Below are 55,156 nucleotides of genomic sequence, written 5' to 3' on the forward strand. Positions count from 1 at the left end.
TTCGGTCGCGGTGGCTGATACCCCCTCCGTGGAGGTCCGCCGGTAAGGCGGCCTGACAGGAAGAAGAGAGACCATGGCGCAAGCCGCGCACGACACGGCCCATAGCGGCCACGACGACCATCACGACCACGCCCCGGGATTCGTCTCCCGCTGGCTGTTCTCGACCAATCACAAAGACATCGGCACCCTCTACATCATCTTCTCGGTGGTGGCGGCCTGCGTCGGCGTCACCCTCTCGATCCTGATGCGGATCGAGCTGCAGGAGCCGGGGATGCAGATCTTCTCCGGTGGACAGGCCTGGAACGCCATGGTCTCGGCCCACGGGCTGGTGATGGTGTTCTTCGTCGTCATGCCCGCCCTGATCGGCGGTTTCGGCAACTGGTTCGTGCCGATCATGATCGGCGCGCCGGACATGGCCTTCCCGCGGCTGAACAACATCTCGTTCTGGCTGATCGTGCCGGCCTTCATGCTGCTCGTTAGCTCGATGTTCGTCGGCCAGGGCGCGGGCGCCGGCTGGACGATCTACCCGCCGCTGTCGGACAGCACCTACCAGTCGGGCCCCTCGATGGACATGGCGCTCTTCGCGCTCCACCTCGCGGGTGCCAGCTCGATCCTGGGCGCGGCCAACTTCATCACCACCATCTTCAACATGCGCGCCCCCGGCATGACGCTGCACAAGATGCCGCTCTTCGTCTGGGCGATGCTGGTCACGGCCTTCCTGCTGCTGCTGTCCGTGCCCGTGCTCGGCGGCGCCATCACGATGCTGATCACCGACCGTAACTTCGGCACCGCCTTCTTCCGGCCCGAGGGCGGCGGCGACCCCGTGCTGTTCCAGCACCTCTTCTGGTTCTTCGGCCACCCCGAAGTCTACATTATGATCCTGCCGGCCTTTGGGATCGTGTCCCACATCCTGTCCACCTTCTCCCGCAAGCCGATCTTCGGCTATCTCGGCATGGCCTACGCCATGGTCGCCATCGGCGTGGTGGGCTTCGTGGTCTGGGCGCACCACATGTTCACCTCCGGCATCTCGGTGGACACGCGGGCCTACTTCATGGCGGCCACGATGATCATCGCGGTGCCCACGGGCATCAAGATCTTCTCCTGGATTGCGACCATGTGGGGCGGCTCACTCGATTTCCGCACGCCCATGCTCTACGCCATCGGCTTCGTCTTCCTGTTCACGGTGGGCGGCGTCACGGGCGTGAAGCTGGCCAATGCCGGCGTGACGGTCATCCTGCACAACACCTATTACGTCATCGCGCACTTCCACTACGTGCTGTCGCTGGGCGCCGTCTTCGGCATCTATGCCGGCTTCTATTACTGGATCGGCAAGATGAGCGGCTACCAGTACCCGGAGTTCTGGGGGAAGGTGCAGTTCTGGACGACCTTCATCGGCGTCAACATCACCTTCTTCCCCATGCACTTCCTGGGCGCCCAGGGCATGCCGCGCCGCTACCCGGACTATCCCGACGCTTTTGCGGGCTGGAACCTGGTGGCTTCCATCGGCTCCTATATTTCGGCCGCTTCCTTCCTGCTCTTCATCTGGGTTGTTGTCCTGACCTTCATTCGCAAGGAAAAGGCCGCGGCGAACCCCTGGGGCGAGGGTGCGACGACGCTGGAGTGGCAGGTTTCCTCTCCCCCGCCCTTCCACACCTTCGACGAACTGCCTCGCATTCGGTAACAGGGGCACCTTCCCGGTTGCGGTCCGCCGCGAGGGAACGATATGGAGCGTCACCATGAGTGACCTGATGAGGAGGGGGGCCACGGCCCCCCTCGCCGTTTCCACCGATTGGTCCGAGCTGCGCGACTGGTTCGCGCTGCTCAAGCCGCGCGTGATGACCCTCGTGGTCTTCTCCGGCCTCGTCGGCATGCTTGTCGCGCCCGGGCACATCCATCCCGTGCTCGGCTCCGTCGCCATCCTCTGCATCGCGGTTGGTGCGGGCGCCGCTGGCTGCATCAACATGTGGTACGAGCGCGACATCGACGCGCTGATGCGCCGCACCGCGCGCCGCCCCATGGCCGCCGGCCGGATCGAGCCCGAGGCAGGCCTCGCCTATGGCGTCTTCCTCGCCGGCCTCTCGGTCGTGCTGATGGGCCTCGCGACAAACTGGATGGCCGCCGCCTGGCTGCTCGGCTCCATCCTTTTCTACGTCTTCGTCTATACGATGTGGCTGAAGCGTCGGACCCCGCAGAACATCGTCATCGGCGGCGCGGCCGGAGCCTTCCCGCCGATCATCGGCTGGGTGGCGGTCACCGGGCACCTCGACGTGCTGCCGCTGATCCTCTTCGCCATCGTCTTCGCCTGGACACCCCCGCATTTCTGGTCACTCAGCCTTTGGGCGCATGAGGACTACGCGCGCGCCGGGGTGCCGATGCTGCCGGTGGTGTCGGGCGCGCGGGAGACGCGGCGCCAGATCGTGCTCTACACGGTCGTGCTCGCGCCGCTCGGTCTCCTGCCGACGCTGCTGGGTCTCGCCGGCTGGGTCTACGGCGCCTACGCGATTTCGCTCGGCATCGGCTTCCTCTTCCACGCTTGGCGCGTGATGACGGAGCCGCAGGATGCCACGGGCATCAGCCTTCAGGGCGATGCCGCCGCTCGTAAGGCCTTCCGCTTCTCGCTGCTCCACCTCGCCGGCCTCTTCGGGGCGCTGGCGGTGGACCACTGGCTGCGCGTGGCGGGCCTGCTCTGATGCCCCAGCCCCAACTTCCCGTCGAAGCGCCCTCCATGTCCAAGGAGGAGGAGGCGGAGTTCTACCGCCGCCGCCGCGGGCGCAATATCGGCATGCTCGTGCTGCTGATCGTGCTCGTCGCGATCTTCTTCTTCATCACCATCGCCAAGCTGACCTCCTCCGTCTCTTGAGGCCGGCTCCGGGAGGACCATTTCCGCCCCATGCCCGAAGCGCCCTTCCCGCGATCTGAGCCCACGCCCCCGCCCGCGAACAAGCAGCGGGCACAGGGTAACCGGCGCATCGCCATCGCGGCCTTCGGGACGGTGGTCGGCATGGTCGGCCTCTCCTTCGCCGCTGTCCCGCTCTACGCCGCCTTCTGCAAGGCCACCGGTTACAATGGCACGGTGCAGACCGGCGGCCCGGCCGCGCCGGGTGCCGTCGAACGGCAGGTGACCGTCCGCTTCAACGCCACCACCCATCCCTCGCTGCCCTGGCAGTTCGAGGCGGCACAGAAGGCCATGCCTGTCCATCTCGGTGAATCCGGGCTTGCCTTCTACCGTGCTGCCAACCGGGCGGACCGCCCGGTGGAGGGGGTCGCTACCTACAACGTGACGCCCGAGGTGGTCGGCAAGTATTTCCACAAGACCGCCTGCTTCTGCTTCGACGCCCAGACCCTCCAGCCCGGCCAGTCCGTCGAGATGCCCGTCAGCTTCTGGGTCGATCCCGAGATGGCGAAGGACCCGGAGACCCGGGACATCCGCACCATCACCCTCAGCTACACCTTCTTCCGCACGCTGGCGGACGCGGAGCGCACCGGGGCGCTCGCGAGCGCCGGGCCGCATGTCGGCCGCATGGCCGAGCCCCCGACCGCGACGCGCTGACCGCCCGCGGCGGGCGCGGCCGCGCGCCGAGATTACCGGCCCTGCCCTTGATCCCGGGGGCGGTTTGCGGGATTGATGCAACGCACGCCCGGGGCCCCGGTCCCGCGTTACCCAAAGGGGGCCCAGCCCCAGGCCATCAACGGGCTCGGTCCCGCTTCACCAGGACGCGCTATGGCTCTCGACACCACCACGGCCGGCATGGCGATCGACGCCTCCGAGCCGCCGCCGCCGCACAAGCATCCCTACCACCTGGTGGACCCGTCCCCCTGGCCGCTGCTCTCCGCCTTCTCGGCCGGCGCGCTGCTCTTCGGCATCGTGCTCTGGGCGCATTACAACATCCACTGGATGTTTGGCGTGGGCCTCGTCGGCACCCTGGCCTCCGCCACCCTCTGGTGGCGGGACGTGGTGCGCGAGTCGAAGCAGCCGGGCGTCCATACCCCGATCGTGCGGATCGGCATGCGCTACGGCATGTCGCTCTTCATCGCCTCCGAGGTGATGTTCTTCGTCGCCTTCTTCTGGGCGTACTTCCACTTCGCGCTCTATCCGGAACATGTGGCGGGCGCCGAGACGGCGATCTGGCCGCCGAAGGGCATCCACACCTTCGATCCCTTCGGCCTGCCCTTCCTGAACACGATGATCCTGCTGCTCTCGGGCTGCACCGTCACCTGGGCGCACCACTCCCTCATCGAGGGCGACCGCAAGGGGATGCTCCAGGGCCTGGCGATCACCGTCGTCCTTGGCCTGTTCTTCACCTTCCTGCAGGCGGTGGAGTATTCCGAGGCGCCCTTCGCCTTCTCCGGCGGCGGCATCTATCCCTCCACCTTCTTCCTCGCCACCGGCTTCCACGGCTTCCACGTGATCGTCGGCACGCTGTTCCTGCTCGTCTGCCTCATCCGCGCCTGGGGCGGGGACTTCACGCCGAAGCGTCACTTCGGCTTCGAGGCGGCCGCTTGGTACTGGCACTTCGTGGACGTGGTGTGGCTGTTCCTCTTCATCTGCATCTATCTCTTCGGCGCGGGCGAGATCGCCCAGCACTGAAGCCCCTTACCGCATCAGCGAACCCCGTCCGGCCTGCCGAGCTTTCGGCCTGCCGGGCGGGGTTCGTCGTTTGAAAGACCCGCCATGTCGCCCCGCGCCCGGCGAATCCTCCCGGCCGTCCTCGCCTCCATCCCGGTCCTTGCCATCCTCCTCGGGCTCGGCACCTGGCAGGTGCGGCGCCTCTACTGGAAGACGGATCTGCTGGCGGCGATCGCCCGGGCTGAGGCCGGACCGCCAGTGCCGCTGACCGACACGCCCGAGCCCTTCTCCAAGGTCGAGACCAGCGGGCGCTTCCGCTACGACCTTGAGGCCATTCTCGGCGTGGAGGTGCGCGGGCCCGTCCTCGGCACCCGCCTGGTTACGCCGCTGGAGCGGGAGGGAAGCCCCACCGTGCTCGTGGATCGCGGCTGGGTTCCGCTGGAGCGCCGCGGCGCCGTGATCTCCCGCCCGGACGGGCCGGTCAGCGTCACCGGCTATGTCTCCCCGCCGCAGGACCGCGACTTCTTCGCCGCCACCGACGACACCGCCGGCCGCCGCTTCTACACCGCCGACCCCCGCGCCATCGGCGCGGCCCTCGGCCTGTCCGCGGTGACGCCGGACCTGCTGGTGGCGCTCGCGCCGCCGGGTGCCTCGCCCGATGCCCTGCCTCAGGGCGCCCAGACCCTGCCGCGCCCGCCCAATTCCCATCTCGGCTACGCCATCACCTGGTACGGCCTCGCCGCCTCCCTGGTCGGCGTGCTGGTCGCCTGGTCCCTCCGCAAGGACGAGACATGAACGAGCCCTATGCCCGCCTGAAGGATCGCTTCGCCCGCATCGCGACCATCGGAGAGGCCTCGGCCATGCTCGGCTGGGACGCCTCGGCCATGATGCCGCCCGGCGGCGGCGCGGCGCGCGGGGAGCAGCTCGCGGTCCTCGCCGGCGTCTCCCACGCGATGCTCGTCGCGCCGGAGGTGGCCGGGGACCTCGCCGCTGCCGAGGCCGAGGGCGAGTGGGATGGGGCCAACCTCGCCCTCATGCGCCGCGCCCATCGGCGCGCCACCGCCCTGCCCGCCGATCTCGTCGAGGGCATGGCGCGGGCCAACTCGGCCTGCGAGAAGATCTGGCGCGGCGCCCGCGCGGCTTCCGACTTCGCGGCCGTGCGCCCGGCGCTGGAAACCGTCGTCGCCCTGCAGCGCGAGGCGGCGGCCGCCCTCTCCGCTGCGACCGGCCTCTCGCCTTACGACGCGCTGATGGACGGTTTCCAGCCGGGCATCGGTGCCGCCGACGTGGAGCCGATCTTCGCCGCCTACGAGGCCTTCCTGGCCGAGGCCCTGCCGCGCGCCGAGGCGATCCAGGCCGCCCGCCCCGCACCGGTCCACCCGCAGGGGCCCTTTCCGACGGAGGTGCAGCGCGCCCTCGGCCGCCGCCTCTCGGAGCGTGTCGGACTCGACTACGACCACGCCCGGCTGGACGAGAGCCTGCACCCTTTCTGCGGCGGCACGCCGACGGATGTCCGCATCACCACCCGCTACGTGCCCGAGAGCTTCGAGCAGGCGATGCTTGGTATCCTCCACGAGACCGGCCACGCCCTCTACGAGCGGGGGTTGCCGGGGGCCTGGTCTCGCCAGCCGGTAGGCGAGGCCGCCGGCATGGCCGCCCACGAATCCCAGAGCCTCATCATCGAGATGCAGGCCAGCCGCTCCGACGCCTTCCTCTCCTGGCTCGGCCCCGAGTTGCACGGGACCTTTGGCGGCGATCCCACCCCTTACGCCCCGGAGAACCTCGCCCGCCTCTGGCGCCGGGTGGAGCGCGGCTTCATCCGCACCGAGGCGGACGAGCTGACCTACCCCGCCCACGTCATCCTCCGCTTCCGGCTGGAGCGGGCGCTGATCGGCGGCGAGCTGGCCGTGGCCGACATCCCCGGCGCCTGGGCGGAGGGGATGGGCCGCCTGCTCGGCATCACCCCGCCCGACGACCGCCGCGGCTGCCTGCAGGACATCCACTGGCACGACGGCGCCTTCGGCTACTTCCCCTCCTACACGCTCGGCGCCATGGCCGCGGCCCAGCTGATGGCGGCGGCGCGGGCGGCGGTGCCGGGGGTGGACGAGGCCCTCTCCCGCGGCGACTTCGCCCCGCTGCTCGGCTGGCTGCGTGCCCATGTCCACGGCCAGGGTTCGCGCCTCGGTTTTCAGGACCTGATGCGCGCAGCAACCGGCCGCCCGCTGGAGGCGGACGCCTTCATGGCGCACCTGCGCGGGCGCTACCTCACCTAGCGCCGATTCTCGAAGACGACGAAGAAGGGCGGCCGGTCGGGCGGCGCCTGCATCAAGTGCCCCTCCGTATCGGCCGGTAGCCGGCGGCGGAGCACCACGTCGAGCACGTTGCCGCCAATGAGGTCCACCGAGCCACCGCCCGCCCGCACGACGATGTCGCAGTGCATGGGCCGGAAGCGGCCGCTCTCGCTCAGCCTCGCCGTCCAATCGGCCAGTGGTTCCGCCGACCGGTCGGCGCAGACGAGGTCTCCCGGGCGCGGCGCACGTTCCGCGAGGCCTCGCGGCAGGAAGGCCGCGCCTTCGGGATCCGCGAGCGCCATCGCGATCAGCCGATCCACATAGAGTGCGTGGCTGGCCGAGGGGTCGAACTCCGCCCGCGGCACCCCCGCCGAGGCCATGGCGTGGCTGACGAAGGCCGCCGACCAGGCCGGCGTGTTGTAGGAGGAGATGGCGACATTCGCCGGCACCACCTCGAAGGGCAGGCCTGACACGGGGTCGAGCGAGGCCGAGGCCGCCACCGGCGCGTTGATGGTGTCGCGGAAGTGCTGGTGGCCCGCGATCACCTCCGGCCCCTCCGGCGTCGCGGCCCAGTAGGTCATCAGCCGGTCGAAGAGCGCGGGCGTCGCGTCCGGCGTACGGTCGAGCGCGACGGGCCAGCCCTCCACCGCGATCGAGCCCCAGTTCCGCCACTCGCCCTCGGCCGCGGCGACGAGCCGGGCGGCGCCCGCTCCGCCGGGGCGCGGCCGCTCTGCCGGAGTGCCGCCGGCGGGCGGCGGCGGCGCCGTCGTGCAGGCGGCGAGCAGGACGGCCAGGAGCGGCAGGAGGCGCATGGTCCCTTATCGCGCCGCAACGGTTTTCGTTGCGGCGCAGCAGGATTCACCCGCTGCCGATGAGGATGCCCGCGAGCAGCACCAGCACGCCGCCCAGCACGATTTGCACCAGCGCGGCGCCGAAGGGGGTTTCCATGTAGCGCCAGCGCACCCAGGCGATGACGATCAGCTCCAGCACCACGATCACGGCGGCCACCGCCGTCGCCGTCCAGAAGTCGGGGATGAGGTAGGGCAGGGTATGGCCGAGTCCGCCGATCGCCGTCGCCACGCCGCAGGCGAGGCCCCTGATCCAGGGCCGGCCCCGCCCGGTGATCGCCCCGTCATCCGACATGGCTTCGGTCAGCCCCATCGAAATCCCCGCGCCGACCGAGGCCGCGAGGCCGACGAGGAAGGTCTCGTGCGGCGAGTGGGTGGCGAAGGCCGCGGCGAAGATGGGCGCGAGGGTGGAGACAGACCCATCGATCAGCCCGGCCAGCGCCGGCTGCACCACCTGGAGCACGAGCAGCCGCCGCGCGGTCGCGTCCTCCCCGGCGACGGCGGCTTCCGTCAGGTGCGTCTCGGTCAGCCGCTCGGCCACGCCCTCGTGCTTCTTCTCGATGAGGGCGAGATCGCCCAGCAGCCGCCGCACCTCAGTGTCCCGCGCGCGCTCCGCCGCCCGCGAATAGAACTCGCCGGCCTCCAGCTCCATCACCGCGGCTTGGCGCCGCACCACCTCGATCCGCAACTCCTCGGCCAGCCAGACGGGGTTGCGGCGAAGAAAGCCGCGCACGTCCTGGCGGGTGATCAACGGCAATTCCTTGCCGAACTTCTGCTCATAGAGGGCGAGCAACTGGTTGCGGTGCCCGCCCTCCTCCTCAGCCATGCCGTCGAAGACGGCGGCGGTGGCGGGGAAGTCGGCCCGGAGCCGCATGGCGAAGGTCGCGTAGATGCGCGAGTCCTCCTCCTCGTTGGCGATGGCCAGCGCGAGGGTCTCGGCCTCGGACAGATCTTCGAAACGCTTCATGGCCCCTTCGTAAACCGTGCGGCCCTGAAGCGAAAGTAGAGAGAAAACATGCGGTTAGACGCAATCGGGAAGCATTCTCGATTGCGCCTTCCCCAACCCTCAGGCCGGGATCGGCACCCGTGCCACCAGCGGGTCCAGCATCGCCTCCAGCCGCGCCGGCTCGTCCCAGGCCAGCGTCACCGTCACCACCGTCACCCGCGCGCGGAAGGCGGGGGGGATGCGCACGAAGTCCTTCTTCGTCGTCACGGGGATCGCCCGCAGCCGGTCTGCCTCGGCCAGCAACTCCCGCATGTCCCCGGCATCGTAGGGATAGTGGTCGGCATAGGCCGCGCGGCCAGCGATGATCGCCCGTGCCTCCGAGAGCGTGGTGAAGAACTTCCGGGGGTTGGCGATGCCGCAGAAGGCAAAGACCGCCTGGCCCGCGAGCTGCGCGGCCTCCGGCCCGGGCACCGTGCGCGCCCGCAGCACCGGCAGGGCGTAGGGCAGCCGGGCCAGGGCGCCGTGCTCGTCCGCCCCCATCAGCACCGCCGCCTGGGCGCGCGCGACCGCGGCTTCGACCGGCTCGCGCAGCGGGCCCGCCGGGATCACCCGCCCGTTGCCGAAGCCGTAGGAGCCGTCGATCGTGAGAAAGGAGAGATCCTTCTCCAGCGTCGGGTTCTGCAGCCCATCATCCATCACCAGGGCCTGCGCGCCGGCCTCCACCGCCGCGCGGGCGCCGGCGGCGCGGTCGGCCGCCACCCAGGTCGGCCGCTCGGCCGCCAGAAGCAGGGCCTCGTCGCCCACCGCCTCGCTGTCGTGCCGGCCGGGCTCCACCCGCAGGGGGCCGCGCAGCGTGCCGCCGTAGCCGCGGGTGAGGAAGTGCACCGCCACCCCGCGGTTCGCCAGCCGCATGCCGATATCGAGGGCGAGGCTTGTCTTGCCCGCACCGCCGGCGGTCGCGTTGCCGCAGCAGATGACGGGCACCGGGGCGCGCCAGCCGGGCTTGGCCACGCGGCGGGCCGTCGCCGCGGCGTAGAGTGCCGAGAGGGGGGAGAGGAGGAAGGGCGCGATCCCGCTGCCATCCCCGGTCCAGAAATCGGGGGCACGCATGGTGCCGTCGGGCGTCCTTATCCTGTGGAACCTGTGGCTTCCCGCACCGGATCCCCCTGCGGGTCGGGTTCGGGCAGCAGGGCCTCGATCGCGGCGGCCATCCGCTCGGGCAGCGCCCCGGCATCCGCCGCGATCCGGGCGGCGGCCGAGGTCATGGACCGGGCCCGGTCGGCATCCGTTAGCACGGCCGCCGCCGCCTCGGCCAGCACGGCGGCATCGGCCACCCGCAGGGCCGCGCCGGCGCCCACCATGCGCTCGGCGATGGCCGCGAAGTTCTCTGTATGCGGGCCGAGCAGCACCGGGCAGCCCAGCCGTGCCGCCTCCAACGGGTTCTGCCCCCCGTGCGGCACCAGCGAGCCACCGATCAGCGCCGCGCCCGCGAGGCGATAGAGCAGGCCCAGCTCCCCGATTGTGTCGGCGACGTAGAGCTCCGTGGCCGTGCCCGGCAGGGCGCCCGCGGAGCGCAGCGCGACCGCCTCCGCCCCGGTGGAGGGCGCCAGCTCGCGCGCCAGGGCCGGCCCGCGCTCCGGGTGTCGCGGGGCGAGGATCGTCAGCAGCCCCGGAAGGCGCGTACGCAGTTCGGCATGCGCCGCCGCCACCTGCGCCTCCTCTCCCGGATGGGTGCTCGCGGCCAGCAGCACCGGCCGCCCGCCGATGGCCGAACGCAACGCCGCGAGCGCCGGGCCGGGGGCGGGCAGGGGGCGGGCGGCGAATTTCAGGTTGCCCCAGGGCTGCGCCTCCGCCGCCCCCAGCACCCGCAGCCGTGCCGCATCCGCCTCGCTCTGGGCGATCACCAGCCGGAAGGCGCCGAAGAGCCGCCGCGCCACCGCGGGCAGCCGCCCCCAGCCGCGCGCCGAGCCCGCCGAGAGCCGCGCGTTCACCAGCGCCATCGGCACGCCGCGCGCCTCGGCCGCGAGAATGAGGTTCGGCCAGATCTCGCTCTCGATCAGCACCGCGGCGTCGGGCCGCCAGCCATCCAGGAAGCGGGCGACATAGGCGGGCACGTCGAGCGGCACGAAGCGGTGCCGCAGCCGTGGGCGCAGCGCCGCCGGCAGCCGCGCCTCCAGCAGCCGGGCCGCGGTCAGCGTGCCGGTGGTCAGCAGGAAGTGCAGGTCCGGCCGCGCCTCGGCCAGGGCTTCCAGCAAGGGAAGGGCGGACTGGCTCTCGCCGACGCTCGCCCCGTGCAGCCAGAGCAGCGGCCCCGCCGGGCGGTCCGCGCCCTCGCCGCGCCGCTCGGGCAGGCGTGCCGCATCCTCCTTGCCCCGCCGGGCGCGATGGCCGAGCCAGAGCGGCAGGACCGCGGCGCCGAGGCGGGTCGCGCCGCGCCAGGCGGCCAACGGCAGGGCGGCGCGCCAGCCGCCGTCGGAGAGGTCGCTCAAGCCGGCCGCGCCTCGTTCGGCAGGAGAGCGGCCCCGGCCGGAAGGGACGCCGCGAGCACGGGCGGCGCCCGGCCGGCGAGCGCCCGCGCCGCCGCCAGGGCGGCCTCCGCGCCGGTGCCGCGGCGGACGGCCTCGGCCCAGGCATCGGCCGCGTCGCAGGCCTCGGTCAGCAGGGTCTCCACCGCGGCGCGCCCGGCCTCGGCGGCCTCGGGCGGCACGGTGAAGGGTGGCAGCAGCACCATCAGCCCGCGCGCGAAGGGCAGGGGGATCACCCCCTTGTCCCAGGAGCGCAGGCGGATGCAGCGCGTGGTCGCGGCGCCATAGGTGAAGACCGGCGCGCCGGAGAGGGCGGCGAGCTGCCCCACCCCCGTCGCCGCCACGCGCCGCGGCCCACGCGGCCCGTCCGGCGTGATCGCGACCACGCCCCGCCCGCGCAGCACCCGCAGCATCGTCCGCAGCGCCGCACTGCCGCCCTTGGAGGAGCCGCCCTTGTCGCTGGAGCCGTGGATCGTCTCGAGCCCGAAGCGCGCGACGACGCCGCCGATGAAGACGCCGTCCCGGTGGCGGGAAACGAGGACCTGCGGGTGCTTGGGCGCCAGCGCCGGGATGCGACCGCGCATGGTCACCCAGAGGCCGGGGCCGAGGGTGATCCGCTCGTGCCAGAAGGCGAGGATGACCGGCCCCTCTGCCAGCCCACCCCGCAGCGCCTCGGTCGCGGCATCGGCGGCCAGCGTCCAGCGCGTCGTGCGGAAGGCGAAGGCGACGTAGAGCCCCAGCAGCCGGGCGGCCAGGGAGAGGAAGCGCGGATGGCGCGTCAGCCGTTTGAGCATGAGGTACGGGCCATGGCGAGGCGCGCCCCTAGCACGCGGCCGCGCGGACGTCACGCCGGGGCGAAGGCGGGCCCTAGAGCAGCCCGAGATCGAGCAGGGCGCGGCGCAGCTTCGGCGGCAGGTCCTCGATTCCCTCTGTCCCCACCTCGCCAACCGCGAGGTCGGGCGGGGCCGCCGCGGCCTCAAGGTAGCGCCAGCCCTGGAAGGGCTTCATCGGGCGCGGATGCACCTCCACCAGCCCGGGCTCCAGCACGAGCGCTGTGGCGGCGGTGCCGTCCGCCCGCTGAACCGGCTCGATCGCGACAATCCGTTGCCGAACCCGCAGCACGCCCGCCACCACCCAGTAGATGGAACCGCCCTTGAGGATTTCGGGCGCGCGCTTCGGCGTCATGCGGGTGACGTGGCGCAGGCCCTCCGGGCCCCCGGCGCGCGCGGCCTGGCCGCGGCGCATCGCCTCCACGTCCTTCGGCCCCACGGCCAGCTTGATGAGGTGCAGCACGCCCCGCGATCTGCGCCATCGGGGCCCTCACTGCAAGCGCGCCGCGTTCCGCCCGACAGGGCTCATTATCCCTGGATTAGGGATTCGGGCGTGAAATGGCGGCAATCCACAGCGGAGCCGTTTGCGGAACATGCGCGCTTTCCAGAACCTATCCGTCGCCCGAAAGCTCGGCGCGACGGCGGGCCTCGCCCTTCTCCTTCTTTCCGGGCTGGTCGGGATCGTTTGGACCGAGCTGCGGGAGATGAACGACCAGCAGGTCGGCATGACCACCGCCTCCAACGTCGTCTCCCTCGTGGAGCAGGCGGGGGCGAGCGCGGGCCGGGCTCCGGTCGCGGAGTCCGACCTCAGCACCGCCCAGAGCCTCCCCGCGGCGCAGAAGGCCGCGGAGGAGGGGCAGGCCGCCCTGGCCGCCGCCGCCGAGCTGGCCGAGAAGGCCGCCGCCCTGACCGCCCTGCCCGCGGCGCGGGATGCCGCCCGGGCCGCCATCCCGCCCATCCAAGCCTATGGCGCCGCCATCTCGCGCATGCTGGCGGCCCGCACCCGCATGATCGAGGCGCGCGACGAGCGGCTCTACCGGGTGAACGGCGAGTTCGACCAGGGCATGGAGGCCGTGCTCGGCGCCCTCGAGTTCGAGGTGCCGGACCGCAGCCAGATGGACGAGATCCGCGCCCGCGTGATCACCTTCAGCAACGGCGTGAACGAGGCGCGGCTGGCTGTGCAGCGCTACCTCGTGACCGGCGAGGACGCGCAGGCCCGGCGCACCCGGCGGGCGCTGGCGCAGCAGCGCGTGCACCTGCGCGGCGTGCAGTCCTTCTCCCTCTCCCCCCGCCTGAAGGAGGACGTGGAACGCATCGCAGCCCTGGCCACCAACCTGTCCGAGGCCTCCGAGACCATCCTCCAGACCGTCGCCGACCTCGCGAAGATCCGTAAGGAGGAGGCCGAGCCCGCGAGCAAGGCCGCCCGCGAGGCGCTGGCGGAGGCGAGTCGCCTCCTGCACGAGGACCAGGTCGAGCGCCGCGCCCTCATGGAAGGCGCGATGGGCAGTGTGGAGAGCTTCACCCTCCTGATCGGCGGCACCGTGGCGCTGATCCTGCTGATCTCCTCCTGGGCCAGCGCGCGGGCGATCGGCGCGCCCCTGCGCCGGGCCGCGGTGCGGGTGCGGGCCATCGCCTCGGGCGACACCTCGCCCCCGACACCGGCCGAGATCACCGACGGCACCCGGCGCGACGAGACCGGCCGCATCACCGCCGCCCTCGAGGAACTGCGCGGCACGGTCGGCCGCGCCTTCGGCCAGGCTCAGATGATCGAGCAGATGCCACTCGGCCTGATGGCCGCCGATCCCTCGCTCCACGTCACTCATGTGAACGCCGAGATGGGCGCGGTGCTCGCCCGCCTCGGGATCGAGGGGCCGGTGCTCGGCCAGTCGATCGACGCCCTGCCGATCAGGGGCCTGGCCGAGCTTCGCGCCGTGCTGACCGACCCCGCGGCGCTGCCGCACCGCGCCCGGCTGCGCGCCGGCTCGGAGGTGGTGGACCTGCAGGCCTCCGCCATCCGCGACGGCCGCGGTGCCTATGCCGGCCCGATGCTGACCTGGCGCCTGGCGACCGAGGAGGCCCGTCTGGCCGACACCTTCGAGGCCGAGGTGGGCGCCGTGGTGGAGAGTCTGGCGGGCGAGGTCGAGTCGCTCCGCCGCGCCGCCGGCGGCGTGCACGAGACCGCCGGCCGCTCCGGCCGGGAGGCCGCCGAGGTGGCCGAGGTGGCTGCCCGCGCCAGCGGCGAGGTGGGGGCCGTCGCCGCCGCCGCCGAGGAGATGGCCGCCTCCATCACCGAGATCACCCGCCGGGTGGCCGAGGCCGCGGAGGTCGCCGCCCAGGCGGTGTCCGAGGCGCGGGCGACCGACGGCACGGTGCGCGGCCTGTCCGACAGCGCGGCCCGGATCGGGGACGTGGTGCGGCTGATCGGCGACATCGCGGGGCAGACGAATCTGCTGGCGCTGAACGCCACGATCGAGGCCGCGCGCGCCGGTGAAGCGGGCCGCGGCTTCGCGGTGGTGGCGAGCGAGGTGAAGACCCTGGCCGCCCAGACCGCCAAGGCGACCGAGGAAATCTCTACCCAGATCCAGCAGATGCAGGCGGCGACGGCCGGCGCGGTCGAGGCCATCCGCGGCATCGGCGCGACGGTGGAGCGCACCAGCGGCATCGCGACCGCGATCGCCGCCGCGGTGGAGGAGCAGGGCGCGACCACCCGCGAGATCGCCCGCAGCGCCACCGAGGTGGCCGGGGGGACGGATCGGGTGAACCATGCCATCGCCGGGGTTCGCGCCGCTGCCGAGGAGACGGGGAGCGCGGCCGGGGCCATGCTGACCGCGACCGAAACCCTGGCCAGCCAGACCGCCATCCTGCGCGAGAAGTCCGAGGGCTTCCTCCGGGGGGTGCGCGCGGCCTGAGAAGGGTGGCCGGTCCTCCCCCGCTTGCGCGCGGGGGAGGATCGGGCCATCTGCGGCCCGCCGTTCCCGGCAAGGGTGCCGGCGGAGGGTTTCTGGATGAGTTATCGGATCGCCGTGGCCGCGGCCCCCGGGCAGATGGGGCGCGAGATCGTCAAGACATTGGCGGAGCGGGACTTTCCCACCGCCTCCTTCGCCGCCCTGGCCTCGGGCCGCGCCGTCGGCGGCGCCATGTCGCACGGCGATCGGAACCTGGTGGTGGAGGCGGTCGAGCGCCACGACTGGGCGGGGACCGACCTTCTCTTCATGGCTCCCGGCACGCCCGCGCCGGTGCTGCTGGCCCGCCGGGCCGTGGCGGCCGGCTGCACCGTGATCGACGCGACCGGCATGAGCGACCCTGACGCCCCCGTGGTGGTACCCGAGGTGAATCCCGGCGCGCTGGCCGGGAACCCGCGGATTGTCGCCAACCCTGTCGCCGGCGCCATCCTGATGGCGATGGCTCTCCATCCCCTGCAGGCGCTGGGCGGCCTCCTCCGGGTGGTCGCGACCTCGCTCCAGCCTGTCTCGGGCGCTGGGCGGGACGCCATGGACGAGCTGTTCAGCCAGACCCGCGGCGTCTTCGTGAACGACACGGCAAGCCCCGAGCAGTTCACCAAGCCGATTGCCTTCAACCTCATCCCCCATATCGGCGCCTTCGGCGAGGACGGCCGGACGGAGGAGGAGGAGGCCATCGCCGAGGACCTGCCGCGCCTGCTGGGCGGCGAGTTCCCTGTCACCGCCACCTGCGTGCGCGTGCCGGTCTTCATCGGCCAGTCCGTCGCGGTCCAGGCGGTGTTCGACCGGCCGATCGACGAGGCCGAGGCGCGGGAGGCCATTCGCGGCGCCCCCGGCCTTACCCTGCTCGACCGGCGGGATGACGGCGGCTACGTCACCCCGCTTGAGACGGTGGGGGAGGACCCTGTCTTCGTCTCGCGACTCCGGGCGGACCGGGCCGTGCCGAACGCCCTCGCGCTCTGGTGCGCGGCGGATAACATGCGCAAGGGTGGGGCGCTGAACGCTGTGCAGATCGCCGAGGAACTGCACCGCCGGGGCGCGCTCGGCCGCTGAAGCAGCCGCTACTTGCGACCTGTTCGCAATGCCTTGATTCCGTGCGATTGACGCTTCGCCGTGCCGCACCATAAAAGCGGCGGCCGGTTGCCGAACTGTCACAGGCCCGGCCGCAACCCACGCAGGACGGCGCATGGCAGAGAATCACCACGACGCGCGCGAGGCCACCATGGTGGGCCGCCGCACGGACGGCACCCTCGTCCGCCGGCCGCTTTCCCCGCATCTGCAGGTCTACGACATGCTGCAGATGACCAGCGCCACCTCGATCATGCACCGGATCACCGGCAGCGCCTGGTCGGTGGGCCTGGTCTTCTTCGTGTGGTGGATCGTGGCTCTGGCCTCGGGCCCCTCCGCCTATGCCAACGTGCAGTGGTTCATGGGCAGCTTCATCGGCGTGATCCTGCTCTTCGGTCTCACCGCGGCGATCTGGTACCACACGCTGGCCGGCGTCCGGCACCTCTACTGGGATGCCGGCTACGGCTACGACATCCCCACCACCTATCGTACCGGCTGGGCCGTGATCATCGGCACCGGGGTGCTGACCGTGCTGACCTGGATCGTCGCCGCGATCGCCTGGGCGTCGTGAGAGGGCCTGACCGATGAGCGAGAACTACCCCTCCACCACCGCCCACCAGACCCGCCTGCAGACGCCGCTCGGCCGCGTGCGCCAGAACGGCTCCGCCAAGAGCGGGACGCATCACTGGTGGATGCAGCGCGTCACCTCCATCGCGCTGCTGCCGCTGATGCTCTGGTTCATCATCGGCATCGCCTCCCATGCCGGCGCTCCTTACGAGGAGATCGCGCGCTGGGTTGGACGGCCGTTCAACGCCGTGCTCATGCTGCTGCTGATCGGCATCGGCTTCTATCACACCGCTGGCGGCCTGCAGGTGGTGATCGAGGACTACATCCGCCCCGAGCGCAGCGCGATGGTGGCGGGCCTGCTCATCCGCGGCGCTTGCTGGGTCTTCGGCCTGCTCTGCGCCCTCTCGGTGCTGCGGCTGGCGGTGGCCGGCTGATGCGCCCCGCGCGGTGCCGGCCTGCCCCTCCGGGCACTCCCCACCGCGCGATGGCACCCTATATCGGTGATGAAGCCGGGCAGCCCACCGCCCGGCCCCGCCCCCGGCGGCGCCTTGTGGCCCTTGCCCCGTGGCGAGCGGCCTGGCCTGCCCTCGGGCAAGACAGAACCCGCGCCCAAGACGGCGCAGCGAACCGCGCCCGTAACGGCGCCATGAACCCCGCGCCGGCGACGGCGCCATGACCCACGAGAGCCAGCGATGAACGCCATCAGCCAGCCGCCCCGCCCTGGGATCAACGGGGCAGCCTATCGCATCGTGGACCACACCTATGACGTGGTGGTGGTCGGCGCCGGCGGCGCGGGCCTGCGCGCCACCTTCGGGATGGGCGAGGCCGGCCTCAAGACCGCCTGCATCACGAAGGTCTTCCCCACCCGCTCCCACACCGTGGCCGCCCAGGGCGGCGTCGGCGCGGCCCTTGGCAACATGGGCGAGGACGACTGGCGCTGGCACATGTACGACACCGTGAAGGGGTCGGACTGGCTCGGCGACCAGGACGCCATCGAGTACATGTGCCGCGAGGCCATCCCGGCGATCATCGAGCTCGAGCACTACGGCGTGCCCTTCTCCCGCACGGAGGATGGCAAGATCTACCAGCGGCCCTTCGGCGGCCACATGCAGGACTACGGCAAGACGCCGGCCATGCGCGCCTGCGCCGCCGCCGACCGCACCGGCCACGCGATCCTGCACACGCTCTACCAGCAGTCGCTGAAGCACAACTGCGAGTTCTTCGTGGAGTACTTCGCCCTCGACCTCATCATGGACGAGGAGGGCGCCTGCCGCGGCGTCATGGCCTGGTGCCTCGAGGACGGCTCCATCCACCGCTTCCGCGCCCAGACGGTCGTGATGGCGACCGGCGGCTATGGCCGCGCCTACTTCTCCTGCACCTCCGCCCATACCTGCACGGGCGATGGCGGCGGCATGGTGCTGCGCGCCGGCCTGCCGCTGCAGGACAACGAGTTCGTGCAGTTCCACCCGACGGGCATCTATGGCTCCGGCTGCCTCGTGACGGAGGGTGCGCGTGGCGAGGGCGGCTACCTCACGAACTCCGAAGGCGAGCGCTTCATGGAGCGCTACGCGCCGACCGCGAAGGACCTCGCCTCCCGCGACGTCGTTTCCCGCGCGATGTCGATGGAGATCCGCGAGGGCCGTGGCGTCGGTCCGCAGAAGGATCACATCCACCTGCATCTCGAGCACCTCGGCGCCGAGCTGCTGCACGAGCGCCTGCCCGGCATCTCCGAGACGGCGAAGATCTTCGCCGGCGTGGACGTGACGAAGGAGCCGATCCCGATGCTCCCGACCGTCCACTACAACATGGGCGGCATCCCCACGAACATCCACTGCGAGGTGCTGCGCCCGACCGCGACCGATCAGGACGCGGTGGTGCCCGGCCTGATGGCAGTGGGCGAGGCGGCCTGCGTCTCTGTGCACGGCGCGAACCGCCTCGGCACCAACTCGCTGCTCGATCTCGTCGTCTTCGGCCGTGCCGCCGCTCACCGCGCGAAGGAGACCATCCGCTCCAGCGTCGCCCAGGCGCCGCTTCCCGCCGGCGCCGGCGAAAACGCGCTGGCCCGCCTTGACCGCGTTCGCCACGCTAACGGCGGCACGCCGGTGGCCGAGCTGCGCGGGCGCATGCAGCGCACGATGCAGGAGCACGCCGCCGTCTTCCGCACCTCCGAGCTGCTGAAGGAGGGCGTGGAGAAGATGGAAAAGGTGGCGCAGGGCTACAGCGACATCCGCATCGCCGACCGCAGCCTCATCTGGAACAGCGACCTCGTCGAGGCGATGGAGCTGGACAACCTCATCGGCAACGCGCTGACGACGGTGGCCGGCGCCGAGGCCCGGCATGAGTCCCGCGGCGCCCACGCGCACGAGGACTACCCCGAGCGCGACGACCAGAACTGGATGAAGCACACGCTGGCCTGGGTGAACGACCAGTACAAGGTGCGGCTCGACTACCGCGACGTGAAGATGCGGACCCTCACGAACGAGGTCCAGGTCTTCCCGCCCAAGGCCCGCGTCTACTAGGGCATGGATCACCACGCCCCAGCCCCCTTGATCGCGCTCTAGGAAGCCCCGGAACCCATGGCGACCTTCACCCTCCCGAAGAACAGCACGATCGGCACCGGCAAGACCTATAAGGCCGAGGCCGGCGCCACCAACGTGCGCTCCTTCAAGATCTACCGCTGGGACCCGGACACGGGGGAGAATCCGCGGATGGACACCTACGAGATCGATCTCGACAAGTGCGGCCCGATGGTCTTGGACGCGCTGATCAAGATCAAGAACGAGGTGGACACGACGCTCACCTTCCGGCGCTCCTGCCGCGAGGGCATCTGCGGCTCCTGCTCGATGAACATCGACGGGCTGAACACCCTCGCCTGCCTCAAGCCGATCGAGGACGTGCACGGCGAGGTGCGGATCAACCCGCTGCCGCACATGCCCGTGGTGAAGGACCTCGTGCCGGATCTCGGCCAGATCTATGCCCAGCTCACCTCCATCCAGCCCTGGCTGAAGGCCGACACCGCGCCGCCGCCGGACAGCGAGCGCCTGCAGTCCAAGGAGGAGCGCGCCAAGCTCGACGGGTTGTGGGAGTGCATCCTCTGCTTCTGCTGCACGACCTCCTGCCCCTCCTACTGGTGGAACGGCGATCGTTATCTCGGCCCGGCCGTGCTCCTCCAGGCCTATCGCTGGATCGCCGACAGCCGCGACGAGTACACGGGCGAGCGTCTGGACCAGCTCCAGGACCCGTTCCGCCTCTACCGCTGCCATACGATCATGAACTGCGCCCGGACTTGCCCGAAGGGGCTGAACCCGGCGGAGGCGATCGGCCACATCAAGACCCTGCTGGTCGAGCGCGATCGCTGATCGGCTGACTGTCGCGCCGCCGGCGCGCGGCAGGGTCGCCATCGTCGGCGCCGGCCCTGCGGGGCTGGCGGCGGCGGAGGTCCTCTCGGAAGCGGGCGTTGCGGTCACCGTGCTGGATCGCATGCCCAGCCCCGCTCGCAAGCTGCTGATGGCCGGGCGCGGCGGTCTCAACCTTACCCATACCGAACCGCTCGAGACGTTCCTCTCTCGCTACGGCGCCGCGCGCCCGCGCCTTGAGCCTGCAGTACGCGCCTTTCCGCCGGAAGCCCTGCGCGCCTGGTGCGAGGCGCTGGGCCAGCCCACCTTCGCCGGCACCAGTGGCCGCGTCTTCCCTCGCGCAATGAAGGCGGCGCCGCTGCTGCGCGCCTGGCTCGCGCGCCTCGCTGGACGGGGTGTCACTCTGCTCAGCCGCCACAGCTGGACCGGCTGGGATGCCGATGGCGCCCTGACCTTCGAGCGCCCGGGCGACGCGCCTCTGCGCCTGACGCCCGATGCCACGCTGCTCGCGCTTGGAGGCGCCTCCTGGCCGCGCCTTGGCTCCGACGCGGCCTGGGTGCCGCTTCTTTCCGCGCGCGGGGTGGCCGTCGCGCCCTTCCGCCCTGCCAATTGCGGGTTGCTCATCCCTTGGTCCGAGCACCTGCGCTCCCGCTTCGCCGGAACGCCCCTCAAGCGCATCGCCCTCTCCTTTGCCGGGCGAACCGTGCGGGGAGAGGCGGTGATCACCAACCAGGGCCTGGAGGGCGGCGCCGTCTATGCCCTCTCGGCCGCCATCCGCGACGTCGCGGCGGCCCAGGGCAGCGCGACCGTCACCCTCGACCTCCGCCCCGACATGACCGCTGAGGAGGTCGCTCGCCGCCTCGCCGCCCCGCGCCGCGGCCAGTCGCTCTCCAACCACCTGCGCCGCCAGCTCGCCCTGCCGCCCGCCACCATCGCCCTGCTGCGCGAGGGCGCCGCCCCGGCAGAGGCCGCCATCAAGTCGCTCCCGCTCCGCGTCACCGGCGTCTCCGGCCTTGACCGCGCCATCTCCTCGGCCGGTGGCATTCAATGGAACGAACTGGACGGGGATTTCGGCCTGCACCGCCTCCCCGGGCTCTTTGCCGCCGGGGAAATGCTCGACTGGGAGGCGCCGACCGGCGGCCATCTCCTCACCGCCTGCTTCGCCACCGGGCGGGCGGCGGCTGGTGGCATCCTCCACCAGCTTCGGGACGGGGCGGGCCAGCGCGGGTGACTCCGGGGAGAGGAAGAAGGAATTTTTCCTCTCCCCAGACCCCTCACCATCAGCTTTTTCTATCTGCTCGGGATGCTTTGTGGCGGTTGCGCCTCAGGTCATAGAGCTGAGGCGACTGCACGCGCGGGAAGGGGGCTGCGATGGAGCCGTCCCCCCCCAATCACCGCATCCGCGACGACAGACGGGGATCCAAGGGCCTCAGGCCCTTGGCGGGAGAGGTGCCGGAGAGGGCAGGGCCCTCTCCGGCAGCCGCAAGCGCCGGCCGGTTCTCTCAGCTCACGCCGTTCCCCTTCAGGAATTCGAGCATCAGCCGCCATCCCGCCTCGGCCGCCTCCTTGCGGTAGCTCGGCCGGTAGTCCGCGTGGAAGCCGTGCGGCGCGCCTGGATAGATCACGAGGGTGAAGCGCTTCCCGGCCTCGCGCATGCGCGTCTCCATCTGGCGAAGGCTGTCCACGGGGATGCCCGTGTCCGCCTCGCCGTAGAGGCCGAGGATGGGGCACTTGATGTCGGCGGCCATGTCGAGCGGCACGCGCGGCGTCAGGGTGCTGGCCTGCCCTGCCACGGGCCCGTACCAGGCGACGCCCGCCTTCAGCCGCGGGTTCTGTGCCGAGTAGGCCCAGACGTTCCGACCGCCCCGGCAGAAGCCGATGATCGCCACCTTTTCCGCGCTGCCGCCGTCCTGCCCGGCCCAGGCGAGGGTGGCGTCGAGGTCGCGGAACAGCTCGTCGTCGGGCTTTCGGCCGGCGATGGCCGCGGCGGCGCCGACATCGGGGGCCGCAGCCGCGTCGCCCTGGCGCACGTAGTAGTCGGGCGCCACGGCGAGGTAGCCTTCCCGCGCCAGGCGGCGGCAGACATCCTTGATGTACTCGTGCAGGCCGAAGATCTCCTGGCAGACGAGCACCACCGGCCAGTCGCGCCCTGTGGCGGGTCGGGCGCGGTAGCCGGGCAGGGCGCGGTCACCGGCAGGGATGCTCACCTCCCCGGCCACCAGTCCCTCTGCCGGCGTCGTCACGATCGTCTGGGCCATGACGGGACCCGCGGCCAGCGTGTAGCCGGCCGCCCCGCCCACCGAGCCGACGAAGCCGCGCCGCCCCAGGCGCTCGAACAGCGGGGGCGAGATCATCTCCACGGGGGGCGGGGTTTCGGGAAGCTGGTCCATGCGGGTTCCTCCGGTGCCGCGGGAGCCTACACCGGCTCCGCGCGCGTCCGCACAGGCCCGGGCGAGGAAATCGCGGGCAGCGCGCATCGCGAAGGGGCCAGGGTCGTTGTGCCCCGGAAATCCCATCCTTCCAGGCCCGCCATGAAGATCCTCGTCGGCTGCGACCTCGGCTACCAGGTCACCGGCCCCGCCACCCTCATCCTGAACATCCAGCCGGCCGAGACGCCGCGGCAGCGGATCCTGCGCGAGACCCTGACGATCACGCCGGAGGGCGCGCGGACCGAGAGCTGGACGGTGCCGGGCACGGGCAACCGCTACCTCCGCATCCATGCCGAGGCAGGCACGGACCTCCTCATCCATCACGAGGCGGAGGTCGATCTGTCCCCGCATGTGGTGGACCCCGGCGAGGTCGGGCAGACGGCGCCGGCCGAGCTGCCGCCGGAGGTGCTGCCCCATCTCTGGCCCTCCCGCTTCTGCGAGTCCGACCGGCTGGAGCGCCTGGCGCTGCGCGAGTTCTGCGACGCGCCCGAGGGACATGCGCGCGTGACCGCCGTCTGCAACTGGGTGCACGACCGTATCACCTATCTCCGCGGCGCCTCCGCCCCCACCACCACGGCAACGGACACGCTTCTGTCGGGCGCTGGCGTCTGCCGGGACTTCGCGCATCTGGCCGTTGCGCTCTGCCGGGCACTGGGCATCCCCGCCCGCTTCATCTCCGCCCACGCGCCGGGCCTCGTGCCGCCCGACTTCCACGCGGTGTTCGAGGCCTTTCTCGGCGGCAAGTGGTGGCTCTTCGACGCCACGCGCCAGGCGCCGCTCGACGCCCTCGTGCGGATCGGCCAGGGGCGTGACGCGGCCGAGGCCGCCTTCGCCGAGATCCATGGCGCCGCCACCCCCACCACCATGGCCGTGCACGCGGAGGTGCTCGAGGGCCTGGACGTCGCCCGCGGCGTGCGGACGACGCTGGCCGTCGCGGACGCCGCCGAGGCACCCTGACAAGGTGAGAGGCATTCCCCTTCCGCCCACCGCGCCGCGCCGGCTACGCGACTTCCTCGCGCGGCAGGAACTCGGCGCTCTGGCCGCCGTTCTGGCGGTCGCCGCCGGCCTGTTCGGCTTCGCCAAGCTCGCGGCGGAGGTGACGGACGGCGACACCCCCGCCTTCGACCGCCACATCCTCCTCGCCCTCCGCAACCCGGCCGATCTCGGCGACCCTATAGGCCCCCGCTGGCTCGAGGAGGCGGCGCGGGACGTCACCGCACTCGGCAGCCACGTGATCCTCGGCTACGTGACGCTCGCGGTGGTGGGGTTCCTCCTCCTCTCCGGCCGGCGCGCCAGCGCGCTGTTCACTGCGCTGGCGATCGGCGGCGGCATGCTCGTCAGCAGCGTCCTCAAGATCGGCTTTGCCCGCCCGCGCCCCGACCTCGTACCCCATGCGGTGGAGGTCTATACGGCCAGCTTCCCGAGTGGCCACGCCATGCTCTCGGCGGTGGCCTACCTGACGCTGGGCGCCCTGCTCATGCGCGTCGCCCCGCTCGGGCGCACGAAGTTCTACGTCCTCGCCGTCGCCATCCTCACCACGCTGATGGTGGGGATCAGCCGCGTCTATCTCGGCGTCCACTGGCCGACGGACGTGCTGGCCGGCTGGTGCGGCGGCGCGGGATGGGCGCTTCTCTGCTGGATCGTGCTGAACGCCCTTCAGCGCCGCGGCGCCGTGGAGCCGAAGGGCACGCCGGAGGAGCCCGCGGGCTGAAGCGGTGCCCAGGCGGCCCGTGACAAGCCGCCTCCCCGCCCGACGCGGCGGCCCCTAATCCAGCAGTCCCCTGTCCACGCGCCGGTCCTCGGCATCGATCGCCGACGCGCCGCCCTCCTTGCTGAAGGCATCGCGCTGCGGGTCCGGCAGGAGGTTCAGCACTGTCTCGGAGGGCCTGCACAGCCGCACGCCGAGCGGCGTCACCACGATCGGCCGGTTGATGAGGATCGGATGCGCCATCATGGCGTCGAGCAACTGCTCGTCGGTCAGGGATGGATCGCCGAGACCCAGCTCCGCATACGGCGTGCCCTTCTCGCGCAGCACATCCCGCACCGGCACGCCCATGCGGTGGATGAGGTCCGCCAGCACCTCCCGCGAGGGCGGGGTCTTCAGGTACTCGATCACCTCCGGCTCCTCCCCGCTGTTGCGGATGAGGGCAAGGGTGTTGCGGGACGTGCCGCAGGCCGGGTTGTGGTAGATGGTGACGGTCACGATGCGCGCTCCTCGGTGAACGATGCGGTGGCGCTGGGGAGAGGAAGAAAGAGTTCTTCCTCTCCCCAGATCCCTCACCATCATCTTTCTCTATCTGCTTGAATGCTTCGACGGCCGGTGCGCCTGAGGTCATGAACCCGAGGCGGCTGCACGATCAGGAAATGATCGCGAAAGCCAAAGGGCGGATCCAAGGGCCTCAGGCCCTCTCCGGGGCCGCAGCGCCAGCCTAGATGGCGAAGTTCAACGGCTCTGCCGAGGGCCGCTGGAGCCCGGCGGCTTGGGCACGGCGAAGCAGGTCCTCCAGAGTCATCCCCTGGAGGCGTTCGCGCAGGGCTTCGTCCAGCTCGCTCCAAAGCGGCGCGACGACGCCCTGGTGGAGCGCCCCAGACAGGTCGCTGCCCCCTTCCGTGCCCTCCGCCACAGCGGCCACGGCCTCGGAGAGGCGGATGTCGCGGGGACGGCGGCCCAGGCGGTAGCCACCGCGCGGCCCACGGACGCCTTCGAGCAGCCCCGCGCGGGAGAGGGCCTGGAAGACGGGCTCGATGCCGCGCCGGGCGGCGCCGAGGCGGTCCGCGATCTCCGCGCCTCCCGCCACGGCGCCGTTCGCCCCTCGCCCGGCGTGGAAGGCGACATCGAGAAGAACGGAGACCGCTGTCAGGGCGCGGTCCTGGCGCAGGAGTCGAAGGGAGGGCTGCATTCCCCCAATCTACGCACTCTCAGCGTGCATTTCCAGATCGAACAGCGCGCCTTCCACCTCCCGCCGCCCTTCGGCGGAGAGGGCGGGCTGGGGTGGCAGCGGGGTGCCGACCGCGAAACCCTGGATTTCCAGCGCGCCCTTGATGCAGGCCGCCAGGGCGTGCCGGGCAAAAAGCTCGTTGATGCGCCAGAGCCGGCGCTGCAGGGCCATGGCGCCTGCCCAGTCCTCGGCGCGGCACAATTCATAGAGCCGCACGCTCTGGCGCGGAATGGCGCAAGCCGGACCCGCCATCCAGCCGACGCCGCCGATCAGCATCACCGCGGCCGGGATATGGGCGGAGGCGGCGAAGACCCGCATCCGGCCCTCGGTGCGGTCCATGATCGAGAGCAGCCGCCCGGTATTGGTGGAGGCATCTTTCACGTAACCGATCCGCGGGTGGCGGGAGAGGGCTTCGAGGGCGGGAAGGGAGAGGTCGGAGCGCTGGAACTGCGGGTTGGTGTAGAGCACCACCGGCCGTTCCACCGCGTCCGCGACGGCGGTAAAATAGGCGACCACGCCAGCCTCTGGCACGGGGAAATAGGCCTCGAGGATCGCCAGGATGCCGTCCGCCCCGAGCGCCTCGGCCTCGCGTGCCTGGCGCACTGCCTCGGCCGTCGTGGTCGCGGCGATGCCGGCGACGACCGGCACGCGACCGGCGGCGGCCTCTACCACCACCTCGATGATGCGGCGGCGCTGCTCGGCGTTGAGATAGGCGAACTCCCCGGTGCTGCCGAGCGGCGTCAGCCCGTGCACGCCGGCGGCGACCAGGTGCTCGACCAGCCGTGCCAGCACCTCGTCCAGCACCCGACCGTCCGGGCCGATGGGGGAGACGAGATAGGGGAAGACGCCGTGAAGATCCTGCATACGCGAAGGCTAGGCCGGGCCCGTGTCCCACGGAACCGCCGGGCCGGATGTGCGACGCTTTCGTGACGGGAGCTGCGACCGTCTTGCGGCGCGCCGCGCGCGGGTGCAGCAACGATCCATAGGGGAGACCCCGATGCCCGGCACGAACATTGGTATCAACACCGACGTCATCACCGACCTCGCCCAGCTAGAGGCCCTCTACGGGGTGCCGGGCGACGCCTCCACGGTAAAGGAGGTGCCTCACATCACCGCCGAGTACCGGGCGATGATCGAGGCCTCACCTTTTCTCGCCCTGGCCACCAGCGGCCCGGAAGGGCTGGACTGCTCACCGCGCGGCGACCGCCCGGGCGAACTCGTCCGCATCGCCGATCCGCGCACGCTGCTGATGCCCGATCGCCGCGGCAACAACCGCGTGGACAGCCTGCGCAACATCCTGCGCGACCCGCGGGTGGCGCTGATGTTCCTCATCCCCGGGCACGGCAACGCGCTGCGCGTGAACGGGCGCGCGCAGATCTCGGTCGCGCCCGCCCTGCTGGAAAGCTTCGCGGTGGAGGGGAAGGCGCCCCGCAGCGTGATCGTGGTCACGGTGGAGACCGTCTATTTCCAGTGCGCCCGCGCGGTCATCCGCGCCCGCCTCTGGGAGCCGGAGGCGAGGGTGGCGCCGGGCAGCCTGCCGACGCCGGGCCGCATCCTCGCCGCCCTCAGCAAGGGGGAGGTCGGCGGCGAGCCCTACGACTCCAGCTGGGCGGCGCGGGCGAAGGAGACGATGTGGTAGCCGCCCTCAGGCGGTAACGCGCCCGCGGGAGCGCAGCACCACCAGTCGCGCCACGCGCGCGGCCTCGGCGGGATCGGGGAAGGCCATGCCTTCCAGATCCTCGAGGCCGGGATCGGTTGCGAGGAACATCCAGTCCGCCTCCCGCGCCACGGCGACGCCAACGAAGCGCCCGTCCACGCTGATCGGCCGTGAGCCGCGCATGGTCACAGGCTCCCCATGGCGCGCAGTAGCGCGCTCTCGATCTCGGACTGGCGCGGCGGGCGCGGGGCGCGGGGGAAGGCGCGCTCCAGCAGGGCGCGAAGGGCGGCGAAGGGGCCGCGGCGGGCAGGCAGGAAAAGGGAGCGGGTCATCATGTGTCCGTTCGGGCAGGGCCCGGCTTGGAAAGGGCAGGGGAATGGCGGCGCGTTCAGCGCCGACATCCCCGGTCGCGGCGGGTCTCTCGCATCGGAAGCCCCCTCTCGGGACGGGTTGGCGATGCCCGAGAATTCGGCGTGAATCGTCGCAGGGTCAACGAAATGAAACGATCGATTTTCGCTGAATAAAGAGGATGAACCCCTCGCGGCACGTGGGTTGGGTGGTGGACGCCACCCCGGCCGCGCGTGGTAAATCCGCCGGATGTCCAACCCTCCCGCCAACCCGCCGCGCGGCCGCCTCTACGCCAGCATTCTCGAGACCGTCGGCGCAACGCCGCTCGTGCGCCTGCCCCGGCTGGAGGCGGCGGAATCCCTGCCTGCACGGCTGGCCCTGAAGCTCGAGTTCTTCAACCCGCTCGGCTCGGTGAAGGACCGCATCGGCCTCGCGATGGTGGAGGAGGCGGAGCGCGCCGGCCTCATCTCGCCGGGCGAATCGACACTGATCGAGCCGACGTCGGGCAACACGGGCATCGCCCTCGCCTTCGTCGCGGCGGCCAAGGGTTACCGCCTGGTCGTCACCATGCCCGATGGCGCCAGTGCGGAGCGGCGGAAGATGATGGCGCTGCTCGGCGCGGAACTCGTCCTCACCCCCGCCGCCAAGGGGATGGCCGGCGCCATCGCCCGCGCCGAGGCCCTGGTGGCGGAGACGCCGGGCGCCTGGATGCCGCGCCAGTTCGACAATCCTGCCAACCCCGCGATGCACGCCGCCACCACGGCCGAGGAGATCTGGGCGGATACCGGCGGCGAGGTGGATGCGGTGGTCGGCGGAGTCGGCACGGGCGGCACGCTGACGGGCATCGCCCGCGCCCTGAAGCCGCGCCGGCCGGGGATGCGCGTGATCGCGGTGGAGCCCGCGGAATCCGCCGTTCTCTCGGGCGACGAGCCCGGTCCCCACGACATCCAGGGCATCGGCGCCGGCTTCCGGCCCTCGGTGCTGGAGCTGGAGCGGATGGATGCCGTGCTGCGCGTCTCGGAGGGAGAGGCCCTGGCCGCCGCCCGCCGCTGCGCGCGGGAGGAGGGCATTCCGATCGGCATCTCCTCCGGCGCCGTATTGCACGCGGCGATCGAGGTGGCGCGCGACCCGGCGATGGCGGGAGGGCTGGTCGTCGCCATCGCCGCCAGCTTCGCCGAGCGCTACCTCTCGACGGAGCTTTTCGCGGACATCTAAGCGCCATCCTGGGGCCGCGGCGAACGCGGCCCCGGGAGGAAGGTCAGGCCGCCACCCGCTGCGTCCGCGCGAGTTCCCGCCCGAGGAAGGAGGCGATGGCGCCGGGGCCGGAGCGGTCGGTGCCGGCCAGGCCCGCCGCGGCCTCGGCGTCGGGGTTGTAGTTCGTGTTCGTGTTCACGTCGTAGGTCAGCACCGCGCCCTCGGGCGTGCGGATGAACTCGATGCCCGCGACCTCGACGCCGTTGGCCGAGAGGAAGCCCTCCAGCCGCTCGCGCAGCGCCGGCTCGATCCCCTCGGGCAGAACGCGGAAACGCGGGCCCGGCGCGGTGCCCACAGGGCAGGCCGCATCGCCGATGGCGGCGGAGGGCGCCGGCACCTCGCAGACATCCGCCGGGCAGAGCTCAAAGCCCGAGGAGGTGTCCACCTCGACCGCGTAGAGGAAGCGGCCGCCGACGAACTCCGCGCGGGTGATGAAGGGGCGGGCGGCGCGGATATAGTCCTGCAGCAGCCAGAGGCCGTCGGCCGGCTGCTCGTCCTCTGGCGCGTCGGCCAGGAAGGCGGCCAGGGAATCGGCATCGGAGAAGAGCCGGACGCCGAGGCCCTTGCCCCCGCGGTTAGGCTTCAGGATGAGCGGGCCCGTGCCGTAGCGGCGGCGGGCGGCGGCGACCACGTCCTCGGCCTCACCGCGCACTAGAACGGTGCCGGGCACCGCGACGCCGGCGGCTTCCAGCGCCGCGTACTGCCGCACCTTGCTGATCTCGAGGTCCAGCGCCCGCGGGCCGTTCACCACGCGCCGCCCGAAGCGCTCCAGCCAAGCGAGCACGCCCGCCGTCAGCTCCGCCGAGTAACGATGCCCGCGCGTGTGGGAGGAGGCGGACATGCGGTTGTAGAAAACCCCCTCCGGCGGCGGGGAGGAGAGGTCGAAGCTGCCGGAGGAAAGGTTCCACTCCGCCCAGGGCAGGCCGCGCTGGTCAAAGGCGCGCGCCAGCGGCGGCAGCCATTCCGGGTTCTCGTGGATGACGTGGATCTTGGACATGCGGGCGCCTCCGTGCGCGCTTCGATGTGGAGAGCGGGTTAAACCCGATCAAGCCGCGTGCGAAGAGCTATTTCACGGCCGGTCCCGCGCTACATCCCCAACCACCGCAACGCGGCCATCGCCGCGACGCCCGCCATGATCGAGGCGCCGAAGCTGCGCCACCGCACCTGCACCAGCGCGCAGACGATGCTTGCCAGCACCGCCGCCAGGTCCTGGCGCGAGAGGGCCAGGGCGACGTAGGCGGCGAAGAGCGGGGCCGGGAGGTTCCGCAGCAGCGCGTCCACGAGGGGCGGCGTGCGCACCGCCCGCAGCACCGCGTAGCCGCCCGCGCGGCACAGATAGGTGACGATCCCCATGGCCAGGATCGCCACCGTCACGTCCCAGCGAAGCGTCACGCGCCACCCTCCTCGCCTTGCCGGCGGCGGCGCGTCTCGGCCAGGGTGGCCGTCGTCGCCCCCGCGAGCGCGCCGGCCAGCAGCGGCACCGGCGGCGGCAGGCGCAGCGCCTGGGCCCCGACCGCCACGGCCGCAGCCACGAGCCAGGCCGGCACGTCCTGCCGCGGACCTCGCCAGAGCGCGACGAGAATCGAGACGAAGGTCGCCGTCGCCGCAAAGAACAGGGGGTGGTCGGCCGGCAGTGCCACCGCTGCGCCCAGCAGGTGCCCCGCGGCGGTCGAGGCCACCCATCCCACCCAGGTGAAGACTCCGAGGCCGAGAAGGAACCCCGCGTCCCGCCCGCCCGCGCGATGCTCCGCGACCGAGAGGGCGAAGGAGTGGTCTACCGCGAAGAACAGCGAGCCCCAGAGCCGCCACCCGCGCAGGTGGTCGAGCCAGAAGGCCAGCGCGGCACCCAGCGGCACGAGGCGGATGTTCACAACGAAGGCGGCAATAGCCACCGCCAGCACGTCCGGCGGGTTCGTCCAAAGCTCCAGCGCCAGCAACTGCGAGGCGCCGGCGAAGACTACCGCGCTCATTACGAGCGTCTCGGCCAGGCTCAACCCCTTCCCGAGCGCGATAACGCCGACGACGAGACCGAAGGGCGCGATCCCAAGAAGCATCGGCACGCCCCGCCGCGCGCCGCGCAGGATGCCCGCCTGGGTGAAGATCACTCGCATGCGCGCGGGTATAGGCCGGGGAGGGGCGGGGACACCATGCGCTGGGCTTCTTCTGCCGTGCTTATGGCCGCAGGGGAGAAGAAGGAGTTCTTCCCTCCCTAGACCCCCTCCCATCATCTTTTCTTCGAGCTTGAACCCTTGAACGGCGGGGGTGCCTCGGGCCGATGACCAGAGGCGACGGCACGTTCAGGAAGGTTCCACGACAGCCAGAGCGGGATCCAGCGCCCCAGGCTCTCTCCGGGGCCGGTCGGCCCCTAGCCCTGGCGGGAAGCGATGATCCGCGCCTCGGCCTCGGCGGGGTCGGTGTCGAGCGCCGCCTCCGCCACCTCGCGCGGGAAGCCGGCGCGGGCGAGAGCGCCCATGGCCTTCATCCGGGCGGCGCGGGCGGCTTCCGCCTCCTCCGGCGGGTTGCGGTCAAAAGGGCCCTGGCGGCGGCGGCGCAGATGGGCGAGGGCCGCCGTCACCTCGTCCGTCCCGGCCTCCTCCAGCGTGCCGGCGGCGGTTTCCCCGCCCACGCCCTTGGCGGCCAGGTGCGCCGCGATGGCCCGGCGCGAACGACCGGCGCGGGAGAGGCGGCGGGTGCGCGCGGCGGCGAAGGCGGCGTCGTCCACCGCGCCGGCCGCGACCATCCGCTTCGCCACGGCCAGGGCCGCCGCCCGCCCCGCAGCCGCGAGCGGCGCGATGGCCTCGGGCGCCATCCCCTCCGCCGCCGCGCGCTGCGCCCAGCGGCCGACGCGGCGGGTCAGGACGCGCGCGAGCCCCGCCTCGGTCGCGGCGAAGCGCGCGAGATGGTTCAGCGCGGCCTCGTGCAGCCGCGCCTCGGTGGGAGCGGGGCCGGCCAGGATGGGACGGCGCTCGCGCGGGCCGCGCCCGGCCTTCCGCTCCTTCCCGCCGCCTGATCCGTCTCTCTCGCCCATGGCCTTCCTTGCTTCCGCCGGAGCCTGCCACGCCGCGGCCGAAGGGGGGAGGGGCCTGAGACCGCCCGGCCCCGCGAAACCCCGCCCCGCCGGGGGGCGTTCCTATGGTCGATCCAAGCATCGAAACGACCGAACCAGGCGCCCCGGCGCCCGCTGAGCCGTTCCCGTCATCGTCCCGGCCTGGCCAGGCGGCGGCGACCGAATGAACCCATCGAGAGGAGACGACGCGTGACCGTTCGTTCCAGCCAGTCCCGCCTGCTCGGCTTCACCGCCGCCGCCGCCCTTCTCGCCATGGGCGCCGTCGCCCAGGCGCAGACAGGTGCCCAGACGGGCGCCCAGCGGGACGGCACGCCGGGCAACCCGCCCTCCACTGCCACCCAGCGCGCCGCCGACGCAGCGACCGGCAACGTCACGCCGCCCGACGGCACCCCCGGCAACCCGCCCGGCACCGCCCTGGGCCGCGCGGCGGACCGTGCCGGCGATGCCGTCTCCGGTGCCAACCAGCGCGCGGGCGATCCGCTGAACACGCAGAACCGACCGGATGGCACGCCGGGCAACCCGCCGGGCACGGCGCTCGGCCGCGCCACAGACCGGGCCCTGGACAACGCGCAGGGCGCGAACCAGCGCGCGGGCGACCCCGCCAACACTGCCGGTCGCCCCGACGGCACGCCTGACAATCCCCCGGGCACCGTCGTCACCCGCGGCATCGACCGCGCCCTCGGCACGAATACCTCCGGCGCCTTCCCCGAGAACGAGCGCGGCAACAACGAGCGCTCCGCCGGCCCCGCGGCCGAGGGCAACCGCGCGACGGTGACGGGCCGCGGCCAGGCCGCTGGCGGCGGGGAGCGCAGCAACGAGCCGGCAGCCGCCAATGCCGATCCCAGCCGGATGGGCAGCACCCGTGGCGCGGCCAGCCCGAGCCAGAACAGCCAGGTGACCGGCGGCGGCCAGCCCGGTGCGGTGAACACTACGCCCGATGGCGGCCAGGCGCGGGCTGGCACGATGTCCGTGCCGCTGCAGAACAACGCGGCCGGTAATGCCCCGGCCGATCCAGCCGGCCGGAGCGGCACGACCGCAGGCCGCGGCGCCGCGGCGACTGGGGCGATGGCTGGCGCGGGCACGGCCGCCACGGCGCCGGCAGCGCAGACCGAGCGCGCCAGCCGCATCATCGGCGCCAGCGTTTTCAACGAGCGTAACGAGTCCATCGGCTCGATCGACGACATCATCCTCGCCCAGGGCAATTCGTCGCCCATGGCGGTGGTCTCGGTCGGCGGCTTCCTCGGCATCGGCGCGAAGCTGGTCGCCGTGCCGATGTCCGACCTTCGCTGGTCGGCGGCCGACAACCGTTGGACCATCACTGGCGCGACGCGGGAAAGCCTGACCTCGCTGCCGGCCTATTCCTACGACGCTGCCCGCCGCGGCTGAACGGGCGGGCGTGACGATCCGGGGCCCGGGCGCTCGCGCCCGGGCCCTTCGTCTTTATGACCATTCTGTCAGGTCTGTGACATTCCGGCCCATGTGGCGAAACGCTTCGGTTCTGCACAGGAACCGGGACAGCATTGCCGCGTTGGCCCCATAGGTCCCGCTTCGATAGCGGGGCCGCAACAACTCGATCGGGAAGAGACCTGATGTCATCCGCCACACTGAAAGCGACCACGCTGGCCCTGGCCTTCCTCGGGCTGGCCGCCTGCAGCAGCGACCCGCTGAACACCGCCAATCGCCGCGACGGCACGCCGGGCAACCCGCCCTCCACTGCCACGCAGCGCGCGGTTGATAGCGTGACCGGCGACCGCACCCCCGCCGACGGCACCCCCGGCAACCCGCCCGGCACCGCGCTTGGCCGCGCCGCCGACCGTGTGAACGAGCGCGCCGGCGATCCGCTGAACGTCGACGGCCGCCCGGACTGCACGCCCGGCAACCCGCCCGGCACCGCCGTGTCCCGCACCCTCGGCACCACCGACCCGTCTGACTGCCGCCCGGTGGCCCGCCGCGCCCGCCGCCACGTGAACCAGGCTCGGGCCCGCACGACCACGCCGCGCCCCGCCGCAACGGCCCCGACCACCGGCACCGGCGCCACCGGCCCCGGCGGCAGCCCGGCCTTCAACAACCAGGGCAGCTGAACCCATCCAGGTCCGGCTTGAAGGGGGCGCCGCAACTGCGGCGCCCCCTTCGTCATTTCTGCCATGCCCGGAAGCGGCCCCTGGTCCTTTGACCCGACGGGCCCTTTCCGCCATCTTCCCGCGTTCCCGCCCGGCGACGCGACACCCGCACCGCCCGCGGGCCCTACCGGAGGGCCACGCCGCGTGATCCCCGCCCTGATGCCGAACTACAACCGCGCCGACCTCGCCTTCGAGCGGGGTGAGGGCGCCTGGCTGTGGGATGGGCAGGGGCGACGATACCTCGACTTCGGCTCGGGGATCGCGACCAGCAGCCTCGGCCACGCGCACCCGCACCTCGTCGCCGCCATCGCGGAGCAGGCGGGCAAGGTGATGCACAGCTCGAACCTCTACCGCATCCCGCAGGCCGAGCGGCTCGCCGCACGGCTGGTCGAGGCCACGCCCTTCGCGGACAGCGTCTACTTCTCCAACTCGGGCGCCGAGGCGAACGAGGCCATGGTGAAGGCGGTGCGCAAGTACCACGCCGATGCCGGCCACCCCGAGCGCTTCCGCACCATCTGCTTCGAGGGCGCCTTCCACGGCCGGACGCTCGCGATGATCTCGGCCACCGGCAACAAGAAGTACCTGGAGGGCTTCGGCCCGCCGGTGGACGGCTTCGACCACGTTCCCTTCGGCAACATGAACGCCGTGCGGGACGCGATCACGAAGGAGACGGCCGCCATCATGATCGAGCCCGTGCAGGGGGAGGGCGGCGTGCGCCCGGCGGATCTCCGCTTCCTGCAGGAGCTGCGCGCCACCTGCGACGAGTTCGGCCTGCTGCTGGCGCTGGACGAGGTGCAGACCGGCATGGGACGCTCCGGCAAGCTCTGGGCGCACCAGTGGGCCGGGATCGAGCCGGACATCATGTCCTCCGCCAAGGGTATCGGCGGCGGCTTCCCCCTGGCGGCGACGCTCGCGAAGGAGAAGGTGGCGGTGCACCTCAAGCCCGGCACCCATGGCAGCACCTATGGCGGGGGCCCGCTCGCCTGCGCCGCGGGGAATGCCGTGCTGGACGTGATCCTGGCGCCGGGCTTCCTCGACAAGGTCGATCACGTCGCGCGCTATCTCTGGCGCGGCATGCTCGACCTCTCCGCGCGCCACCCGAAGGTGGTCGTGGGGGTGCAGGGCGCGGGGCTGCTGCTCGGCCTTCGCCTGACCGACGCCGTCTCCAACGGCGAGATGCAGGGCGCGGCCCTGGCCGAGGGGCTGCTGACGGTGGCCGCCGGCATGAACGTGCTGCGGGTCGCGCCGCCGCTCGTCATCATCGAGGCCGAGGTGGACGAGGCGCTGCGCCTCCTCGACCGCGCCTGCCTCCGCATGACGCCCGGCGAGGCGAAGGCGGCGGCGAAGTGAGCGCTGCGTTAAGGACCGTGGACGGGGGGCCGGTGGCCCCCCGCCACTTCCTCGAGGTGATGGATTTCGACGGGCCGACGCTGCGCCGCATGCTCGACCTGGCGCGTGAGGCGAAGGCCGGGCGCGTGCCGGGCAAGCCGCTGGCCGGCAAGAGCGTGGCGCTGATCTTCGAGAAGCCCTCCACCCGCACCCGCGTCTCCTTCGAGGTGGGCATCACGCAGCTCGGCGGCCACGCGGTGGTGCTCTCGGGGCGCGACATGCAGCTCGGCCGCGGCGAGACGCCGGCGGACACGGCGAAGGTGCTGTCCCGCTACGTCGATGCCATCATGCTGCGCACCGACGACGTCTCGAAGCTTCGTGGCTTGGCGGAGCACGCGACGGTGCCGGTGATCAACGGCCTGACCGACGTGTCCCACCCCTGCCAGATCATGGCCGACGTGCTCACCTTCGAGGAGCATCGCGGGCCGATCGCCGGGCAAACAGTCGCCTGGACGGGAGACGGCAACAACGTCGCGCAGAGCTTCATCCAGGCGGCCGCGCGCTTCGACTTCACGCTGCGCCTCGCCACCCCCGATGCCCTGCGCGCGCCCGCCGACCTCGTCGCCTGGGCTCGGCGCGAGGGCGCGCGCATCGAGGAGACGGACGACCCCGCTGCCGCCGTGCGCGGCGCCCGCTGCGTGGTGACGGATACCTGGGTCTCCATGTCCGACGAGAAGCCGGACGCGGCGGCGGTGAACCGCCACAACCTGCTGGCCCCTTACCAGCTCAACGCCGCCCTCATGCGCCACGCGGCGCCGGACGCGATCGTCATGCACTGCCTGCCTGCCCATCGCGGGGAGGAGATCACCGAGGAGGTGATCGACGGGCCGCAGAGCGTCGTCTTCGACGAGGCGGAGAACCGGCTGCACGCGCAGAAGGGCGTGCTGCTCTGGGCGCTGGGCCTCGGCTGAAGAGGGCGAGGCCGCCGCTGGGACCTTGATCAGGATCAAGGCCCCCGCTGCCCGGCAGGCCCAGTCTTCCCCCCGGACATAATCCGGGAGAGAGGCGATGTCAGCCCTTGTCATGGAATCCCTTACCGCCCGCGACCTGATGACGCGGGAGGTGGTGAGCATCCCGCCCACCATGCCCGTCGCCGCCGTCGCGCGGCTGCTGGCGGAGCGCGGGATCTCCGCGGTGCCGGTGCTCGCCGCCAATGGCAGGATGCTTGGCATCGTCACCGAGCTGGACCTGATCCGCCGGCTGAGCGGCGCCGAGGACATGCGCCCCGGCTGGCTGCACCGCCTCGTCGGCAACCGCGACCGGGACGCCGAGCGCTACGCGCAGGTGCACGGCATGCTGGCCGAGGACGTGATGACCCGCAACGTGATCTGCGTGGACGAGGACGCCTCGGCCGAGCACATCGCGCATTTAATGGAGGAACGCGGGATCCGCCGTGTGCCCGTGCTGCGGGACGAGCAATTGGTGGGCATCGTCTCCCGCGCTGACCTGCTCCAGGCCCTTCTCGTCCCGCCTGCGCCGCTCGGCTCCGGCAGCGCCGAGGACGAGCGGATCCGTGCCGAGCTCTGGCGGGAGATCCGCGAGCAGCCCTGGGCGGACACCCTCTACACCTACGTCAACGTGCGGGACGGGGTGGTGGAGTTCCAGGGCTTCGCCCGCTCGGCCGCCGTCCGGCGCGGGCTGCGGGCCATGGCGCACCGGATCGAGGGCGTGCGACGCGTGAACGACACGATGGAGGACGGTCTGCCGGCCAACCTTCTCTCCTGAGGCAAGGTTCGGCCGAAGGGGAGCCGCCCGAGGGGTCGCCATGCGCCCCGCGCGGGTGGCACACCCTGGGAGCGGGGAGCGGTGCTGACTATGTAGGGCGGGTGCAAGACTCCACCCGCCCCTCCGACACCCCGGCCCTGTTCAACCACGAGCGCCCGCCGGTGCCCGATATGATGGTTCCCCGCGCCATCCTGCCCTTCCACCTGGAGGGGCGGCCGGTGCGCGGCCGGCTCGTGCGGCTCGGCAACCTTGCGGAGGCGCTGATCGGCCGCCATGACTTGCCGCTGGACGTCGCCCGCCTGCTCGGCCAGGCGCTGGCCCTGACCGCGGGCCTTGCGGCCGCGCTGAAGTTCCAGGGCTCCTTCTCGCTCCAGGCCAAGGGCGACGGGCCGGTGCCCATGCTGCTGGCCGACTGCACCGATTCCGGCGACCTCCGCGGCTACGCCCGTGCGGCCGAGGGCACCTCGCCCCGGGGGGAAGCCAGTCAGCTTCTCGGCCGGGGCTATCTCGCCTTCACCTGCGACCAGGGCGCGGACATGGACCGCTACCAGGGTATCGTCGCCATCGCCGGTGACACGCTCGCGGACATGACGGATTCCTATTTCCGCACCTCCGAGCAGCTCCAGGCCTTCGTCCGCCTCGCCTGCCGCCGCACGCCGGAGGGCTGGCGCGCGACCGCCCTGATCCTCGAGCGCGTGGCCGCCGAGGGCGGCATCGACGGCCAGGAGAACGAGGAGGCCGACGAGGCCTGGCGCACCGCGACCATCCTCGCCGACACCGTGAAGGAGGAGGAGATGCTGGACGACGCTCTTCCCTCCGAGGTGCTGCTTCACCGCCTCTTCCATGCGGAGGGACTGCTGGTGGATACCGCCCGCCCGCTCTCCTACGGCTGCCGCTGCTCGCGCGCCCGACTGGCCGGCGTGCTCCAGGGCTTCCCGGAGAGCGACCTCGACCACATGGCCGAGGAGGGGCAGATCACCATGAACTGCGAGTTCTGCAACCTCGCCTTCCGTTTCGAACGCGACGAGGTGAGGGGTGGCGCCGGGCGGGCCTGATCGGCTAACGCGGTGCGCCGCCACCGGAGAACTGACCGCGTCATGAAGGGCATTCCTACGCATCGCCTTGCCGGGACCGGCCGGCGCCTCGTGCTTGGCGCACCGCTCCTGCTCCTCGCGGCCTGCGGCGGGCGCGACCTGCCGCCGCCGCTGCCGCGGGTGGACGGCTACGCCTACCTGACGCCGTTGCGCGTGAACGTCGCGGATATTGAGGTGCTGGAGGCGGTCGATGCCCGGGTCGACCCCCCCGCGCCACTCGTGCCGGCCGTGGAGGTGGCGCGCATGGGGCGCGACCGCCTCGTCCCCTCTGGCACCACGGGCCGTGCCCGCTTCGTCGTGGAAACCGCCAGCCTCACCCGCGCCGGCGACGGCATCGCCGTGCTCCTCCGCGCGCGCGTGGAAATCCTCGACAACGACCGCCGTGTCGCCTTCGCCGAGGCCGAGGCGCGGCGGAGCACGACCGGCGGCGGGGGCAGCACCGCCGCCCGTGCCCGTGCCGCCGAAAACCTCGTCATCCGCGCGATGGAGGACCTGAACGTGGAGTTCGAGCTGCAAGTGCGCCGAAATCTGCGGGATTGGCTGCTGGAGACGACGCCGACAGCCCCCGTAGTGCCCATCGACTCGCCCGAGGGCATCCAGCGGCAGGACCTGCCCCAAGGCTGAGGCACGGCGTCAGCCCGGCCGGATCGAAACCCCAACGGGGCTGTGGCGCTTTCCCTTCCTAACCAGGGAGAGAGCCATGATCCGCCCCCGTCTCGCGATCCTTCCGATCCTCGCGCTGGGTGCCGGGCTTGTTGCCTGCGCCCCCAACGACCCCTACTACGCCAGCGGGCCGGTCTACTCGCAGCCCGTCGTCCAGCAGGCCTACCCAACGCCCTACGCGTCCCAGTCCCCCTACGCCACGCCGATGCCTGCCTATGTGGGTCAGGGCGACGCCTACGGGCGCCAGGTGCCGGTGCAGCAGGGCTATGCCGCAGCGCCGGTGGCGGATTCCTACTGCCGCGAGGCCTACGCGAACGCCGTCGGCACCAGCCAGCAGGCCGCCATGTCCGGCTCATACGCCGACGCGGCGCGCGCGAACCGGTCCGCCGGGTTCTTCCGCCGCGACTGCTGAGAAGGCTGCCTCGGCCGGGCCCAGGAGAGGGCTCTGACCTCTCCAGACCTCACCCGCCAAAGGCCTGAGGCCCTTGGAGCCCCATCTGGCTCCGCGCATGCGGTGATAGGGCCGGTTCGCTCTTCGTGCCCTTCCTGCGCGTGCAGTCGCCTCGGGTCCATGACCCGAGGCGCACCGGTCGCGCAGAAATCGCAAGCTCGAAGAAGATAAAGATGATGATGGTGAGGGGGCCGGGGAGAGGAGGAAGTCCTTCCTCCTCTCCCCGGGGTCCCCAGCGCCGGCCCGCTACCCCTCGAAGGTGTTCGCCCGCCCGTTGATGATCGACAGGAACTCGCGTCGCGTCGCGTGATCGTCGCGGAAGGCGCCGAGCATGGTGCTCGTCACCATGGCGACGCCGGTCTTGTGCACGCCGCGGGTGGTCATGCACTGGTGCGATCCTTCCAGCACCACCGCGACGCCGATCGGCTCCAGCACGTCGTTGATGGCGTTGGCGATCTGGGCCGTCAGCTTTTCCTGGATCTGCAGGCGCTTGGCGAAGGCGTCCACCACGCGCGCGAGCTTGCTGATGCCCACCACCCGGCCGCGCGGGATGTAGCCGATATGCGCGCGCCCGATGATCGGCACCATGTGGTGCTCGCAATGGCTCTCGAGGCGGATGTCGCGCAGCACGACCATCTCGTCATAGCCCGCCACCTCCTCGAAGGAGCGTTGCAGGAGCTGGACAGGGTCGGTTTCGTAGCCCGCGAAGAGTTCGCGATAGGAGCGGGCGACGCGGGCGGGCGTGTCGATCAGCCCCTCGCGGGTCGGGTCGTCCCCGGCCCAGAGGAGGAGGGTGCGGACCGCCGCCTCCGCCTCGGCTTGGCTCGGCCGGACAAGATCGCAGCGGAGGCTCGTGCCGGCGCCCTGCGCGTCGGGGATGATCGGGTTCTGCTCGGTCACGGCGGCAATCCTTCGGGCGCGGCGGCGGCACAGACGGCGACAGCGCATCGTGCCCAGGCAAATAGGTGCGCGGTCGCATTGAAAGAGGGCCCGGGCCGGAGGGAAGGTTCCACCCCGCCCCGGTCTTGCTAGTTCAGGGCCCCGCGCCCGTGGGGGCTGTCGAGGCTGAAGGCCGGAATCTCCACGTCGAAGGGCTCTCCGCTGGCTGCCGCGATCATATGATAACGTCCCTGCATGAAGCCAGAGGGTGTCGCGAGGGGCGTGCCGGAGGTGTACTCGAAGACCTCTCCCGGCTCGAGCACCGGCTGTTCCCCCACCACGCCATCGCCGTGGACGTGCTGGGTGCGGCCCAGCGCGTCGGTGATGTGCCAGGTCCGCTTGAGGAGCTGCACGGTCTCGCGGCCCTCGTTGCCGATCCTGACCCGATAGGCCCAGACGTAGCGCCCCTCCTCGGGGTCGGATTGGTCCACGAGGTAGAAGCTGCGGACCGTGACCCGGACGCCGCGGGTGATGGCGGTGAAGGCACCAGGCTCGCTCATCGCTGCTCCTCCATCGCCGTTCCTGCGGGCCTGCCGCTCAGCGCGCCGGGCCGGCGGCCCGGGGCACGCCCAAGGCCTTGCCGCCGCCGGCCCGAACCCCCTCGCGCACCGCGTCCAGCGCCTGGGCGAGATCGTCGATCACGTCCTGCACATCCTCAAGCCCTACCGAGAGGCGCACGGTACCGTCGTTGATGCCGAGCCGTGCGCGCTCCTCCGGGCCCACCTTCATATGGGTGGTGGTGGCCGGGTGGGTCACCATGCTGCGGGCGTCGCCGAGATTGTTCGAGATGTCCACGAGCTTCAGCGCGTTCAGCACCCGGAAGGCCGCGGCCTTCGCGCCCTCGCCGGCATCGGCCACGTCGAAGGTGACGAGCGTGCCGCCCGCGGACATCTGCGCGCGCGCCAGCGCCTGCTGGGGATGGCTGTCGAGGAAGGGGTAGAGCGTACGCGAGACTTCCGGCCGCGTGGCGAGGAAGTCCGCCACCTTGGCGGCGTTGGCGCACATGGCGGGCACGCGCAGGTGCAGCGTCTCCAGCCCCTTCAGGATCACCCAGGCGTTGAAGGGGGAGATGCTGGGGCCGGTGTTGCGGATAAAGGGCTGCAGCACCTCGTCCACCCACTTCCGCGAGCCGAGCACGGCACCGCCGAGCACGCGGCCCTGGCCGTCGAAGTGCTTCGTGGCGGAATAGACCACGACATCGGCGCCGAGGGTGAGCGGCTTCTGGAGCAGGGGAGTCGCGAAGACGTTGTCCACCACCACGATCGCGCCCGCCGCATGGGCGAGTTCGGCGACCGCTGGCAGGTCCACCAGCTCAAGCATCGGGTTGGAGGGTGTCTCGAGCAGCACGAGGGCGGCGGGCTTGCGGAAGGCCTCCCGCCACTGGTCCATGTCGGTGCCATCAACGAACACCGTCTCGATGCCGTAGCGCGGCAGCAGGGAGGAGACGATCCAGTGGCAGGAGCCGAAGAGCGCGCGGGAGGCCACGACCCGGTCCCCGACCTTGAGGTGCGCGAGCATTGCCGAGTGCACCGCCGCCATGCCGGAAGCCGTGACGCGGCAGGCCTCCGCGCCTTCGAGGGCCGCGAGCTTGTTCTGCAGCGCCTCGATCGTCGGGTTGCCGAAGCGGGAGTACTGGAAGTGCTGCTCGGTGCCGAGGAAGGTGCCCTCCGCCTGCTCCGCGCTCTCGTACATGAAGCCCGAAGTCAGGTGCACCGGCTCCGACATCTCGTCGAAGGAGGAACGGTTCTGGCCGCCGCGCACGAGGAGTGTCGCGGGGCGGAGCGGGGCGTTCGGAAGGGTCCTGGGCATAACGGGCGTTCCATCGGTCACGGATGGCCCGGTCGGGCGGGGGAGAGAGCCCTCGCCACGGCCGTTTAGCGCGTTTTTTTAAGCTCGCCGCAAGCTGGCCGACAAATCGCGAGCGCCCAGCCGAGGGGAACGCGGCGGGGCACCGGAAACTAGTCCCCCCCTGCCAGGCATGGCAAGGCCCGGCTTCCGGACACGCAGGGCAGGCCCATCCCGCGGGGTAACCGGGCGCCGGACGCCCGGCACGTCAGCAGTCACATAGGTGAATCTCTGGCGCGCAAGTTCATGATGAGATTTCCCCGCACGGGAGAACATCCATGAAAAACATGCGATACCTTGCCGCAGCCGGCCTCGTTCTGTGCTCACTCGCCGCGTCCGGCCAAACCGCCGAGGCGGCGCCCTTCGAGTTGCTCTACACCGGCGGCTTCGATACGGACGAGGCGCTGAATCCCGCCTCGGCCGCCAGCCCGACCCCCTTCAGCAGCTCGACATCCTTCGCCGTCCGCGCGCTGTTCGACACGAGCAGCCCCAATCTTGCCCCGGCCCTCGGCGGGCCCTTTGCGGGCTTCCGGGCTTACTCCCCGCTCTCCGCGGAGATCACCATCGCCGGCACGACCTACAGCATCCAAACGGCCGCCGAGAACGCGTTGACGGGGGTGGCGGTCGCGATCTTCGACGCGAATAGCTTCATGCCCGGGCGCTACGCCGTCGGGCTCATCGCGGATCCTATGGGCGATGGCGCGGGCTTCGTCGGGGATTTCCGCAGCGCGTCGCCGCCCTTCTCGGCATCGTCCCTCGTGCCGACGGCGTTCCAGGACTTCGTTGGCGTGGGGCACAGCGCGGGCCCCTGCTCCTCCGGCGCGCCGCCGGCCTGCCCGAAGATCGTCACGCCCTGGGTTCTGCGGGACGCGGGCAACATCCTCTACAATCTCACCTTCGCCGACTACAGCGCGGATTACCTGACGCTCACCCCTGAGGGGACGCGGCTCGGGCCGCTCAATACCGCCCAGTTGCTGGCGGTGCCGGAGCCCTCCTCCCTAGGGCTCGTGCTGCTCGGCCTGCTCGGACTGGGCTGGGCCAGGACGCGCCCGTTGACCCAGGTCTGAGAGACGGCCCCCGACCCGCCGCGCCGCCCGGCCGATTGCGCCGGCCGGCGCGCTGCGCTAGGTGTTGCCTAAGCACGGGCGCTGCCCGTCGCGCGGGCGTAGTTCAGAGGTAGAACGTCAGCTTCCCAAGCTGAATGTCGTGGGTTCGATTCCCATCGCCCGCTCCACGCTCCTCCATCCCCACGGCCGGGCGCATCACCCCTGGCTGGCCGGGAAGACGTCCATCTCGTCGTCCATCACCCGCTCGATGAAATCGCCCACCAGCAGCTTCAGCGCGCCGAGCGAGGGCATGTCCATCACCATGGCGATGTAGCCGCGGATGCTGCGGTCCCGAACCGAGAAGTTGATGTAGAGGAACAGCACCAGCCCCTCCGCCGGCGCGCCCTCGCCGGTGGAGGAGAGAAGGCTGCTCCCGTCGCCGCGCAGCACCTGGGGCAGCGACATGGTGAGCGAGCGGTGCAGCATGTTCGCCATTGTCGCCAGGCAGCCGTTCAGGATGACGTTGCCCGTCTCGGCCAGCGCCTCCCGCTCCATCTCCGCGGCGTCTTCGGGCGCCACCTCGTCGCCGAGCACGGCGCGCGCGAGATCGATGCCGCTGGCTTTGGGGAAGATGAGCAGCGCCCGCCCGCGGAAGGCGCCGGTGAAGTCCTGCCGCACGGCGACGAGGTCGTCGCCCTCGCGCTCCCCGATGAGGGCGGCGGCGGTGCCGTGGGGAATGATCTCGATGGCGGGGACGGAGAGCAGCACCTCGCCCCCGACCATCTTCCGAAGGCTGGCGGCGGCGCGGCTCACACCGATGTTCACGAGCTCGGTCAGCGCGTCGCGCTCCAGCGCGCTGAGCTCCACGAGCCCACCCGCCGCGTCCGAACCGGCACTCGCGCCGAGGGGGGTCATGGATGCTCTTTCCTGGTGGCAGGTCTCATCGCGTCGCCGCGCGCAGGCGCAGCGCCGCGCCGGAGACGAAGCCGCGCAGTGCTTCCTCCGTCACGGGCTTGGGCACGAAGGTGGCGTTCACCGCCCGCACGCGCGCGATCACCTCGTCCTGCAGGTTGGCGGTGATGACGGCGATGGGCATGGAGGGGTGCAGCGCCCGCATCTCGGCGGCCAGCGTGATGCCGTCCTTGCCGGGCATGTTGTAGTCGAGCAGCGCGAGGTCGATGCCGCCCGCGTCGAGCCGGGCTATCGCCTCCTCGGCATTGCCGGCCTCCACCCGCGCCCAGTCGGGCTGGAGAGCGGCCACGGCCTTTCCCGCCACGATGCGCGCGAGCTTGCTGTCATCGACGATCAGGACCGTGGTGGCCATCCGGCTACTCCGTGAACAGGGACGGATGATCCCCTTCCAGCGGCGGTGGCGCAAGGAGCGGCAGGAGCCAGCGCGCGTTGAAAGGATCGCCGGCACCCCCGTGCAACGCCGGGCGCAGCGCCAGCAGCACACCCAGGACGGCCGCGTGCAGGGGGCCCGCCTCGCTGAGGTCCACGCCGCGCCCTGGCCCGCCCTGGAGGAAGGCGAGAAGCGGCTCGGCGTCCTCCACGCGCGGCTCGCCCTCCAGCCGCGCGATGTCGCCGTCGATGCGGAGGCTCATCCGGCGCCTTCCCCGTCGATCAGGGCCGGCAGGTCGAGCACCACCAGCACGCGCCCGTCCCCGAGCAGGGCCGTGCCGAGCATGCCCGGCATGCCCCGCAGCAGTCCCTCGGGCGGGCGGAGCAGCACGTCGAGCCGCCCGGCGAAACCCTCCACCTCCAGCCCGGCCCGCCCGGCGCCCGCGCCGGTCAGCAGCACCCGCGCGACCTCGCCCCGCGGCGCGGCGGAGAGGCCCAGCAGGCCGGCCAGGCGAAGCAGCGGCACGGTACGGTCCCGCAGCACGAAGGCCTCCGCCTGACGCAGCGGCAGGATGCGCGGTGCCGGTACCCGGAGCGTCTCCGCCACCGCCTCCACGGGCACGCCGAAGACCTCGCCGCCCGCGCGCACCAGCAGGACGGTCGAGACGGCGGCGCCCTGCGGAAGGGTGAGGCGCACGGTGGCGCCGGCGCCCGGCGCGGAGAGAAGGGCGACGCGCCCGCCCAGCGCCTCCACCGCCGTCCGCACCGCGTCCATTCCGACGCCGCGTCCGGAGACGTCTGTCACCGTCCCGGCCGTCGAGAAGCCGGGGCGGAAGACGAGGTCGAGCGCGGCGTCGTCGTCCAGCACCGCGGCCGCGGCGGGGTCGAGCAGCCCGCGCGCCACTGCAACGGCGCGAAGCCGGGCCGGGTCCATCCCGCGCCCGTCATCCGACATCTCGACGAGGATGCCTACGCCGCCGCGGCTCGCCCGCAGCGCGATCCGCCCGGCGCGCGGCTTGCCCGCCGCCGCGCGCTCCGCCGGCGACTCGATCCCGTGGTCGAGCGCGTTGCGGAGAAGGTGCAGCAAGGGCTCGAAGAGGCCGTCCACGACAGCCTTGTCGGCCTCCACCGCCTCGCCCTCCAGGTGGAATGCGACCTCCTTGCCGAGCCGGCCCGCGATCTCGCGCGACGAGCGCGGCAGGCGGTTGAGGCTGCGCCCCAGCGGCACCATGCGCAGGCCGAGCACGCCGCGATGCATCGCCTCCGCCAGCCGCTCGATCCCGGCGCGGCTCTCGGCGAGGGCGCGGGCGAGGGCCGGGTCCGCCCCCGCCGCGCGTTCGACGAGATGAGCGAGGCGGTTCTTCGCGACCACCAACTCCCCCGCCAGGTCCACCAGCGCGTCCACCCGGCCGGCATCCACCCGCAGCGCGCGGGGCGGCGCGGCAGGCGCAGCCTCCGGGGCGGGCGGCGGAGCAGTCCCGGCCGGGGGCGGCAGCTCGGCCAGGCGCACCTGGTCCGCCACCAGCCGCAGTAGGGGACGCAGCGCGGCCCCGGGCGCCGCGACCACCGCCTCGATCACGAGATTGCAGGTAAAGGGGTCCGGCCCGGCCTCGGGCCAGGGCTGCCGGGGGGCGACGTGCAGCGCGACGAGGCCCGGCAGGGCGCGCACCACCGCCATCGGGTCGTCGCCGAGGAAGAAGCAGTCCTCCGCGGGCACGTAGCGCAGGGCGGTCACCCCGCGCCCGGCCGCGTGTTCCGCCGCCACCGCCCGCGCCAGGAGCGGGGCCAGCCAGTCCGCGGCCGATGGCCCGGCCGCGGCCGGGGAACTCCCGCCGGTCGGCTTCGTCCCCGGCAGCAGCGCGCGGAGGGACGCTTCCAGATCACCCGCCCGCCCGGCGGCAGCGGCCGGGAGGGTGCCGCCGAGGGCGGCCACTTCCTCCACCCAGGTCTCAACCGCCCCGATCAGCTCCAGCAGCGAGTCGATGGCGGCACGGCCGAGGGCCATCTGCCCGGCCCGCGCGGCGTCCAGCAGATCCTCCGCGGCATGGAGCGCGGCGCCCATGGGCGCGAGGTCGAAGAGGCCGACTGATCCCTTCAGCGTGTGCACCGCCCGGAACAGGCCATCGAGCCGCGCGGCGTCGGCCGGCGCGCGCTCCAGCGCCATCAGCTCGGCAGCGGCCGTCTCGGCCAGCTCGCGGGCCTCGACGAGGAAGGCGTCCAGCAGGTCGCTCATGCCGGCGGACGCTGGTAGACCACCGCGTCCTCGAAGCGCCGCACGAGGAAGCGGTCGGAGATGCGGGTCATCGATTCCGTGTGCCCGAGCAGCAGGAAGCCGCCGGGAAGAAGGGCGTTGAACAACGTCTCCGCGGCGAGGCGGCGGGAGGCCTCGTCGAAGTAGATGAGCACGTTGCGGCAGAACACGACGTCGAAGCGCCCCTCCGCCGCCATGCCCGCGGGATCCACGAGGTTCGCCGTCCCGAAGCGCACGGATTCGCGGAGGTCGTCGATGATCCGCCGCTGCCCGTCCTGCCTCGGCCCAAAATAGCGGGCGACGAGGTCCTCGGGCAGGCGGGCGAGGGAGCGGTCGCCGTAGCGCCCCTCCCGCGCCGCCTCCACCGCATCGCCGTCGATGTCGGAGCCGGCGATATCGATGTTGTAGGCATCGACGGGCGGCCAGTTCTCGAGCAGCCAGATGGCGATGGAGTAGGGTTCCTCCCCGGTGGAGCAGGGGTTGGACCAGATCCGCACGAGATCCCCCGGGCCCCGCCGGGCCACGATCTCTGGCAGGATGGAGCGGCCGAGGCAGCGGAGCTGGTGCTCCTCGCGGTAGAAATAGGTCTCGTTCACGGTGAAGCTGTTCACCAGCCGCCCCGCCTCGGCCGGGCTGGACTGCAGCAGCGCCATGTAGTCGGGGAAGGAGACGGCGCCGGAGCGCGCGATGCGCTGGGCCACGCGCCGCTCGATGTAGTAGCGCTTGCCCTCGCCGTAGGACATGCCGGTGCGGCGATAGAGGAAGTCGCAGAGCCGCCGAAGCTCCTCCTCGCTGAGGGGCCGTTCGTCGCTCACCGCCACGCCTCGTGGGCCTGTCCCAGGGCGCCGATCAGCGCGGGCGCGATACTCTCAAGCGGCAGCACGGCGCCCGCGGCCCCCGCCCGCACCAGCTCCCCCGGCATGCCCCAGACCACGGCGGTCTCCTCCGCCTCCGCGATGGTCCGGCCGCCCGCCGCGTACAGCCGCGCCATGGCGGCGGCGCCGTCATAGCCCATGCCCGTCATCAGCACGCCGATGAGGCGGTCGGCGGGGATGTGCTCCATCGCGCTGTCCACCATCCGGTCCACCGAGGGATGCCAGCGCCGGTCGGGGTCGGAGGGCGCGGCCATCGCCACCGGCCCGCCCGCGCGCGTGCCGAGGATGAGGTCCGCATCGCCCCGCCCGACATAGGCGTGGCCGGGCTGCAGCGGCACGGGTCGCGTCACCTCCTCCACGGTCAGGGCGCAGAGCCCGTCGAGACGCCGCGCCAGGGGGCCGGTGAAGCTCGCCGGCATGTGCTGGGCGATGAGGATCGGCCAGGGGAAATCCGCAGGCAGCGGGCCCAGCAGCGCGTCGAGCGCCGTGGGGCCGCCGGTTGAGCAGCCGACGAGCACCAGCCCTGGCGGCGAGCCGGGCGCGGTCGCCGCGCGGGGCAGGGGAGCAGCTTTCGGAAGGACCGGTCGCGGGGCGCGCGCGGGCGTCTCCTGTGCGGCTGCGAGCCCCGTGCGCAGGCGCACCCGCTCGGCCAGACGATGACTCCGCCGCAACCGCGCGCCCGCGGCGGCCCGCACCTTCTCCACCAGCCGCGGCGCCAGCGCGTCGATCGAGAGGGAGGCGGCGCCGGCGGGCTTGCCGATGAAGTCCACCGCACCCAGCCGCAGCGCCTCCAGCGTCGCTTCCGCCCCCGCCTCGGTCACGGAGGAGAGCATCACGACCGGCAGCGGGTTCTCCAGCATCACCCGGTCGAGGCAGGCCAGGCCGTCCATCCGCGGCATCCGCACGTCAAGCGTCATCACGTCGGGCCGCTGCGCGGCGATCGCCTCCAGCGCCTCCACCCCGTCGCGGGCGAAGGCGACCTCGAAATCGGGCTCCTGCGAGAAGACGCTGCCCAGCAGGCGGCGCATGAGCGCGGAATCATCGACGACGAGAAGGCGGATCACGGCTCCGCCACCTTTATTGTCGCCGCCTGGGCCGCCACGGCGGCCAGAAGGTCGCGCTCGGCCGCGTCCAGCAGGGCACGGGGGTCGATCAGCAGGATGATGCGCCCGCCGCGCTCCACCCGCGCCACGCGGTCGAAGAGTCGCGCGCCGCCCTCGGCCAGCGGCGGGACGGGGGCGAGGTCCTCCGCGGCCACGGGCAGCACCTCCGACACGGCGTCCACCGCGAAGCCCGCGCGCAGCCCCTCCACCGTCACCACCACAATCCGCCCGGCCGGCCTGCCCTCCCCGCTGCCGAAGCGGCGGCGCTGGTCGATGACCGGCAGCACGGCGCCGCGCAGGTTCATCGCCCCCTCGACGAAATCCGGCGCGTGCGGGATGCGCGTCAGCGCGCCGGGATGGCGCACCACCTCCTCCACTGCCGCGATCGGCAGGCCGTAGCTCTCCTCGCCCAGGCGGAAGACCAGGAAGCGCTCCGCGGCGCCCGCCTCGCTGCTGACAGCCATCGCCTCCTCCTCCGTGCCCGTGGCCAGCCGCGCCGCCGTCGCCTCGTCGAACAGTCCCGCCGGGGAGAGGACGGAGACGAGGCGCTGCCCCCCGTCCAACCGCAGGATCGCGGCCACCCGCGCCTCCCCCAGCCCGCGGGAGAGGATCGGCGGCACCGGCTCCACCGCCTCCTCGCCGACGCGGAGGATCGCGCTCATCGAATCCACGACAAGGCCAAGCCGATGGGCCCCGAGACGCGTGACCACGATCCGCGTCGCGGCCGTCGGCTCTCCCGCCGGCAGGCCGAGCAGCGCGTGGGGGAGGACCAGGGGCAGCAGCCCGCCCCGGTGCGGCACAAGGCCGAGGATCGCGCCATCCTCTCCGCCGAGCGCCGCGGGGGCCGGCAGGCGCGCCACCTCGGCCACCTTATCGAGCGGCAGGGCATAATCCTGCCCGGCGATCCTGAAGGCGACGAGCGCCAGCGCCTCGGCCGCCCGCGCGGGGCGCGCCTCCGGCAGTGCAAGGTTGGCCGCTCGGGGGGCGGCGCGCGCGAGGCCGGCGAAGGCCCCCTCCAGCAGGGCTGGAAGGTCGAGCGCCCGCGCCCCGCCGCCCGGACCGAGCCGCGCGACGCGCTCCACCAGCAGCCCGACGGTCGCCGCGCCCTCCACCACCACGATGCGCGAGGCGGGGCCGGGCGGCGCCTCGGTGCCGCCGACCAGCCGCGCGAGCGACAGCACGGGCCGCACCGTGCCCCGCAGGTTGGCCAGGCCCAGCAGCGCGGCCGGGGCGTGCGGCACGCGCGTCAGCGGCACTGGCCGCAGCACCTCCCGCACGAGGGCGGCCGGCAGGGCGAAGCCCTCGCCGGACGCATCAACGGTCAGGACATCGGTGGCCCCGGCCACCTCAGTCGCCCGCCGAGCGCAGCTCGTCCGCGAGATCGGCAATTTCCTCGATGGCGGCGGCCAGGTCCTCGGTGCCGCGCGCCTGGCTGCGCGCGGCGGCGGAGGCCTGGGCAACGGCGGCGCTCGCCTCCTCCGCCGCGGCCGCGATCTGCTGCGTGCCGGTGGAGACCTCCCGCACGGCGCGCAGGATCTCCTCCGCCCCGGTCAGCACCTCGTCCGACCCGGCCCGCAGCGCCGCCAGTTCCGCCTCAGCCGCCACCAGCCGGTCGAGCATGACCTGCCCCCGGCCGATCTCGGCGGCCGAGGCGGCGGCCAGGGCGTCGAGGTCGGCGCGCACCACGGCCACCTGGTCGCGGATATCGCGCACCACATCCTTCATCCGGTCGGCGTTCTCGCCAGCGTCGCGCGCCAGCTCGCGGATGTCGGTGGAGACGACGGCGAAGCCGCGCCCCGCCTCGCCCGCCCGCGCCGCCTCCACCGAGCCGCTGACCGCGAGCATGTTCGTCTGCACGGCGACGAGCGCGATGCGGTCCACGATCTTCTCGATCCGCCGCCCCGAGGCCTCCAGCGCGCCCGCCAGCGCCGCCACCGCCCGCGTCTCCGCCACGGCGGCCGCCATGCCCTCGTTCAGCGCCGCGAGCCCTGCACGCCCGTCGCCGAGGCGCGGCGCGAGCGAGCGGAGCAGCGCGACCGCCTCCGCCGCCGCGGCACGGGTGCCCACGGCCGCGCGCTCGATCTCCTCCATCGCCGCGGAGGACTGCTGGGTGGCCGCCGCCTGCGCCTGGGCACCGCGGGCGATCCCGTCCAGCGCGGCGGTGATCTGCCCGGCCGCGCCCGACATCTCCTGCACGACCGCCGAGAGTTCCTCGGCGGCGGAGGCGACCTCTTCCGCCGCGCCGGCGCCGGCCGTCCCGACCTGCAGCCCCTCCGCCATGGTGGCGAGGGCTTGGGCGGTGCGCTGGCTCTCGGCCAGGGCGGTGACCTGCTGCTCCACCGCGCGCTGAGCCTCGGCGGTCGCGGCGGATTGCCCCTCGGCGGCGGCGGAGACGCCCTCGGCGCCGCGCTGTGCCTCCCGCGCCGCGCCCTCGGCCCCGACGGCCGCGAGGAGGATCGCCTGCGCGCCCTCGGCCAGGGCACCCATCTCGGCGCGCACCTCGGCGAGCGTCGCGACCACGGCACGGCCCGCGCGCGTCTGCGCCTCGGCGCCCTCGGCCGCGGCGCGGATGCGGGCACCGATGCCGCGCACCTCCTCGCGGATGGTGGCGACGAGCGCCTGCACCTCGCCCGCGCTCGCCTCCGAACGCTCGGCGAAGGCGCGCACCTCCTCGGCCACCACGGCGAAGCCGCGGCCCTGCTCCCCCGCGCGAGCCGCCTCGATGGCGGCGTTGAGGGCGAGGAGGTTCGTCTGGTCTGAGATGTCGCCGACCACGCGGGTGATGTTGCCGATGCTCGCCGCGCCCTCCTCCAGCGCCGCGACGATCTCGACGGAGCGGAGCTGGCGGGCTGCGTTCTCCGCGACCGAGTCGGCGGAGGCCTCGATTCCCGTACCGAGCTCGATCAGGGCAGCCTGCATCGCATCCGTCCGGCGGCGCGAGGTCTCCGCCCGGTCGCGCGCCTGGGCGAAGATGGCGCCGAGGCTGCCGATGGCGCCCTGGGACTCCTGCGCGGCGCCCGCCGCCTCCTCGGCGGCGGAGGCGGTCTGGCTGAGCGCCCGGCCCAGCTGCTCGGCGGCAGCGGCGGCCTCGGCCACGCCGGCCGCCAGCTGCTCGGTCGCGGCGCCGATCCGCTCCGCCGCCTTCTCCCGCCGCGCGCGGGAGCGGTCCTGCGCCCGCCGGGCGCGGCTGGGCTGGGCCGCGGCCGGGGAGGGAGGGTTCGGCGGTACGGCAGGCGTTGCCGCCCCTGCGGCCCGCGCCGAGGCGCGCCCGCCCAGCTCGGATGTCTTCACCAGCGCCATGAGGTCTCCCCTGGCCACGCCGCCGCCCGGGCGACGTGCCCGGCGCCCCGGCGGAGACGTGACGAAGCCGCATCTTACCGGCCGCCCCCGTACTGCGCCAAGCAGGGGCCCTTATTCCCACCCATCCTCCGGCCCAAAGGCGGCGGACTTCACGAGCGCCCAGACCGTGAGCCCCGGCCGGAGCGCCAGGCGCGAGGCCGCTTCGGCCGTCACGCGGGAGAGCAGCGCCGCCTCGCCGAGTCGGAGGCGAAGGATCGCCTCATGCGCGCCCGCGCCCTCTACCGACTCGATCACCGCCGGAAGGATGTTCTGCACGGAGAGACCCTTCGGCTCCGTCAACGCGACGGAGACGTCGCGCGCGCGGACGCGCAGGCGCAGTGCCTCGCCGGCGGGTTCGGCCCGGAGCGGCACGCGCAGCTCCCCGCCCGCGAAGTCGAGCCGCGTGAGCCCGCCCGCCGGATCGTGCGCGGTCACCCGGCAGGCGAGTGCAACTCCCGCGTCCCGCCGCCCCGCGAGCAGCGGGAGGTCGGTGCGGGCCGAGAGGTCCTCGACCGTGCCCGTGGCAAGGACACGGCCGGCCTCCATCAGCACGAGGTGGTCGGCCAACCGGTCCACCTCGTCCAGCGCGTGCGTGACATAGAGGATCGGCACCCGGAAGCGGTGCCGCACGCGCGCGAGGAAGGGCAGGACCTCCGCCCGGCGCGGGGCGTCGAGGGCGGCCAGCGGCTCGTCCATCAGCAGCAGCCGCGGGCGCGAGAGCAGCGCGCGGCCGAGCGCCACCCGCTGCCGCTCCCCGCCCGAGAGGGCGCCGGGCCGCCGCCCGAGCAGGGGGCGGATGCCCAGCAACTCCACCACCTCCTCGAAGCCGGGGCCGGTGGCCTCGCGCGGCGCGCGGCGCTCGCCGTAACGGAGGTTCGTCCTCACCGAGAGATGCGGAAAGAGGCGCGCATCCTGGAACACGACGCCGCAGCGCCGCCGCTCCGGCGGCAGGGCGATGTCGGCAATGGTGTCCGCCAGCACGGTACCGTCCAGCGCGATGCGGCCGCGGTCGGGCCGCAGCAGGCCCGCGACCGCGGAGAGGAGCGTGGACTTGCCGCAGCCGGAGGGGCCAAAGAGGGCCGTGACCCCTGGCGTGGGCGTCGCGAACTCTGCCTCGATCAGGAAGCCGTCCCTGCCGCCGAAGCGGTGGGACAGCGAGACCTCCAACATCAGCGGGGCAACATCAGCGGGGCAACATCAGCGGGGCGCCCGGCCGAGCGCGAGGGAGAGCCGCCGTCCCGCGAGGTCAGCCAGCAGCAGCCCCGCGACCGCGAGGGCGAGCGACACCGCCGCCAGCCGCGCCGCCACTGCCTCCCCGCCCGGCGTCTGGGTCGCGGCGTAGATCGCCAGCGGCAGGGTCTGCGTCTCGCCGGGGATGTTGGAGGCGAAGGTGATCACCGCACCGAACTCGCCCAGCCCGGCGGCGAAGGCGGTGATGGCGCCGGAGAGGATGCCGGGCGCGATCAGCGGCAGCGTGACGGTCACGAAGCGGTCGAGCGGCCCGGCGCCGAGGGTTCGCGCTGCCGCCTCCAGTCCGGGATCGACGGCATCGAGGCTCAGGCGCACGGCGCGCACGATCAGCGGGAAGGACATCACCGCGGTGGCGAGTGAGGCGCCGGCTGTGGTGAAGACCAGCCGGATGCCGAACCACTCGTTCAGCAGCGACCCCACTGGCCCACGCAGGCCGAAGGTGACCAGCAGCAGCCAGCCAACCACGACGGGCGGCATGACCAGCGGCAGGTGAACAAGCGCGTCCAGCAGGGCCCGCCCGGGGAAGCGGCCGCGCGCCAGCAGCCAGGCCGCGAGCACCGCCGGCGGCAGCCCGAAGGCGACCGAGCGGAAGGCGACGGAGAGGCTCAGCCGGACCGCCTGCCACTCCTCGGGGAGGAGCCCCATTCCCGCGCTACGGCGCCCGCAGCTCGAAGCCGAAGCGCTGGTAGGTCTCCGCCGCCTCCCCGCCGGTGACGAAGGCGAGGAAGGCGCGGGCCTGCGCGTTGCCGGCCGCGCGCCGCGCGAGGGCGAAGGGGTAGGTCACGGGGGGGTGGCTCTCGGCGGGGAAGGTGCCGACGACCCTCACCCCGCGGGAGGCCGCCGCATCGGTCGCGTAGACGATGCCGAGCGGTGCCTCGCCGCGCTCCACCAGCAGCAGGGCGGAGCGGACGTTGTCGGCGCGGGCAAGGCGCGGCCCGATTGCCTCCCAGGCGCCCATCCAGGTGAGGGCGGCCTGCGCGTACTTGCCCACGGGCACGTTGGAGGGATCGCCCGTCGCGAGCCGCCCGTTGGGGCCGAGCAGGGTGAGGAGGTCCATTCCCCTGGCGAGCGCGACCGGCGGCAGCGCCCGGTCGGCCGGGGCAACGAGGACGAGGGCGTTGGCGAGAGGGCTGATCCGCGTCTCCGGCAGGATGAGGTCTCGCTCCGCGACGTAATCCATCCACGGCTCGTCGGCCGAGGCGAAGATGTCGGCGGGCGCTCCCTGCTCCATCTGCCGCGCGAGGGCGGAGGAGGCGGCGAAGGAGAAGCGGGGCAGGGGTTGGCCGCGCCCGCGCCAGGTTTCGCCGAGAGCGCGCATGGCGTCGGTGAGGCTCGCTGCCGCGAAGACGGTGACGGCCTCCTGCGCGTGGGCCGCCGACCGGACTCCCGCCAGGAGGGGCGTCGCGGCGAGGGCCTTGATCAGGCGGCGGCGGGTCACGTCCTTGCTCCGTGATGCTGGCGGCAGTCTGAAACGGCGTCGCGGGATGGGCAACCGCGGCGCACAAGATCGTTACGACAAAAGAGCATTACGAAACTCGACAAATCTCTCCTGACGATAAAGTTTGGCGAGCGGTGGATCATGCCGGGGGGCATGAGCGATGGGGGTTTGTCGTGCAGGCTGAGACGGTGGAAGTTTACGAGGCCGATCTGGCCGATGATCTCGCCGTCGAGGAGGATCTGAAACGGCTTCCCGTAGGAACCGCCTTCTGGGTGATCGGCGGCATCTCGATCCTCCTGTGGGTCGGCATCGTCGCGATCGTCTCCGCCTTCCTCTGACCACTTGGCGGGTCCGGGAGGGGAGCGGCGGGCAGGGGCCTTATTCACGATCCAGTGGGCGGGCATTCTCAGTGGGCGAGCGCGGCCAGATCTTGTCCTATGCTGCAGTGCGTCGTCGCTTCCCGCGCTAAGCGGTGCGAGAGCGATGCCTTGGCCATGCCTGAGCCTTGCCCTGTCGTTGCCCTGTCGTTGATGGACGCGAGCCTTGCCCGACTCCCTCCTCCGCGGCCATGAACCCGGCGGTTTCAGGCCCCTGGCAGCCCCCGACCCGGCTGCCGGCGGTGGGTCGGGCCGTG

The 55,156-nt window shown here is 72.4% G+C and carries 59 protein-coding genes, 1 tRNA gene and 1 riboswitch (1 of these 61 only partly in view); of the genes, 30 read left to right on the forward strand and 30 right to left on the reverse strand.

Annotation, left to right across the window (positions count from 1 at the left end; all coding sequences use genetic code 11):
* The 8 genes from coxB to D9599_RS18630 all read left to right on the forward strand — a co-directional run.
* On the forward strand, positions 1–46 hold the 3' end of the coding sequence (gene coxB / locus D9599_RS18595) for a cytochrome c oxidase subunit II (protein ID WP_198382784.1). The gene continues 860 nt to the left of window position 1, outside the view; the window shows 46 of its 906 coding nt (coding positions 861–906); its start codon lies beyond the left edge, outside the window; it ends in the stop codon at positions 44–46.
* Between the two features lie 27 nt (positions 47–73).
* A complete protein-coding gene (gene ctaD / locus D9599_RS18600; RefSeq protein ID WP_198382785.1) occupies positions 74–1,681 on the forward strand; it encodes a cytochrome c oxidase subunit I in 1,608 nt (535 codons plus the stop codon).
* Between the two features lie 55 nt (positions 1,682–1,736).
* Positions 1,737–2,690, forward strand: a complete 954-nt coding sequence (locus D9599_RS18605; protein WP_198382786.1) for a heme o synthase — start codon at positions 1,737–1,739, stop codon at positions 2,688–2,690.
* Between the two features lie 35 nt (positions 2,691–2,725).
* Positions 2,726–2,860: a hypothetical protein gene (locus D9599_RS31975; protein WP_255531607.1), complete on the forward strand. Its 135-nt coding sequence runs from the start codon at positions 2,726–2,728 to the stop codon at positions 2,858–2,860.
* A 30-nt stretch (positions 2,861–2,890) separates the two neighbouring features.
* Entirely contained in the window at positions 2,891–3,550 is a 660-nt protein-coding gene (locus D9599_RS18615; protein WP_198382787.1) for a cytochrome c oxidase assembly protein, read from the forward strand.
* Positions 3,551–3,721: 171 nt separating this feature from the next.
* Entirely contained in the window at positions 3,722–4,588 is an 867-nt protein-coding gene (locus D9599_RS18620) for a cytochrome c oxidase subunit 3 (RefSeq protein WP_198382788.1), read from the forward strand.
* An 84-nt stretch (positions 4,589–4,672) separates the two neighbouring features.
* The gene (locus D9599_RS18625) at positions 4,673–5,362 is read left to right on the forward strand and encodes an SURF1 family protein (protein ID WP_198382789.1); all 690 of its coding nucleotides are present in this window, start codon (positions 4,673–4,675) and stop codon (positions 5,360–5,362) included.
* Positions 5,359–6,840: a carboxypeptidase M32 gene (locus D9599_RS18630; protein WP_198382790.1), complete on the forward strand. Its 1,482-nt coding sequence runs from the start codon at positions 5,359–5,361 to the stop codon at positions 6,838–6,840. Before D9599_RS18625 ends, D9599_RS18630 begins: the two co-directional genes overlap by 4 nt.
* Here D9599_RS18630 and D9599_RS18635 read toward each other — a convergent pair.
* The 6 genes from D9599_RS18635 to D9599_RS18660 all read right to left on the reverse strand — a co-directional run bounded on the left by D9599_RS18635 (position 6,837) and on the right by D9599_RS18660 (position 12,470).
* The gene (locus D9599_RS18635; RefSeq protein ID WP_232480664.1) at positions 6,837–7,670 is read right to left on the reverse strand and encodes a DUF2272 domain-containing protein; all 834 of its coding nucleotides are present in this window, start codon (positions 7,668–7,670) and stop codon (positions 6,837–6,839) included. The two genes, D9599_RS18630 and D9599_RS18635, sit on opposite strands and share 4 nt — an antisense overlap.
* Positions 7,671–7,716: 46 nt before the next feature.
* Positions 7,717–8,673, reverse strand: a complete 957-nt coding sequence (gene mbfA, locus D9599_RS18640; protein WP_198382791.1) for an iron exporter MbfA — start codon at positions 8,671–8,673, stop codon at positions 7,717–7,719.
* Between the two features lie 99 nt (positions 8,674–8,772).
* The gene (gene lpxK / locus D9599_RS18645; protein WP_198382792.1) at positions 8,773–9,762 is read right to left on the reverse strand and encodes a tetraacyldisaccharide 4'-kinase; all 990 of its coding nucleotides are present in this window, start codon (positions 9,760–9,762) and stop codon (positions 8,773–8,775) included.
* Between the two features lie 17 nt (positions 9,763–9,779).
* The gene (locus D9599_RS18650; RefSeq protein ID WP_232480665.1) at positions 9,780–11,141 is read right to left on the reverse strand and encodes a 3-deoxy-D-manno-octulosonic acid transferase; all 1,362 of its coding nucleotides are present in this window, start codon (positions 11,139–11,141) and stop codon (positions 9,780–9,782) included.
* A complete protein-coding gene (locus D9599_RS18655) occupies positions 11,138–11,971 on the reverse strand; it encodes a lysophospholipid acyltransferase family protein (protein ID WP_198382793.1) in 834 nt (277 codons plus the stop codon). Before D9599_RS18655 ends, D9599_RS18650 begins: the two co-directional genes overlap by 4 nt.
* 73 nt (positions 11,972–12,044) lie before the next feature.
* Positions 12,045–12,470, reverse strand: coding sequence for a DUF1489 family protein (locus D9599_RS18660; RefSeq protein ID WP_198382794.1), 426 nt, complete (start codon positions 12,468–12,470; stop codon positions 12,045–12,047).
* Positions 12,471–12,600: 130 nt separating this feature from the next.
* Between D9599_RS18660 and D9599_RS18665 the strand changes: the two genes are divergently transcribed.
* The 7 genes from D9599_RS18665 to D9599_RS18695 all read left to right on the forward strand — a co-directional run bounded on the left by D9599_RS18665 (position 12,601) and on the right by D9599_RS18695 (position 21,189).
* Complete coding sequence (locus D9599_RS18665; RefSeq protein WP_198382795.1) at positions 12,601–14,916, forward strand: methyl-accepting chemotaxis protein; 2,316 nt, start codon at positions 12,601–12,603, stop codon at positions 14,914–14,916.
* 96 nt (positions 14,917–15,012) lie between these two features.
* Entirely contained in the window at positions 15,013–16,020 is a 1,008-nt protein-coding gene (locus D9599_RS18670) for an aspartate-semialdehyde dehydrogenase (protein WP_198382796.1), read from the forward strand.
* A gap of 133 nt (positions 16,021–16,153) precedes the next feature.
* Positions 16,154–16,606, forward strand: coding sequence for a succinate dehydrogenase, cytochrome b556 subunit (gene sdhC / locus D9599_RS18675; RefSeq protein ID WP_198382797.1), 453 nt, complete (start codon positions 16,154–16,156; stop codon positions 16,604–16,606).
* Positions 16,607–16,619: 13 nt separating this feature from the next.
* Entirely contained in the window at positions 16,620–17,036 is a 417-nt protein-coding gene (sdhD, locus tag D9599_RS18680; protein WP_198382798.1) for a succinate dehydrogenase, hydrophobic membrane anchor protein, read from the forward strand.
* 258 nt (positions 17,037–17,294) lie between these two features.
* Entirely contained in the window at positions 17,295–19,121 is a 1,827-nt protein-coding gene (sdhA, locus tag D9599_RS18685; RefSeq protein ID WP_198382799.1) for a succinate dehydrogenase flavoprotein subunit, read from the forward strand.
* Between the two features lie 57 nt (positions 19,122–19,178).
* Positions 19,179–19,961 carry a succinate dehydrogenase iron-sulfur subunit gene (locus tag D9599_RS18690; protein ID WP_198382800.1) on the forward strand — a complete coding sequence of 261 codons (783 nt, stop codon included), beginning with the start codon at positions 19,179–19,181 and terminating at the stop codon, positions 19,959–19,961.
* A gap of 4 nt (positions 19,962–19,965) precedes the next feature.
* Positions 19,966–21,189, forward strand: coding sequence for a TIGR03862 family flavoprotein (locus D9599_RS18695; protein WP_232480672.1), 1,224 nt, complete (start codon positions 19,966–19,968; stop codon positions 21,187–21,189).
* Between the two features lie 271 nt (positions 21,190–21,460).
* Here the strand turns inward: D9599_RS18695 and D9599_RS18700 are convergent, their stop codons facing one another.
* The gene (locus D9599_RS18700) at positions 21,461–22,348 is read right to left on the reverse strand and encodes a dienelactone hydrolase family protein (RefSeq protein WP_198382801.1); all 888 of its coding nucleotides are present in this window, start codon (positions 22,346–22,348) and stop codon (positions 21,461–21,463) included.
* A 141-nt stretch (positions 22,349–22,489) separates the two neighbouring features.
* Here D9599_RS18700 and D9599_RS18705 point away from each other — a divergent pair, with 141 nt between their 5' ends.
* On the forward strand, positions 22,490–23,344 hold the full coding sequence (locus tag D9599_RS18705) for a transglutaminase family protein (protein WP_198382802.1): 855 nt from the start codon (positions 22,490–22,492) through the stop codon (positions 23,342–23,344).
* Between the two features lie 4 nt (positions 23,345–23,348).
* Positions 23,349–24,098: a phosphatase PAP2 family protein gene (locus D9599_RS18710; protein WP_309228657.1), complete on the forward strand. Its 750-nt coding sequence runs from the start codon at positions 23,349–23,351 to the stop codon at positions 24,096–24,098.
* A gap of 54 nt (positions 24,099–24,152) precedes the next feature.
* Here the strand turns inward: D9599_RS18710 and arsC are convergent, their stop codons facing one another.
* From arsC to D9599_RS18725, 3 genes are all read right to left on the reverse strand, one after another.
* On the reverse strand, positions 24,153–24,593 hold the full coding sequence (arsC, locus tag D9599_RS18715; RefSeq protein WP_198382839.1) for an arsenate reductase (glutaredoxin): 441 nt from the start codon (positions 24,591–24,593) through the stop codon (positions 24,153–24,155).
* 223 nt (positions 24,594–24,816) lie between these two features.
* Positions 24,817–25,287, reverse strand: coding sequence for an Rrf2 family transcriptional regulator (locus tag D9599_RS18720; RefSeq protein WP_198382804.1), 471 nt, complete (start codon positions 25,285–25,287; stop codon positions 24,817–24,819).
* Between the two features lie 9 nt (positions 25,288–25,296).
* Positions 25,297–26,190: a dihydrodipicolinate synthase family protein gene (locus D9599_RS18725; protein ID WP_198382805.1), complete on the reverse strand. Its 894-nt coding sequence runs from the start codon at positions 26,188–26,190 to the stop codon at positions 25,297–25,299.
* A 133-nt stretch (positions 26,191–26,323) separates the two neighbouring features.
* Between D9599_RS18725 and D9599_RS18730 the strand changes: the two genes are divergently transcribed.
* Positions 26,324–26,965 (forward strand): pyridoxamine 5'-phosphate oxidase family protein, encoded by a 642-nt coding sequence (locus D9599_RS18730; RefSeq protein ID WP_198382806.1) that lies wholly within the window; start codon positions 26,324–26,326, stop codon positions 26,963–26,965.
* 6 nt (positions 26,966–26,971) lie between these two features.
* Here D9599_RS18730 and D9599_RS18735 read toward each other — a convergent pair whose 3' ends face one another.
* Complete coding sequence (locus tag D9599_RS18735) at positions 26,972–27,166, reverse strand: hypothetical protein (RefSeq protein ID WP_043837097.1); 195 nt, start codon at positions 27,164–27,166, stop codon at positions 26,972–26,974.
* A 2-nt stretch (positions 27,167–27,168) separates the two neighbouring features.
* A complete protein-coding gene (locus tag D9599_RS18740; RefSeq protein ID WP_198382807.1) occupies positions 27,169–27,315 on the reverse strand; it encodes a hypothetical protein in 147 nt (48 codons plus the stop codon).
* A gap of 265 nt (positions 27,316–27,580) precedes the next feature.
* On the opposite strand from D9599_RS18740, the gene cysK reads away from it, so the two are divergent.
* Positions 27,581–28,546, forward strand: coding sequence for a cysteine synthase A (gene cysK, locus D9599_RS18745; protein ID WP_198382808.1), 966 nt, complete (start codon positions 27,581–27,583; stop codon positions 28,544–28,546).
* 43 nt (positions 28,547–28,589) lie between these two features.
* Here cysK and D9599_RS18750 read toward each other — a convergent pair whose 3' ends face one another.
* From D9599_RS18750 to D9599_RS18765, 4 genes are all read right to left on the reverse strand, one after another.
* A complete protein-coding gene (locus D9599_RS18750; protein ID WP_198382809.1) occupies positions 28,590–29,582 on the reverse strand; it encodes a RimK family alpha-L-glutamate ligase in 993 nt (330 codons plus the stop codon).
* 89 nt (positions 29,583–29,671) lie between these two features.
* Entirely contained in the window at positions 29,672–29,977 is a 306-nt protein-coding gene (locus D9599_RS18755) for an AzlD domain-containing protein (protein ID WP_309228658.1), read from the reverse strand.
* Entirely contained in the window at positions 29,974–30,696 is a 723-nt protein-coding gene (locus tag D9599_RS18760) for an AzlC family ABC transporter permease (RefSeq protein ID WP_198382810.1), read from the reverse strand. Before D9599_RS18760 ends, D9599_RS18755 begins: the two co-directional genes overlap by 4 nt.
* A 254-nt stretch (positions 30,697–30,950) precedes the next feature.
* Entirely contained in the window at positions 30,951–31,613 is a 663-nt protein-coding gene (locus tag D9599_RS18765) for a RecX family transcriptional regulator (protein WP_198382811.1), read from the reverse strand.
* 228 nt (positions 31,614–31,841) lie between these two features.
* Between D9599_RS18765 and D9599_RS32305 the strand changes: the two genes are divergently transcribed.
* From D9599_RS32305 to D9599_RS18805, 8 genes are all read left to right on the forward strand, one after another.
* The gene (locus D9599_RS32305; RefSeq protein ID WP_198382812.1) at positions 31,842–33,038 is read left to right on the forward strand and encodes a PRC-barrel domain-containing protein; all 1,197 of its coding nucleotides are present in this window, start codon (positions 31,842–31,844) and stop codon (positions 33,036–33,038) included.
* Between the two features lie 203 nt (positions 33,039–33,241).
* On the forward strand, positions 33,242–33,733 hold the full coding sequence (locus tag D9599_RS18775) for a hypothetical protein (RefSeq protein ID WP_198382813.1): 492 nt from the start codon (positions 33,242–33,244) through the stop codon (positions 33,731–33,733).
* A gap of 183 nt (positions 33,734–33,916) precedes the next feature.
* A complete protein-coding gene (locus tag D9599_RS18780; protein ID WP_198382814.1) occupies positions 33,917–35,122 on the forward strand; it encodes an aspartate aminotransferase family protein in 1,206 nt (401 codons plus the stop codon).
* The gene (gene argF / locus D9599_RS18785) at positions 35,119–36,072 is read left to right on the forward strand and encodes an ornithine carbamoyltransferase (protein WP_198382815.1); all 954 of its coding nucleotides are present in this window, start codon (positions 35,119–35,121) and stop codon (positions 36,070–36,072) included. Before D9599_RS18780 ends, argF begins: the two co-directional genes overlap by 4 nt.
* Before the next feature lie 97 nt (positions 36,073–36,169).
* On the forward strand, positions 36,170–36,886 hold the full coding sequence (locus D9599_RS18790; protein WP_198382816.1) for a CBS domain-containing protein: 717 nt from the start codon (positions 36,170–36,172) through the stop codon (positions 36,884–36,886).
* A 101-nt stretch (positions 36,887–36,987) separates the two neighbouring features.
* Complete coding sequence (locus D9599_RS18795; RefSeq protein ID WP_309228659.1) at positions 36,988–37,941, forward strand: Hsp33 family molecular chaperone HslO; 954 nt, start codon at positions 36,988–36,990, stop codon at positions 37,939–37,941.
* Between the two features lie 42 nt (positions 37,942–37,983).
* Entirely contained in the window at positions 37,984–38,604 is a 621-nt protein-coding gene (locus D9599_RS18800) for a hypothetical protein (RefSeq protein WP_198382817.1), read from the forward strand.
* A gap of 76 nt (positions 38,605–38,680) precedes the next feature.
* Entirely contained in the window at positions 38,681–39,055 is a 375-nt protein-coding gene (locus D9599_RS18805) for a hypothetical protein (RefSeq protein WP_198382818.1), read from the forward strand.
* 285 nt (positions 39,056–39,340) lie between these two features.
* On the opposite strand, the gene folE is transcribed toward D9599_RS18805, so the two are convergent.
* From folE to metZ, 3 genes are all read right to left on the reverse strand, one after another.
* Positions 39,341–39,976 (reverse strand): GTP cyclohydrolase I FolE, encoded by a 636-nt coding sequence (gene folE / locus D9599_RS18810; protein WP_309228661.1) that lies wholly within the window; start codon positions 39,974–39,976, stop codon positions 39,341–39,343.
* Between the two features lie 146 nt (positions 39,977–40,122).
* Positions 40,123–40,533, reverse strand: coding sequence for a Co2+/Mg2+ efflux protein ApaG (gene apaG / locus D9599_RS18815; RefSeq protein ID WP_198382820.1), 411 nt, complete (start codon positions 40,531–40,533; stop codon positions 40,123–40,125).
* A gap of 37 nt (positions 40,534–40,570) precedes the next feature.
* Complete coding sequence (gene metZ / locus D9599_RS18820; protein WP_198382821.1) at positions 40,571–41,842, reverse strand: O-succinylhomoserine sulfhydrylase; 1,272 nt, start codon at positions 41,840–41,842, stop codon at positions 40,571–40,573.
* Between the two features lie 45 nt (positions 41,843–41,887).
* Positions 41,888–41,965, reverse strand: a riboswitch (SAM riboswitch).
* Positions 41,966–42,156: 191 nt separating this feature from the next.
* Here metZ and D9599_RS18825 point away from each other — a divergent pair.
* Both D9599_RS18825 and D9599_RS18830 read left to right on the forward strand, forming a co-directional pair.
* Entirely contained in the window at positions 42,157–42,945 is a 789-nt protein-coding gene (locus tag D9599_RS18825; RefSeq protein ID WP_198382822.1) for a PEP-CTERM sorting domain-containing protein, read from the forward strand.
* Positions 42,946–43,037: 92 nt separating this feature from the next.
* Positions 43,038–43,112, forward strand: a tRNA-Gly gene (locus D9599_RS18830).
* A 28-nt stretch (positions 43,113–43,140) separates the two neighbouring features.
* Here the strand turns inward: D9599_RS18830 and D9599_RS18835 are convergent.
* The 11 genes from D9599_RS18835 to modA all read right to left on the reverse strand — a co-directional run bounded on the left by D9599_RS18835 (position 43,141) and on the right by modA (position 54,522).
* Positions 43,141–43,839 (reverse strand): chemotaxis protein CheX, encoded by a 699-nt coding sequence (locus D9599_RS18835; RefSeq protein ID WP_198382823.1) that lies wholly within the window; start codon positions 43,837–43,839, stop codon positions 43,141–43,143.
* Positions 43,840–43,864: 25 nt separating this feature from the next.
* A complete protein-coding gene (locus D9599_RS18840) occupies positions 43,865–44,248 on the reverse strand; it encodes a response regulator (protein WP_198382824.1) in 384 nt (127 codons plus the stop codon).
* Between the two features lie 4 nt (positions 44,249–44,252).
* Positions 44,253–44,528: a hypothetical protein gene (locus tag D9599_RS18845; protein WP_198382825.1), complete on the reverse strand. Its 276-nt coding sequence runs from the start codon at positions 44,526–44,528 to the stop codon at positions 44,253–44,255.
* Positions 44,525–46,498, reverse strand: coding sequence for a chemotaxis protein CheA (locus D9599_RS18850; protein WP_198382826.1), 1,974 nt, complete (start codon positions 46,496–46,498; stop codon positions 44,525–44,527). The genes D9599_RS18845 and D9599_RS18850 overlap by 4 nt, the downstream gene beginning before the upstream one ends.
* Positions 46,495–47,331, reverse strand: a complete 837-nt coding sequence (locus D9599_RS18855; RefSeq protein WP_309228660.1) for a protein-glutamate O-methyltransferase CheR — start codon at positions 47,329–47,331, stop codon at positions 46,495–46,497. Before D9599_RS18855 ends, D9599_RS18850 begins: the two co-directional genes overlap by 4 nt.
* Positions 47,328–48,455 (reverse strand): chemotaxis-specific protein-glutamate methyltransferase CheB, encoded by a 1,128-nt coding sequence (cheB, locus tag D9599_RS18860; RefSeq protein WP_198382827.1) that lies wholly within the window; start codon positions 48,453–48,455, stop codon positions 47,328–47,330. Before cheB ends, D9599_RS18855 begins: the two co-directional genes overlap by 4 nt.
* Positions 48,452–49,840 (reverse strand): chemotaxis protein CheW, encoded by a 1,389-nt coding sequence (locus D9599_RS18865; protein ID WP_198382828.1) that lies wholly within the window; start codon positions 49,838–49,840, stop codon positions 48,452–48,454. The genes cheB and D9599_RS18865 overlap by 4 nt, the downstream gene beginning before the upstream one ends.
* 1 nt (position 49,841) lies before the next feature.
* The gene (locus D9599_RS18870) at positions 49,842–51,794 is read right to left on the reverse strand and encodes a methyl-accepting chemotaxis protein (protein ID WP_198382829.1); all 1,953 of its coding nucleotides are present in this window, start codon (positions 51,792–51,794) and stop codon (positions 49,842–49,844) included.
* Between the two features lie 111 nt (positions 51,795–51,905).
* On the reverse strand, positions 51,906–53,003 hold the full coding sequence (gene modC / locus D9599_RS18875; protein WP_198382830.1) for a molybdenum ABC transporter ATP-binding protein: 1,098 nt from the start codon (positions 53,001–53,003) through the stop codon (positions 51,906–51,908).
* Between the two features lie 27 nt (positions 53,004–53,030).
* Entirely contained in the window at positions 53,031–53,729 is a 699-nt protein-coding gene (gene modB / locus D9599_RS18880; RefSeq protein ID WP_198382831.1) for a molybdate ABC transporter permease subunit, read from the reverse strand.
* 7 nt (positions 53,730–53,736) lie between these two features.
* Positions 53,737–54,522 (reverse strand): molybdate ABC transporter substrate-binding protein, encoded by a 786-nt coding sequence (modA, locus tag D9599_RS18885; protein ID WP_198382832.1) that lies wholly within the window; start codon positions 54,520–54,522, stop codon positions 53,737–53,739.
* Between the two features lie 188 nt (positions 54,523–54,710).
* On the opposite strand from modA, the gene D9599_RS18890 reads away from it, so the two are divergent.
* On the forward strand, positions 54,711–54,860 hold the full coding sequence (locus tag D9599_RS18890) for a hypothetical protein (RefSeq protein WP_198382833.1): 150 nt from the start codon (positions 54,711–54,713) through the stop codon (positions 54,858–54,860).
* Positions 54,861–55,156 lie beyond the last annotated feature (296 nt).

The organism is Roseomonas sp. KE2513, from assembly GCF_016107305.1.
GTDB lineage: Bacteria > Pseudomonadota > Alphaproteobacteria > Acetobacterales > Acetobacteraceae > Roseomonas.

Excerpts from the sequence above, each read along its gene's own strand:
- D9599_RS18805 (WP_198382818.1), top strand. The coding sequence starts at position 38,681 with ATGATCCGCCCCCGTCTCGCGATCCTTCCGATCCTCGCGCTGGGTGCC.
- ctaD (WP_198382785.1), top strand. The coding sequence starts at position 74 with ATGGCGCAAGCCGCGCACGACACGGCCCATAGCGGCCACGACGACCAT.
- D9599_RS18775 (WP_198382813.1), top strand. The coding sequence starts at position 33,242 with ATGTCATCCGCCACACTGAAAGCGACCACGCTGGCCCTGGCCTTCCTC.
- D9599_RS18720 (WP_198382804.1), bottom strand. The coding sequence starts at position 25,287 with ATGCAGCCCTCCCTTCGACTCCTGCGCCAGGACCGCGCCCTGACAGCG.
- D9599_RS18740 (WP_198382807.1), bottom strand. The coding sequence starts at position 27,315 with ATGACCCGCTCCCTTTTCCTGCCTGCCCGCCGCGGCCCCTTCGCCGCC.
- apaG (WP_198382820.1), bottom strand. The coding sequence starts at position 40,533 with ATGAGCGAGCCTGGTGCCTTCACCGCCATCACCCGCGGCGTCCGGGTC.
- lpxK (WP_198382792.1), bottom strand. The coding sequence starts at position 9,762 with ATGCGTGCCCCCGATTTCTGGACCGGGGATGGCAGCGGGATCGCGCCC.
- metZ (WP_198382821.1), bottom strand. The coding sequence starts at position 41,842 with ATGCCCAGGACCCTTCCGAACGCCCCGCTCCGCCCCGCGACACTCCTC.
- D9599_RS18625 (WP_198382789.1), top strand. The coding sequence starts at position 4,673 with ATGTCGCCCCGCGCCCGGCGAATCCTCCCGGCCGTCCTCGCCTCCATC.
- D9599_RS18750 (WP_198382809.1), bottom strand. The coding sequence starts at position 29,582 with ATGTCCAAGATCCACGTCATCCACGAGAACCCGGAATGGCTGCCGCCG.
- cysK (WP_198382808.1), top strand. The coding sequence starts at position 27,581 with ATGTCCAACCCTCCCGCCAACCCGCCGCGCGGCCGCCTCTACGCCAGC.
- D9599_RS18635 (WP_232480664.1), bottom strand. The coding sequence starts at position 7,670 with ATGCGCCTCCTGCCGCTCCTGGCCGTCCTGCTCGCCGCCTGCACGACG.
- D9599_RS18665 (WP_198382795.1), top strand. The coding sequence starts at position 12,601 with ATGCGCGCTTTCCAGAACCTATCCGTCGCCCGAAAGCTCGGCGCGACG.
- sdhC (WP_198382797.1), top strand. The coding sequence starts at position 16,154 with ATGGCAGAGAATCACCACGACGCGCGCGAGGCCACCATGGTGGGCCGC.
- D9599_RS18735 (WP_043837097.1), bottom strand. The coding sequence starts at position 27,166 with ATGCGCGGCTCACGGCCGATCAGCGTGGACGGGCGCTTCGTTGGCGTC.
- D9599_RS18760 (WP_198382810.1), bottom strand. The coding sequence starts at position 30,696 with ATGCGAGTGATCTTCACCCAGGCGGGCATCCTGCGCGGCGCGCGGCGG.
- D9599_RS18845 (WP_198382825.1), bottom strand. The coding sequence starts at position 44,528 with ATGAGCCTCCGCATCGACGGCGACATCGCGCGGCTGGAGGGCGAGCCG.
- D9599_RS18730 (WP_198382806.1), top strand. The coding sequence starts at position 26,324 with ATGCCCGGCACGAACATTGGTATCAACACCGACGTCATCACCGACCTC.
- D9599_RS18630 (WP_198382790.1), top strand. The coding sequence starts at position 5,359 with ATGAACGAGCCCTATGCCCGCCTGAAGGATCGCTTCGCCCGCATCGCG.
- D9599_RS18670 (WP_198382796.1), top strand. The coding sequence starts at position 15,013 with ATGAGTTATCGGATCGCCGTGGCCGCGGCCCCCGGGCAGATGGGGCGC.
- D9599_RS18620 (WP_198382788.1), top strand. The coding sequence starts at position 3,722 with ATGGCTCTCGACACCACCACGGCCGGCATGGCGATCGACGCCTCCGAG.
- mbfA (WP_198382791.1), bottom strand. The coding sequence starts at position 8,673 with ATGAAGCGTTTCGAAGATCTGTCCGAGGCCGAGACCCTCGCGCTGGCC.
- D9599_RS31975 (WP_255531607.1), top strand. The coding sequence starts at position 2,726 with ATGTCCAAGGAGGAGGAGGCGGAGTTCTACCGCCGCCGCCGCGGGCGC.
- D9599_RS18790 (WP_198382816.1), top strand. The coding sequence starts at position 36,170 with ATGTCAGCCCTTGTCATGGAATCCCTTACCGCCCGCGACCTGATGACG.
- D9599_RS18705 (WP_198382802.1), top strand. The coding sequence starts at position 22,490 with ATGAAGATCCTCGTCGGCTGCGACCTCGGCTACCAGGTCACCGGCCCC.
- D9599_RS18800 (WP_198382817.1), top strand. The coding sequence starts at position 37,984 with ATGAAGGGCATTCCTACGCATCGCCTTGCCGGGACCGGCCGGCGCCTC.
- D9599_RS18655 (WP_198382793.1), bottom strand. The coding sequence starts at position 11,971 with ATGCTCAAACGGCTGACGCGCCATCCGCGCTTCCTCTCCCTGGCCGCC.
- sdhA (WP_198382799.1), top strand. The coding sequence starts at position 17,295 with ATGAACGCCATCAGCCAGCCGCCCCGCCCTGGGATCAACGGGGCAGCC.
- modC (WP_198382830.1), bottom strand. The coding sequence starts at position 53,003 with ATGTTGGAGGTCTCGCTGTCCCACCGCTTCGGCGGCAGGGACGGCTTC.
- D9599_RS18840 (WP_198382824.1), bottom strand. The coding sequence starts at position 44,248 with ATGGCCACCACGGTCCTGATCGTCGATGACAGCAAGCTCGCGCGCATC.
- D9599_RS18765 (WP_198382811.1), bottom strand. The coding sequence starts at position 31,613 with ATGGGCGAGAGAGACGGATCAGGCGGCGGGAAGGAGCGGAAGGCCGGG.
- D9599_RS18835 (WP_198382823.1), bottom strand. The coding sequence starts at position 43,839 with ATGACCCCCCTCGGCGCGAGTGCCGGTTCGGACGCGGCGGGTGGGCTC.
- sdhD (WP_198382798.1), top strand. The coding sequence starts at position 16,620 with ATGAGCGAGAACTACCCCTCCACCACCGCCCACCAGACCCGCCTGCAG.
- D9599_RS18700 (WP_198382801.1), bottom strand. The coding sequence starts at position 22,348 with ATGGACCAGCTTCCCGAAACCCCGCCCCCCGTGGAGATGATCTCGCCC.
- D9599_RS18690 (WP_198382800.1), top strand. The coding sequence starts at position 19,179 with ATGGCGACCTTCACCCTCCCGAAGAACAGCACGATCGGCACCGGCAAG.
- D9599_RS18605 (WP_198382786.1), top strand. The coding sequence starts at position 1,737 with ATGAGTGACCTGATGAGGAGGGGGGCCACGGCCCCCCTCGCCGTTTCC.
- D9599_RS18825 (WP_198382822.1), top strand. The coding sequence starts at position 42,157 with ATGAAAAACATGCGATACCTTGCCGCAGCCGGCCTCGTTCTGTGCTCA.
- D9599_RS18870 (WP_198382829.1), bottom strand. The coding sequence starts at position 51,794 with ATGGCGCTGGTGAAGACATCCGAGCTGGGCGGGCGCGCCTCGGCGCGG.
- modB (WP_198382831.1), bottom strand. The coding sequence starts at position 53,729 with ATGGGGCTCCTCCCCGAGGAGTGGCAGGCGGTCCGGCTGAGCCTCTCC.
- D9599_RS18725 (WP_198382805.1), bottom strand. The coding sequence starts at position 26,190 with ATGCAGGATCTTCACGGCGTCTTCCCCTATCTCGTCTCCCCCATCGGC.
- D9599_RS18850 (WP_198382826.1), bottom strand. The coding sequence starts at position 46,498 with ATGAGCGACCTGCTGGACGCCTTCCTCGTCGAGGCCCGCGAGCTGGCC.
- D9599_RS18615 (WP_198382787.1), top strand. The coding sequence starts at position 2,891 with ATGCCCGAAGCGCCCTTCCCGCGATCTGAGCCCACGCCCCCGCCCGCG.